Origin of the sequence: Pseudooctadecabacter sp. (genome assembly GCF_020627745.1) — a bacterium.
Taxonomy (GTDB): Bacteria; Pseudomonadota; Alphaproteobacteria; order Rhodobacterales; family Rhodobacteraceae; genus Octadecabacter.
Window position 1 is genome coordinate 1 of record NZ_JAHDGE010000015.1, and the last position, 57671, is coordinate 57671.

A 57671-nucleotide genomic window follows, 5' to 3' on the forward strand; every position below is an offset into this window, starting at 1 on the left:
AGTGCCGGATCAAACCTGCATGATTTCTTCTTGCTTGGTCTCAAGCTGGCTGTCGACCCGTTTGATATAGTCGTTGGTCAGGTCCTGCACCTCACCCTCCCACAGCTTCTGGTCATCCTCGGACATGCCGTCGTTCTTGGCTTTCTTGATCTGGTCCATGCCGTCGCGGCGCACATTGCGGATACTGACGCGGGCGTTTTCGGCGTAGCTGCCTGCAACCTTGGTCAGCTCGCGGCGGCGCTCTTCGTTCAGTTCGGGGATCGGCAGCATGATGATGGTGCCGTTCAGCTGCGGATTGATCCCCAGCCCGCTTTCGCGGATGGCTTTTTCAACCTTGCCCACCAGTCCCTTGTCCCAGACGTTGACTGTGACCATCCGGGGTTCGGGCACGTTGACGGTGCCCACCTGATTGATCGGCGTCATCGACCCGTAGGCATCCACCATCACAGGTTCCAGCATCGACGCAGAGGCGCGGCCCGTGCGCAAGGACGCGAATTCCGTCCGCAGGTTGGCAATCGCGCCATCCATCCGGCGCTTCAAATCATCGGTATCTAGGATAAAATCGTCTGACATATTCTCTGCTCATTTGACGTGTTTGGGGTGATATACCGCTAACGGGGCGGGTTTGTATAGCGGTGGTGCGCAGAAGTTGTGCACTCCGGCGGCGCACCGCGTGACGATCGCCCCTAGGGGACGTGGCATAACGGCGGGCGCGGCACACCGCGGTCGATGTCGGTCATCCCTTCATACCAGCCGGCGGCGCGGGTGATAAAGTCGAACTCTAACCCCAACCAGGCGTTGATCCGTGGCTGGTCCAGCAGGTCCTTTTCGAAATCAAACCCCTGCATCTGCGCGATGAATTGTGTGGCCTGAAAGGTCAGGTCCTCACCACAAACTGTATGTTCACCCACGAACCGGACATACTCCGCAAAGCCATCCTCGATAAACCGGTGACTGCGGGCAATATCGTCAAACGCGGCAACCGTGCTGCACGTCTCACCGGTCATGATCTGAAATCCGAAGGGTGTCTTGAGGGGTGAAATCTCGTAAAACCGCAAATCCCCCGAAACAATTCCCGCCCCCACGAACGCGATATAGGCCTCAAATCCGGCCTTTGGATCCCCGCCCTGAAGGCTGCGGAACAGGTCGGACCCGCCGCCCAGAAAGCACCCCTCATCCACCGCTTCGGTCCCGCCAAGGCCATAGACGTTGCGAACAAAGGGCGATGCAGCGCGGATTTCGGGCGTATCCACGGTATAGGCGGCGGTGATCTGCGGCAGCCTGATCGTGCAAAGGCCGGCATCCAGAACAACGTAATCTCCGTGACGGGCCGCCTGCCCGTCGGCAAGCGCGCCTTCCGCCAGCGCCAGAATGGCATCAGAGGTGAAACCGGCGCCCCGCGCGGCATCGGCGCTTTGGGCCCCGATGGTGCAGCCGTGACCGCCCAGAAAGGCGACCAAAGGCGTTTCGGCTGCGACGGGGCTGGCCAGCACCGCACCCGCAAAGGCCGCCCAACGCATCAGTCGCGCACGGTTGTAGACGTGCCCGATCCGTCAAGAATCCCACGAAATCCGCCCTCGTCATCAAGGCTGAACACCACGATGGGCAGCGCATTCTCGCGCGCCAAAGCAATGGCAGAGGCGTCCATGACCCCAAGATGCTGCGCCAGCACCTCGTCATAGGTGATCGTTTCGTACCGGGTGGCGTCGTCGTGTTTGGCGGGATCCTTGTCGTAGACGCCATCAACCTTGGTGCCTTTGAAAATCGCCTCACAGGACATCTCGGATGCGCGCAACGTCGCGGCCGTGTCCGTCGTGAAATAGGGGTTGCCCGTGCCGGCTGCGAAAATGCAGATCCGTTTCTTTTCAAGGTGCCGGACCGCCCGTCTGCGGATATAGGGTTCGGCCACCTCGTTCATGGTGATCGCAGAAATCACCCGCGTGTGAATGTTCAGCGCCTCAAGGGCCGATTGCATCGCCAGTGCATTCATCACCGTGGCAAGCATCCCCATGTAATCTGCCGTCGTGCGCTCCATCCCCTGCGCGGACCCTTGCAACCCGCGAAAGATATTGCCGCCGCCGATAACCATGCAAATTTCAACGCCCATCTCATGGACTGTCTGCACCTCGCGGGCGATCCTCTCCACCGTTGGCGGATGCAATCCAAAGCCCTGATCCCCCATGAGCGCCTCGCCGGAAATTTTCAGCATGACCCTGTTATAAGCGGTTTTTCCGGTGCCAGACATGCGCGCCCCCTGTTGCTGCTTTCCGTTCGGGGTAAAGTGTCGCAAAAGCAGGGCACGCGCAATGGGAACCCGCATGATTGACCTGACCAAAATCGACCCCGACCGTCCTGTCCTCATTTACGGGCCGACTGCATCGGGCAAGTCCGGCGCTGCCCTCAAGATCGCGCAAACATCGGGTGGCGTGATCGTCAATGCCGACGCGCTTCAGTGCTATGCGGGCTGGCCCGTTCTGACCGCCCAGCCACCGGCCGCAGATCTGGCAGCCGCCCCGCATCGCCTTTACGGGCACCTGCCCTTTGACGCGCCCTATTCTGCGGGCGACTGGCTGCGCGACGTGACCCCCTTTCTGAAAGCGCATGCTGCAGGCGGACCGCGGCCCATCATCGTGGGTGGCACCGGTCTTTACTTTACCGCGCTGACCGAAGGACTGGCCGATATACCGCCAACGCCATCCGCCATCCGGCAGAAGGCCGATACGCTGTCCCTGACCGAACTGATCGCGGCCCTTGATCCTGCCACCGCTCAGGGAATTGATCTGCGCAACCGCGCCCGTGTCCAGCGCGCGTGGGAGGTTCAGGCCACCACAGGCCGCAGCATCCGTGACTGGCAAAATGCCACTCCGCCGCCTTTGCTGGGGCTGGATGATTGCACGCCTCTGGCGCTGTCGCCGGACCCGGATTGGCTGAACGCGCGCATTTCGGAAAGGTTTGATGTGATGATCAAGACAGGCGCGCTGGACGAAGCCCGCGCCATGCTGCCCTGTTGGGATCCGACCGCCCCCTCATCCAAAGCGATTGGTGCGGCTGAAATGATCGCTCATGTGACCGGACAGATAGATGCCGATTCGCTGAAAGAGGCCGTCATCGTGGCCACGCGGCAGTATGCCAAACGTCAGCGCACTTGGTTAAGGTCCCGCATGAAGCGGTGGCATCAGATTGCCCTACCAGATGTGGCACAGAACAGATTGTCCACATAAACCCCGTTGATTTGTTCGATTTGGACAGCAAAAATTTCACTATTCGAACCTGAGTGAAAGCTGCCCGACCCATGTTTCCAGACCCGCAGAACCGCCTTGCCCTGACCGCCATTGCGCAAAACGCAGCCCACGGCAAATGGCGCACCGAAGCCATGCGGTCCCATGAGACACCCCGTCTGATCTTTGTGGCCAAAGGACAGGGCCGGATCACCGTCGCAGGGCTGACCCGCGGTTTCGGGGCCAACAACCTGATCTTTCTGCCCCCCAAAACAATGTACGGGTTTGAATGTGGCCCGACGGTCTATGGTCAGATGCTGACGATCCCCGGTGCCATGGCGTCCGAATGGCCGGATGAGCCGCAGCACCTGCGCTTGCGCGATGTTGTGGCACAAAAGGAACTGGCCACCCATCTGGACGCGCTGGAACGCGAACTCAAATCCACCTTGCCCGGATCGCTGCGTGCCGCCCATTACCAGCTTGGCCTGCTGTCGATCTATTTCGAACGCCAGATGAACCAGCGCGATGACGACACCTTTGATGCGCGCACCGAAACAGCCTCTGCACGGCTGGTCGCGGCCTACACCGATCTGATTGAACGTCACTATCACGAGGCCAGAACAGTGTCGGATTACGCGACCATGCTGGGTGTCACGCCGACGCACCTGACGCGGTGCTGCAAAGAAACCAGCGACGCCTCGGCGCTGACCTTGCTGAATGACCGTATTCTTTTTCAGGCACGGCTGATGCTGCGCGACAGTGCGCTGCCGGTGGCCCGTGTTGCCGACCAACTGGGGTTCGGATCTGCGGCCTATTTCACCCGCAGTTTTCAGGCAAAAACCGGCCTGACACCGTCGCAATTCCGCAAAAAAGGCCCGCTCACAGCGCTTTGAAGGGTATTTCTCCCGCATTTGACGCCGCGCCGCAGCAAAGCGACCTTTCAGGTTGCATGTCGCGGACTGACCATGCGAACGTCGCAAACGTGATCTGTTTTGCCGATTGCGACCGTTGACGCTGGGCCAAAAAATCTGCCCAATGCAGATCGGACGGGTGCCACCTGCCGCAAAATCGCGGTGGGTCTGGCCACGGACCACAAAAACAAAAACGTGTATCAGGGAGAACACGCATGACAACCAAGACACTGACAGGGGCGCCGCTGCATCCAGCAGTTGACGTCTATGTGAAAGACGTCGAGGCCGGTAAACTCAGCCGCCGCGAATTCATCACACGCACAACTGCACTGGGTGTGACTGCCGCAGGCGCCTATGGCCTGATGGGCATGACCCAGCCTGCCCGCGCCGCAGGCCACGCCCAGCAGGGCGGCACCATGCGCATGCAGATGGAGGTCCGCGCGCTCAAGGATCCGCGCGCCTTTGACTGGACGCAGATGGCCTTCGTGACAGCCGGCTGGCTGGAATACCTCGTTGAATACAACTCCGACGGCTCGTTTGAGCCCATGTTGCTCGAAAGCTGGGAAGTCAACGACGACGCAACCGTCTACACACTGAACGTGCGTCAGGGCGTCAAGTGGAACAACGGCGACGATTTCACCGCCGAAGACGTGGCCCGCGTGATCACCGACTGGTGTGACAGCTCCGCCGAAGGCAACTCCATGGCCGGTCGTATGTCCGCGCTTGTGGATGCCGACAGTGGCACTGCCATCGACGGCGCGATCGAGGTCACAGGGCCCCATCAGGTGACACTGAACCTGCCCAAGTCCGACATCACACTGATCGCCGGTATGGCCGACTATCCTGCTGCCATCTACCACAGCTCCATCGACCGCGAAGACCCTGCCCGCACACCAGTCGGCACCGGTCCTTACACGATCGAAAGCAACGAGGTTGGCGTGAAGGCCGTTCTGGTCCGCAACGAAGGCCACGACTGGTGGGGCTATGAGGCGGGCAAAGGGGCCTACCTTGATCGCATCGAATACATCGACTACGGCACAGACCCCTCCGCTTGGGTTGCTGCTGCAGCCGCTGACGAAGTCGACATGACCTACGAAACCGTCGGTGACTTTGTCGAGGTCTTCGAAGGCATCGGGTTTGAGCGTTCCGAAGTGGCGTCCGCTGCGACAATCGTGATCCGTCCAAACCAGGAAGCCGAAGTTGACGGCATGAAGCCCTACGCAGACGTCCGCGTCCGCAAGGCGATCCAGATGGCCGTGGACAACGCTGTGTGTCTTGAGCTGGGCTATGCAAATCAGGGTATTCCTGCGCGCAACCAGCACGTGGGTCCGATGCACCCTGAATGGGCCGATGTGCCAAAGGTCGATCACGACCCCGAAGGCGCGATGGCCCTGCTTGAAGAAGCTGGCATGGCGGATTTCGAATTCGAAATCTTCTCCATCGACGATGACTGGCGCAAGAACACCACGGACGCCGTGGCAGCCCAGATGCGTGATGCAGGCATGAACGTGAAACGCACGATCATCCCCGGCTCCACCTTCTGGAACGACTGGACCGACTACTCCTTCTCGTCCACCAACTGGAACCACCGCCCGCTGGGCACGCAGGTTCTGGGTCTGGCCTATCGCTCCGGCGAGGCATGGAACGAGTTTGCGTATAACAACCCAGAGTTCGACGCCCTTCTGGACGAAGCCAATGCAATCGCGGACGCCGATGCGCGCTCCGAGGTGATGGCCCAGATCCAGCAGATCCTGACGGACGACGCTGTGACGATCCAGCCTTACTGGCGCACGGTCTACCGTCACGCCAAGCCGGGCTTTGTGGGCTGGGATATGCACATCGCGTACCTGCCGCAGATCTACAAGATCGGCATCGCAGCCTAAGCTGTGACACATCAAGGGGCCGTCCGGATCACCGGGCGGCCTTTTTTCGCGAACGACGAAGAACCGGTGCGGACCGAACCGCACGATCCAGCCAACCGACAGGGGTCTTTATGGGACTGTTTATTCTACGCCGCCTTGGGGTGATGATCCTCACGGCGCTTTGCCTGACCTTTATCGTGTTCTGGCTGACGAACCTTTATCCGAACCTTGAAAAGCTTGCCAAAACCCAAGGCAACTTCCGGATGTCGGACGAACAGGTAGAGACCTATCTGGGCAATCGCGGCTATACACAGGCCCTGCCCGTTAAATACGGCCAATGGCTGGGTGTGCTTCCCGGCTACGTTATCGAAGGGACCGACGGCGAAACCCGTGCGCGCTGCGCGGCCGGTCGCGCCCCCACCGAAGACACCGCCACCTTCTGCGGCATCCTGCAAGGCGAATGGGGCCAGTCCACTGTCTTCAAGGATGAGGTCGGCAGCATTGTCAGCACCCGTCTGGGCCTCACCGGCAAGCTGATGTTCTGGGTGATGATGGTGATGGTGCCCGGCGCGCTGATCATCGGCGTTCTGGCGGGGATGCGCGAAGGGTCGCGCACCGACCGTAGCCTGTCGACCGTGTCCATCGTGTCCACCGCGACGCCTGAATATGTCTCGGGCGTCATCTTGATCGCCGTTTTCGCCACGCCTCTCTTCGGGATGCAATATTTCAAAGGCACGGCCACATCGGCCATGGATGATGCCAACTTCAACAACTTCTTTTTGCCGGTCATCACCATCGCGCTTTACGGCATGGGCTACATCGCCCGCATGACCCGCGCGTCGATGACCGAGGTCATGACCGCACAATACATCCGCACCGCCCGTCTCAAGGGCGTGTCGTTCCCCAACATCGTGATGAAACACGCCCTGCGCAACGCATTGATCGCCCCCTTTACGGTGATCATGTTGCAGTTCCCGTGGCTTCTGAACGGCGTTGTGATTGTCGAGACATTGTTCAACTACAAAGGCTTCGGCTGGACGCTGGTGCAGGCCGCGTCCAACAACGACATCGAACTTTTGCTGGGCGTCTCCGTGGTGTCGGTCTTCGTGGTCCTTGTGACCCAGCTGATCTCGGACATCGGCTACGTCTTCCTCAACCCACGCATTCGCATCTCGTAAGAAGGAGCCAGCACCATGGACACACTCACCTGGACCGGCTCCCTCGGGAGCATCCTCGTCCCCGCCATCACCATCACCGCCGCCGTCTTTGTGGCTGCCGTGATCGTACAACTGATCATGGGCGTCTTTGCCGCCGACGTGAAACTGCAGGCCAACCCCGATGGCACGCTTCAGGGGCGCGGCGGTCTGCTGGGCCGTCTGGAAACCTACACCGGCTGGCTGTTCATGTTGCTGGTGGGTCTGATTGCCGCCTTCATCGTGCTGGCATGGTTTATGCCCTATGGTGAGGCCGGCATCCTTGGCGAAATCTCGCGCCGGTTCCTGCCCACGTGGATTGCTCTTATTGTGACGTTTATTGTGTCCATCACCTTCAAACGGAAACTGGGGCTTTACGGAAAACTCTTCGATTCAACCATCGGCATGATCGGTTTTGCGCTGGTGATGTTCTGGGTGTTCACGTCGATCTTTGTTGGCATGTTCGACATGATCGGCACCCATGATCCGTTGCAGCAAATCTCGGGCCTGAAGAATAAATTGCCCGGTGTGGCTGTCCCCGAGGGTCAGGACGAAGGCTTTTACCCCCACTACCTGCTGGGTGGGGACAACCTTGCGCGCGATATCTTTACGCGCATGGTTCATGGGTCCGTCATCGTGATGATCATCGCCCCGCTGGCCACGATCTTTGCCTTTATGGTGGGCATCACGCTGGGCCTGCCTGCAGGATATTACGGCGGGAAGCTGGATACGGTGCTGTCTTTCCTTGCCAACCTGATCCTCGCCTTCCCTGTGATCTTGCTGTTCTACCTTCTGGTCACGCCGGAAATCGTGGCAACAGGCCTGCCCAACTTCCTCGCGGCGTTCCTGTTCGTCTTCCCGCTGGTCTTCTTTGGCGTGCTGATCAACAGCCGCTACAAGACCCAAGGCAGCAAAAACACGCTTTATCTGGCGGTGGTGCTGATCCCGCTTGCGGTCCTCTACCTCAGCGTGATTTCGGAGGCGAATTCGCCGCTGAACATCTGGCCTAACGCGCTGGACCTCATCACCATTCCGGGCGGAATTCTGGTGGTGTTCGTGTCGGTGGTTTTCGTGAACTCCCCCACCGTGTTCCGCATCGTGCGCGGGCTGGCGCTGGACATCAAAACCCGCGACTACGTGGCCGCAGCCCAGACCCGTGGCGAAGGCCCGTGGTATATCATGTTGTGGGAAATCCTTCCCAACGCCCGTGGACCGCTGATCGTCGATTTCTGTCTGCGCATCGGCTACACCACGATCCTGCTGGGCACCTTGGGCTTCTTCGGTCTGGGCCTGCCCCCTGAAAGCCCCGACTGGGGCAGCACCATCAACGAAGGCCGCAAGTTGTTGTTGATCTACGTCCACCCCGCCCTGCCACCGGCCATCGCCCTGTTGTCGCTGGTGCTGGGTCTGAACCTGTTGGCCGATGGCCTGCGTGAAGAAAGCCTGAAGGATTAATCTTATGGACTATGATCTGCGCAATGACGCCTACGACGGCCCGATCCTTGAGATCGACAAACTGTCTATCAGCTTCTTCACCCGGCTGCGCGAAATCCCGGCCGTGATGGATTTCTCAGCCAAGATCATGCCCGGTGAGGCGCTGGGCATTGTGGGCGAATCCGGCTGCGGCAAATCCACTGTGGCGCTGGGCGTCATGCAGGATCTGGGCGTAAACGGGCGCATCGTCGGCGGGTCGATCAAGTTCAAGGGCCGCGATCTAAACACCATGACGCAAGAGGAATTGCGCGACATCCGTGGCTCCCAGATCGCCATGATCTATCAGGAACCCATGGCGTCCCTGAACCCCGCCATGCGTATCGGCAAGCAACTGATGGAAGTGCCGATGATCCACGAAGGGGTCTCGGAGAAAGACGCCTACGACCGCGCGCTTGAGGTGGTGACCGACGTCAAACTGCCGGACCCCGCACGCATCCTGAACTCCTTCCCCCATCAGCTGTCCGGTGGCCAGCAACAGCGCATCGTGATTGCCATGGCGCTGATGTCCAAACCGTCGCTACTGATCCTTGATGAACCGACAACCGCGCTCGACGTGACGGTTGAGGCGGCTGTGGTCGATCTGGTCAAGGACCTGGGCAAGAAATACGGCACGTCCATGCTGTTTATCTCTCACAACCTTGGCCTTGTGCTGGAAACCTGCGACCGCATCTGCGTGATGTATTCCGGTGAGGCGGTGGAACGCGGCTCTATCGAAGACGTCTTCGACGAAATGCAGCACCCCTACACCCAAGCCCTGTTCCGGTCGATCCCGCTGCCCGGTGCGGATAAAAACGCGCGGCCCCTGGTGGCGATCCCCGGCAACTTCCCCCTGCCCCACGAACGCCCCTCGGGCTGCAATTTCGGCCCCCGATGTGACTATTTCGAGGCCGGGCGCTGTGACGTCGGCAACATCGCCATGCGTCCGATTCCGGGCAATGACCGTCACGAATCCCGCTGTCTGCGGTTCGAGGAAATCGACTGGAACGCCCCCATCGACGTGGGCCCCCAGACCGCCAAGCCCGAACCGGGCCGTGTGGTTCTGAAAATGGACAACCTGAAAAAGTATTACGAGGTCGCGGCCTCGGCCCTGTTCGGGGGCAAGAACAAGAAGGTCGTCAAAGCCAACGAGACCCTGAGTTTTGAGGCGCGTGAGGCTGAAACCCTCGCCATTGTCGGCGAATCCGGCTGCGGCAAGTCCACCTTTGCAAAGGTCCTGATGGGGTTGGAAACGGCGACGGACGGGCAAATCCTTCTGGACAACCAGAACATCGAAAGCACCCCGATTGAGGCCCGTGACACCAAGACCGTGGCCGATGTGCAGATGGTGTTCCAGAACCCGTTTGACACCCTCAACCCGTCCATGACCGTGGGCCGCCAGATCATCCGCGCGTTGGAGATTTTCAAGATCGGCAACACCGACGACGACCGTCGCAACCGGATGTTGGAACTGCTTGATCTGGTCAAACTGCCCCGCGCCTTTGCAGACCGCATGCCGCGCCAGCTGTCAGGCGGGCAAAAGCAGCGTGTGGGCATTGCCCGCGCCTTTGCCGGTGGTGCGCGGATTGTGGTGGCGGATGAACCTGTGTCTGCTTTGGACGTGTCGGTACAGGCCGCTGTGACGGACCTGTTGATGGAAATTCAGCGCAATGAGAAGACGACGCTCCTGTTCATCTCCCATGACTTGAGCATCGTGCGCTATCTGTCTGATCGCGTTATGGTTATGTATCTGGGCCATGTGGTGGAACTGGGCACGACCGAACAGGTGTTCTCACCGCCCTACCACCCCTACACCGAGGCGCTTTTGTCCGCCGTGCCGATCGCTGACACCTCGGTCAAGAAAAAGCACATCGTGCTGGACGGCGACATTCCATCGGCCATGAATCCGCCGTCGGGCTGTCCGTTCCAGACCCGTTGCCATTGGAAAGACCGCGCTGGAAAATCGCTCTGCGAAACGCAAGTGCCGCCCATGCGCATCCTTGATGGCGGCCATCAGGTCAAATGCCATCTGAGCGACGAAGACCTTGCCAATATGGAACCCGTGATTGAAATGCCCGCCACTGCGGCAGAGTAATTCACTAACCTTATCAACACCAAAGGCGTCACAGTTCATGTGACGCCTTTTCATTTTCACCCATATGTCGGGGGTTACGACCCCCAGATCACCCGCACATAATTCCGCGTCTCGCGGTAGGGTGGCACGCCGCCATGTTGCTGCACCGCACCGGGGCCCGCGTTGTAGGCCGCGAGGGCCAGACGCCATGACCCGAAGGTGTCGTATTGTTCACGCAAGTACCGCGCACCGCCTTCAAGGTTCTGCTGTGGATCATGCGGATTGACCCGCAGATATTGGGCGGTGGTCGGCATCAGCTGTGCCAGACCAAGCGCCCCTGCGTGTGACACCGCATTGGGGTTCCACGCGCTTTCCTGCTGCACCAGACGTAAGAAAAGATCCTCCGGCACATTGTTGCGACGGGCGGCGGATTTCGCCATCTCGAGGAAGCGGCCCCGATAATTGCCGTTGTAGGCGGGGCCGGTATTGGCTGCTGCCGGGATCTCGACACGCGGCGGCTGAAGACGCACGGAATTGGCGTATTGCGATGCCGCACGCCCATCCAGAACCGAGGTTTGTGATTGAAAAAGGGACGTGCGGTTGCGGGTCGAAAACGTGTCCGCCACGACCGGCACCGATGTTGCAACCGTCGCCGCCGCTGCAAGTATCCATATCAAACGCATCACATACCCCTCATCTGCGCCGAAGATAGTCTGGCACGCGGTATGTTTCCACACAATTTGATAAAACTCCAACGCATGTCCCCCCGCTAGGGTTCCCTTAACCCATTTCTGATGGTGTAACGGTGTGCAACGAAAACAGATTCGAAGGGGGCGCCAGAATGGCCGGATCACTTAACAAAGTCATGATTATCGGCAACCTTGGCCGTGATCCCGAGGTCCGCAGCTTTCAGAACGGCGGCAAGGTGTGCAACCTGCGGATTGCCACGTCAGAGACGTGGAAAGACAAGAACACCGGTGAGCGTCGTGAGAAAACCGAATGGCATTCGGTGGCGATCTTTCAGGAAGGTCTGGTGCGCGTGGCCGAACAATATCTGCGCAAAGGCTCCAAGGTTTATATCGAAGGCAAACTGCAAACCCGCAAATGGCAGGACCAGTCCGGTCAGGACCGTTATTCCACCGAAGTTGTGCTGCAAGGCTATGACGGCGTGATGACCATGCTGGATGGTCGTGATGGCGGCGGCGGTGGCGGCATGGGCGGCGGTGGCGGTGGCGGCTATGTCTCCGACCAATCGGGCGGCGGCTACGGCGGCGGCAACCAGGGCGGGGGCTACGATCAGGGCGGCGGCTATGGCGGCGGCTCAGGTGGTGGTGGCGGCGATATGGACGACGAAATCCCGTTCTAAAGACCCCTCAAACGACATAAGGCCCGCAGATCGCTGCGGGCCTTTTTTGTTTTCCAGCATGGCAAATACCGCTAAAATTCCGGAATTTTAGCGCATCGCCAAAGCGTCGTTCAGAACATCCAAAACCAGATCGGCAGGCACATCGGCGGTCACAAAGGCCTCCCCGATGCCACGGGCCAAAATGAACCGCAGTTGTCCATCCACGACCTTTTTGTCCTGCCCCATCAAAGCCAAAAGCGCCTTTGCATCGGGCAAATCGCCGGGAATGTCCGCCAGATCGGTCTTCATGCCCATGGCCGTCAGATGCGCGCGCACGCGGCTTGGGGCTTCTTGCGCGCAAAGGCCCAGACGGGATGAAACCTCAAACGCCAAGGCGCAACCGATGGCCACACCTTCCCCGTGCAACAGCCGGTCGGAATATCCCGTGGCGGCCTCAAGCGCGTGACAAAAGGTATGGCCAAGGTTCAACAGGGCGCGGTCTCCCTGTTCCGTCTCATCGCGTTCCACGATGTCGGCCTTCATCTGCACCGACCGTGTGACGGCCCAGACCCGCGCCGCCATATCGGCACCATCCCCTTTCAGGCCCGGCCCTGCCTCTTCAAGCCAGTCAAAGAAATCCTCATCCCCGAGCAGCCCGTATTTGACGACCTCACCATAGCCCGACAGAAAATCCCGCTCCGTCAGGGTCCCCAAAAGCGCCGTATCCGCCAGCACAAGCGTCGGTTGATGAAAAGCCCCGATCAGGTTCTTGCCGGAGGGTGAATTGATCCCCGTCTTGCCCCCGACGGAACTGTCCACCTGCGCCAGAAGCGACGTAGGGATTTGCACAAACCGCACCCCGCGCCGTACCGTGGCGGCAGCAAAGCCCACCAGATCGCCGATGACCCCGCCGCCAAAGGCCACAACGATATCGCCGCGTTCCACCTTTTGGGCCAGCAACCATTCCACCGTTTGTTCAAGATAGGGCCAGCTTTTGGTGCCTTCGCCCGCAGGCAGCACCAGCGCCTCGGACGCGATGCCTGTGTCCTCCAGCCCCTTTTGCAGATCGGCCAGATGCAGCTTTGCGACATTTTCCTCAGTGACGATGGACACTTTGGGACGGCGCAAAAAGGGCGTCATGCGCGGGCCGGCCTCGGCCAGAAGGCCCGGACCGATGACCACATCATAGGCCCGTCCGGGCAGGTTCACATGGACGGTTTCAATCATGTCAGGCGCTCCAGCACGTCGGGGCGGGTCAACAGGACGGACAAAACCTCGTCCGTCATCCGCTCAATGGAAAAATCGGGGTCCGCCTTGGCACGCAGATCGGCCATGGCATAGATCGGGGCGCGGGCCTCGAACAGCTCCACCAGGGTCGCACGCGGATCGGGCGTGCGCAGCAACGGTCGCGTGTCCTTGTGTTTGACCCTGTCCCACAACAAATCCACATCCGCATCCAGCAAGACCGCGACACCGTGGGCGGAAATCTCCGCCCGGTTCCGGTCCGCCAGATAGGCCCCGCCTCCGGTAGACAACACGCAAGGGTCCGATTGCAGCAGCCGCGCGATCACCTCGGCCTCGCGGTCGCGAAAGAACGGCTCACCCGAACGGTCAAACACTTCGGCGATGGTGGCGTTGGCCGCCTTTTCAATCTCTTCGTCGGAATCAAGGTAATCGACCCCCAAGCGCGCCGCCAAAGCCCGCCCGATGGCCGTCTTGCCGGACCCCATCATGCCCACCAGCACAACCGTTCTGTGCAATTTATATGCAGGGGCGGTCGCAATATCGCCGTTTGTGTTGTCCATATGCCGGCCTCCCCCCTTATTTGCTTGGGCTTTTACGCCCTGCATCGGCTGTGTGCCGCCAATCGGGAAAAAATCCCCAACGGGTGGCGTGATCTTGCCTGCAAGGACATATATAACCATTGTCAAAGCGGCAACTGAGGCCGCACAAAGTGGGGCAGAAAAGATGGGGCGACAACCATGTGGCGGCTGATCAAGTTTTTATTCGTCTTGTGCGTGCTGGCTGCCATTGCTTTCGTGGGCTACGCCTATCTGGGGCCGGTGTTTACGCCCACGGATTTCGCGCCGCCCGTCCAGCAGGTGACGCAGCCTGTGACGCTGGGCGCGGATGGATGACAGTGCGCGGCGCGGCATGTCTGGTGGGGTTTGTGACCCTCGCGTCTGCGCCTTTCGCACAAGAGGCCCCTCTGTCGGCCATCGACTGGCTGTCCGAAAGTGTTGAACAACCCGATACCATCGCCGTCGCCCCGCAAACCGATCCCGCAGCGCAGGGCAATCCGGGCAGTGTGGCGACCCGAACACCGCCCGCCGATGAAGCCCCCGTCACCAACAGCGCCATAACCCCGGACGTGACCGTGCAGACCCTTGGCGGCCCTGCGCCGAAAACCCTCGGCCTGCTGCCGCCCGAAACCACCGGCCTGCCCGCAAACCTCTGGTCCGGCAGCGATGTGGCCACGTTGTCGACCCTGCTGATGGCCGAACAGATCGACACCCTGCCCGCCTTGCAGGACCTGATCATTACCCTTTCGATCGCTCAGGCCGATCCGGCGCTGGATGATCCCAGCAATTCGGCCTTTTTGCTCGCAAGGGTCGACAAGCTGCTGGCCTTTGGGGCGATGGAACCCGCGCAGGCCTTGCTTGAAGACGCGAATACACAAAATCCGCAGGTGTTCCGGCGTCTCTTTGATGTGTCATTGCTGACTGGCACGGAAAACGCGGTCTGCCGGATGTTGAAATCCGCCCCTGATGTGGCCCCGACGGCCGCTGCGCGCATCTTCTGTCTGGCGCGGTCGGGGGACTGGTCGGCGGCGGCCCTGACGTTGAACACCGGTCAGGCATTGGGTGATATCGACGGCGACACCGCGGCATTGTTGTCGCGCTTTCTGGATTCTGAACTGTTTGAGGGTGAGGGCGATCTGACCCCGCCCGATCCCGTAACCCCCCTGACCTTCCGCATGTTCGAGGCGATTGGGGAGCCGTTGACCACCCGCAACCTGCCCCGCGCCTTCAGCCATGCGGACCTGCGGTCCAATGTGGGCTGGAAAGCCCAGCTTGAGGCCGCCGAACGGCTGGCCCGCAGCGGGGCGATCTCTCCCAATGCGTTGGTCGGGCTGTATTCCGATCGTGTCCCGTCGGCCTCGGGCGGCGCGTTCGAAAGGGCCAAGGCCGTCATCGCACTCGACAGCGCGTTGGACGCGGCGGACCCTGCGGCCACAGCAGAGGCGATTGAAACCCTCTGGAACGAGGCGGCGTCTTTGGGCATCGTCACCGCCCTTGCCCAACATTTCGCGCCGCGCCTGATCGAAGCCAGGGTCGATCCGTCCGCCCACGGCACCCTGTTCAAACTTCTGTTGCTGTCCGATCTGTATGAAACCGCCGCACTCGATCCCGATCTGGCCAAGACCGACCCGTTCCTCGCGGCCCTTGCCACGGGCGATCCGGCGGATGCGCTGGCCCTGCGTCCGGCCTACCCCGTTTTGCAGGAAGCCTTCCGCGCCGGGGCCGACAGCACCCTCACCGAAATGGCCTCCGCCGGACAACTGGGCGAGGCGATCCTGCGCACCATCGCCACCGTCCAACAGGGCCTTGACGGGGACCGCATCGCCCTGCGCGAAGGCATTGCAACCCTGCGGGCGCTCGGGCTGGAAGACGTGGCACGTCGCACCGCCCTGCAATACGCAATCCTGCCATGACCGCCGCAGACCGCCCCAACGAACACTGGATACAGGCCTTTCTTGAAGCACAGGCCGCCGAGCTTGACGCGGCCACCAACACGCAACTGGCCTACGCCCGCGACCTGAAGGATTTTTCGGACTGGCTGTCCCATAAGGCGCATTTTGCGACGGCCGAAAAATCCCATGTGGAACGGTATCTGATTTATTGCGACGCGCACGGTCTGTCCAAGGCCACCCGCGCGCGGCGGCTGTCAGCCATCAAACAGCTGTACCGTTTTGCCTTCGAAGAAGGCTGGCGCGACGACAACCCCGCCTTGCAAATTGCCGGTCCCGGTCGCGACAAACGTCTGCCCAAGACGCTGACCCACGCAGAGGTCGACACCCTGCTTGAGGCCGCCCGCGCCGCGCCCCGTGACCGCGACCGGATCACCTGTCTGATGGAACTTCTGTATGCCACGGGTATGCGGGTGACCGAACTGGTGTCCCTGCCCGTTTCTGCCGCCCGTGGTGATCCGCGCATGTTGCTGGTCCGCGGCAAGGGCGGCAAGGAACGGCTCGTGCCGCTGTCCCCCCCCGCGCGCGAGGCGCTGGCCCACTGGCTTGTGACCCGCGACGCAATCGAGGATGCAGCCCATGTGCGTGGTGTGCCCCGATCGCGGTTCCTGTTTCCGTCCCGTGGCAAACTGGGACACATCACGCGACAAAGCTTTTTCAACCAGATCAAACAACTGGCCATCGCTGGCGGTGTGGACCCCCGCAAAGTCACCCCCCACACCCTGCGCCACGCCTTTGCCACCCATCTTCTGGCGGGCGGGGCCGATCTTCGGTCTATCCAGACACTGCTGGGCCACGCGGATGTGGCCACCACGGAAATCTACACCCACGTTCTTGATGAACGGCTCAAGGAACTGGTGCTGGACCACCATCCGCTGGCGAAAGACACGGGCAAGTCTTGAACGTCGCAGCCGCCCGCCCCATAACAATCCAATCATGACCTGTGAATTTCCCAATGCTTGACGCTGTTTTCTGGACCACTGCCGGTGCTGTCCTGTTTCTTCTGGTGCTTTCGGGCTTCTTTTCCGGCTCCGAAACCGCTCTCACCGCAGCTTCGCGCAGCAAATTGCGCTCCAATGCGGACAAGGGCAACCGCGGCGCGGAGATTGCGTTCAACATCACAGAAGACCGTGAACGTCTGATCGGGTCGGTGTTGCTGGGCAACAATCTGGTCAACATTCTGGCCACTGCGCTGACCACGGCGATGTTCACGCGGGCCTTGGGCGAAGGCGGCGTGGCCGTGGCGACGGCAATCATGACCATTCTGATCCTGATCTTCGCCGAAGTCCTGCCCAAAACCTATGCCATCACCAATCCCGAACGCGCCGCCGGCTTTGCCGCGCGTCCGATTTCCGTCATTGTAACGCTGTTTGCGCCCATCGTGTCCTTTGTGCGCATTCTGGTGCGCGGCGTGCTGCGTGTCTTCGGGGTCCAAGCCGACCCCGACAACAACATTCTAGCCGTGCGTGAGGAAATCACCGGCGCCCTACAAATGGGTCAGGCCGAAGGCGTGGTCGAAAAGGAGGATCGCGACCGCATCCTGGGCGCGCTCGATCTGGCCGACCGGATGGTGGAAGAGGTCATGTTGCACCGCACCGAGATCGAGATGATCGACGCCGCCCTGCCCGTGGCCGAAATCCTTGCGCTGTGTCTGGAAAGCAATCACACCCGATTGCCCCTTTACCGGGACGAACGCGAAAATATCGTTGGGGTGTTGCACGCCAAGGACCTGCTGCGCGCCATGCACCGGATGCTGGCCGATGGCCGGATCGAACCGCACGAGATGGACGAGTTCGACATCCTGACCGTCGCCATGAAACCCTATTTCGTCCCCGAAACCACGACCCTTGATGACCAGATGCGCCAGTTTCTGGCCCGCCACACCCATTTTGCTTTGGTGGTGGACGAATACGGCACCTTGCAAGGGCTGCTGACGCTGGAAGATATCCTTGAGGAGATCGTCGGCGAAATCACGGACGAATTCGATCAGGACGAGGAAAAGAATGACCTTGTCGCGGACGAGGACGGCGCATTTACCGTGGACGGCGCCATGACCATCCGCGACCTCAATCGCGCCACCGACTGGGATTTACCCGATGACGAGGCCAACACCGTCGCCGGACTGGTCATTCACGAGGCGCAGATGATCCCGACAGTCGGGCAGATTTTCAGCTTTCACGGGTTCCGGTTCGAGGTCATGGCCAAGGATGAAAACCGCCTGTCCGAATTGAAGATCACCTCGCTGTCGTGATCCGGCTTGGTTTGAATTTTATCTATTTTGCGCGACGCGATTAGTGCGCCCTTAAGACCGGCGCGGGCAAACCTGTTTCACAGAACCGGAGTGAAAGGATGCCCCCATGATGACCCTGCGATGGATTGCACTTGCGTGCACAACAGCCCTCTGTGCCTGTTCAGGCGGGGGTGGAGACGCGGATGAGGGGGTCATTCTGATCACCCACACCGGGCCCGGCACCCTGTATTGGGAATGACCTGATTTTTGAGTGACCCGAGGATGGGGGCGCAACCGGCAACCGGTTTGCAGCCCCCTCCGACGTTCCCAGTGGATCAGCGGCCCTTGAACAGGCCACCGAGGATACCGCGCACGATGCGGCGTCCGGTTGTCCCTTTGAGTTCCTTTGCCACAACGGTGGCGATGGCCTCACCGAACCCGCCACCGGACCTGCGGCGGCCCCGGCTTGTGGACCGTTCCACATCGCGACCGGTATACCGGCGGCCCTTGCTGTGTTCGCGCGCCTCGTCTTCCTGCCGTTCTTCTTCGGCCTCAGCGGCTTCGGCCGCCTTGGCCGCATCCTCGGCGCGTTTGGCCAGTATTTCGGCGGCGCTGTCACGGTCCATACGCGCATCGTATTTGCCCGCCATGGGCGATTTTTTCATGATCGCAGCCCGTTCTGCCGCTGCAATCGGCCCCAACTGTGACGACGGCGGGCGGATCAACGTGCGTTCCACAATGCCCGGCACCCCCTTGTCGACCAGCATCGACGTCACAGCCTCACCGGTGCCCACGTCACGGATGGCCTCGACCGTGTCAAAGGCCGGGTTGGGCCGGTATGTGTCCGCCGCCTGTTTCAACTCCTTTTGATCCTTGGCGGTAAAGGCGCGCAGGGCGTGTTGCACACGGTTGCCCAACTGCCCCAACACGTCCTCGGGCACATCGCCGGGATTTTGGGTGATAAAATAGACGCCCACCCCTTTGGACCGGATCAGGCGCGCCACTTGTTCAACCTTGTCCACAAGCGCCTTAGGCGCATCGTCGAACAACAAATGCGCCTCGTCGAAAAAGAACACCAGCTTGGGTTTGTCGGGGTTCCCCACCTCTGGCAGTTCCTCGAACAACTCCGACAACAGCCACAACAGGAACGTCGCATAAAGTTTCGGCGACGCCATCAGCTTGTCCGACGCCAGCAGGTTGATGCGCCCCCGCCCGTCAGCCTCAATATGCATCATGTCCATCAGGTCCAGCGCCGGTTCCCCGAACAATTGCGCGCCGCCCTGATTTTCCAACACCAGCAAATCCCGCTGGATCGCCCCCACAGACGATGTCGACACATTGCCATACCGCAGCGACAGGTCCTTGGCATTCTGCCCCACCCACACCAGCAAGGCCTGCAAATCCTCAAGATCGAGAAGCGGCAGACCCTCTTCGTCTGCCACGCGGAAGGCCACATTCAGCACACCCTCCTGCGCCTCGGTCAGCCCCATCAGGGTCGACAGCAACAGCGGCCCCATCTCGGCCACCGTGGTGCGGACCGGATGTCCCTGCTCCCCCAACAGGTCCCAAAACGTGACCGGAAAGGCGTCATACGACAGATCAAGCCCGATTGTCTGCGCCCTTTTCATGAAAGCGTCATGCAGTTTGAAATCCTCCGATCCGGCATTGGCCAGACCGGACAGATCCCCTTTCACATCCGACAAAAAGACCGGCACACCCGCGGCGGAGAAACCTTCTGCCAGAATTTGCAACGTGACCGTTTTCCCCGTACCCGTCGCCCCCGCGATCAGGCCGTGACGGTTGGCGTATTCCAATAACAGGGTCTGCGGCTCTGCGTAGCCTTCGCCCCCGCCGCCAATAAAAATTCCGTCGCTCATGCCCCGTTCCTTCTTTGGTCAGATTTATCTCGTCTCAAAATACATCCTTAACCTTTATGGGCCAGTATATTCGTATCACCCGCGCATCTGTCCTTTCGTACGGGTGATGACTTCCTCCCTGTCAGACTTGCCGCGCCTTCGGGCGCGGTCTTTTTTCGGGCCGGTGCCCCCCGAAATTCACGTCACCACGATGGACAATCTGTTGTTAACGTTACCGAAACAGGTTTCTTGCACATGGTCGCGAAAACCCTGTTGACGACTGTGACACCGTTTCGTAGCGTGTCGTCAATAAGTCGGCCAAGTCCGACAGGGAGACTACGGAAGAAGGGCCTGACAGGGCCCTTTTTCTTTTTGATCGCCTCCCGAAATCCGGCCGTTCGGCCAAGGTCTGCCCAGCGTTGCTTTTGCCCTGACACGCCCCAAATCCCGTGTTAAGCCTTCGCAAACGCCACCGATCAACGGGATGTATACATGACCTTTATCGACCGACCATTCGCCAAAACCGCAGCGCTTCTGGCCACCTTTGCCGTTCTGGGCGCACCCGTTTTCGCACAAGAGACCGACACCGACGACCAGCCCGAAAGCGTGTTCAATCTGGGTGAGCCTGTGGACGAAAGCGGCAACCCCGTCGCCCCCGACCCGCAGGAGCCGCAAGAACCCCAGCCCGGCCAGCAGTATCTGCAAGAGGTTTTCAGCGATTGGGCCCTGCGGTGCCTGAAAGTGGAAGAAGGTGATGATCCCTGCCAGATGTACCAACTCATGAGCGATGAGGACGGCAACGACGTGGCCGAAATCGCGATTGTGTCCCTGCCCGACGGCGGGCAGGCGGTCGCGGGTGCCACCATCGTTGTGCCGCTTGAAACCCTGCTTACCGAACAGATTACCTTGCGGGTCGATGGCGGTCAGGCGCGCCGGTTCCCGTTCAACTTCTGCAATCTGGGCGGATGCGTGACCCGTCTGGGCCTGACGGCGCAGGACGTCGCGTTGTTCAAACGCGGGGCAGAGGCGACCCTGTCCATGGTGCCCGCCGCAGCCCCCGACCAGCGCGTGACCGTGACGATGTCCCTGTCCGGCTTCACCGCCGCATTTGATGCGGTGTCCGCCCAATAGCAATGCTGTGGCTGCGGCACCGTCGCAGTTTTAGGTATTTGTGAACCAGAGAAATACAGCGTCGCCTTTCCCCGTGAATGGCGGCGTTTTTATATTGATTTCAGCGCAATGACCGCATTGAGGCCCCCGAACGCAAAGGCGTTGGACAGCACGGCTGACACGCGGGCCTCGCGAGCGGTGTTGGGCACGACATCCAGGGCGCATTCGGGATCGGCTTCTTCATAGCCGATCGTGGGCGCGATCACGCCGTCGCGCAACGCCATGATGCAGGCCAGAAGTTCGACAGCGCCGGTCCCGCCAATGAGATGCCCGTGCATGGATTTGGTGGAGGAAATCATCAACTCATCGGCATGGGCGCCAAACACATCAGCCACCGCCGCGCATTCGGTTTTGTCATTGGCCGCCGTGCCTGTGCCATGGGCATTGATATACCCCACGTCGCTGGCATTCAGGCGCGCGTCCTTCAGCGCCCCCGCAATGGCGCGACCGGCGCCCTGTTTGCTGGGCGTCACGATGTCGGAGGCGTCCGAAGTCATGGCGAAACCCGCAACTTCTGCCAGAATATCGGCACCCCGCGCGCGGGCGTGGTCGAGGTCTTCGAACACAAAAACCCCCGCGCCCTCCCCCTGCACCATGCCGTTGCGGGTGGCCGAAAACGGGCGACAGGCGTCTTTGGACATGACCCGCAGACCTTCCCAGGCCTTCACGCCGCCAAAGCACAACATGGATTCCGACCCGCCCGTCACCATCACATCCGCCATCCCGCTGCGGATCATGGCAAACGCCTGCCCCATGGCGTGGTTGGACGATGCGCAGGCGGTGGCCACTGTAAACGACGGGCCGCGCAGGTTGTGCTGCATGGACACATGAGACGCGGCGGCGTTGTTCATCAGTTTGGGCACGATAAACGGATGAACGCGGTTCTTGCCCTCCTCGTACACGGCACGATAATTCTCGTCCTGCGTGTTCAGCCCCCCGCCTGATGTGCCCAGAACCACGCCGGACCTGTCAGCCAGATCCCCTGAAAACGACAGCCCCGCCTGTCCCAGCGCCTGTTCGGCGGCCAAAAGCGTAAACTGGGTGAACCTGTCATAAAGGCTGATCTGCTGGCGGTTGAAATGGGCCTGTTCGTCATAGCCCGTGACCTGCCCGCCAATCTTCACCGCCAGCCTGTCCACGTCGCGTATATCGAGAGGGCCGATGCCGCAGCGCCCCTCGCGCATCGCCTCCAGCGTGGTGGGGACATCATGCCCCAGCGCGTTGATCGTCCCCGCACCGGTGATGACAACGCGCCTCACGTCTGGTCCTTCACCAGTTGCTCGACCGCAGCAATGATGGATCCGACGGTCGAAATGTCGAAAGCACTTTCGCCGGGGTTATTGGCGTTGAACGGCACGGTGATGTCGAACGCCTCTTCAATGGCAAAGATGCTTTCCACCAGACCCAGACTGTCGATGCCGAGGTCCTCAAGGGTCTGGTCACGCGACACATCGGACGGCTCAAGCAAGGCTTGTTCGGCAATGATCTGGATGACTTGGGCTTCAACGTTCATAGCTGGGTGCGTCCGTGGTGGTCTGTGCTGACCTTCATTTAGGCGGTGATGACGCGGTTTGGAACCATTTTCGCCACGTCTAGCCTTTGATCAAACGTCGCAACGCTTTCAGGCCGGCCCGGTGCAGGTGTGTGGGTTGGGCGGGATGGCCGCTGACGAAGGTTCCGTCTGCCACATCGGACAGGATCACGGCCCCGCCCCCCGCGACCACATCGCGCCCGATCGTCAGGTTGTCGGCCACACCGGCCTTGCCCCCCAGAATGACGCGCGGCCCGAGGACAGAGGACCCCGCCACAGCCGCCTGCGCACATAAAAGGCAATCCGCGCCCAGCACCACGTTGTGACCGACCTGCACAAGGTTGTCGATCTTGACGCCATTGCCGACCCGCGTCGCGCGGATCGTTCCTGCATCAATGGTGGAATTGGCGCCGATTTCCACTGTGTCGCCAATGTCGACCCCGCCCAGCGAATGGATGCGGTGCCATTTGCCATCTGTCGGGTCCAGCGGCACGCCGGGACGTTGGCGGACGGCACGTTCCACATTAGACGGCCCCTGGGTTGTGAACGAAAAGCCGTCACCGCCCACCGCGGCCCCGGCCTGAACAATCACGTCATCCCCGATCCGCACCCGCGCGCCGATCTTCACCCCTGCATAAAGGGTCGCGCGCGCGCCGATCGTGGTCTCTGGCCCGATGGAACTGTGGGCCGCAATCCGCGCCTCCGGCCCGATCCGCACACCCGCTGCGATCACGACATAGGGGCCGATCCGCGCGTTCGGCCCGATACCTGCGGTCGGGTCGATAAGGGCGGTCGGGTGGATGCCGGACGGCCCCGCAAAGGTCGGGTCCGTGTCCATCGCCTGCGTCAATCCGGCCATGGCAAGCCGACCGCGCGGCGCAACAATCGCACCGTCCAGACCCAAGGCTTCCAGATCGGCCCCCGCCCAGACAACCGCCGCGCGTGCCTGTGACGCTGTCAACTGGTCTGCAAACTTCGGCGCAATCGCCAGCGCCAGATCACCTGCGCGCGCTTCGGCAGGCTCCGCCAGCCTTTCGACAATCATAGATGCGTCGCCCAGCGTTTCCGCCCCGAGCCGCGCAGCCAGATCACTCAACCGATATGCCATGAAAACCCCTCCGTCTGAGGGAAAACTTATCCGCCAATGGCGCGGACAACCACCCCTTCGCCCGCCAAAGCATTCCAGATGCGGCTGTCGCGGTTGTAGACATCCCGACGGAAATTCAGCTGGCCGGTCGTGTGGGTAAAGGCCGTGCGATAAACGATATGCACCGGCACGGGTTCGTCCAGATTCACCCGACGTTCGCGGCCCGTATTCAGGATGCCCTGAAAGAAGCCGACCGGGTCACCTTCCTGCACGGCCAGAAGGGCATAGGCAAAATCAAACGGGTCATTCAGACGGATACAGCCGTGGGAAAACGCGCGTATCTCGCGGCCGAACAGCGACTTGGCGGGCGTGTCGTGCAGATAGATGTTGTACTGGTTCGGAAACATGAACTTGACCAGTCCAAGCGCATTGCGGCTGCTGGGCGGCTGGCGCATGGAAAACGGGAAGGTCCGCGCGGTGTAGCGGCTGAAATTCACCGCCCCGCGGTTGACCACGCGCCCGTTGCGATCGGTGATTTCGATATGGCTGACCGCATTGCGGTTCCGCTGCAGCGCGGGCAGATATTCACCGACAATGATGGATCGTGGCACATACCAGCTGGGGTTGATGACCATGTGGTCCATCACGTCCGAAAATTCGGGGCTTTGACGATCGCTGTCCGTCGCGCCAATCACCGATCGGGTGGTAAAGGTGACGCTGTCGTTGTCCATGATCGACGCCGAGAAATCCGTCAGGTTCACCCAGATGTGACGCGCGCCCCGTGGCGTGTTGGTCCAACGTTCCCGTTCCATGGCCACAATGACCTGCTGCAGGCGTCGGGTCGCGGGGATATTCAATTCCGCCAGCGTGCTTTCACCGGCGATGCCGTCCTGTTCAAGACCGTGGGCTGCCTGAAATGCCAGAACCGCGCCCTCAAGGGCCGCGTCGTAGGACTGTGTGGCAGACCGGTCCATGAACCCCATGGCCACCAGCCTGTCCCGCAGGGCCACGACACGTGACCCCGATGCGCCGGGCTCAAGCTTTCCACCCGGAACCGTGGGCCCCCAACCGCCCGCCGCAATCAGGGCCTCCATCCGCAACTTTTCGCGCAGCAGACGCGCATATTCGGGTGAACTGGGCGGCAGCGACGCCAGATAGGCCTGCGGCGACGCAGATGTCAGGCCTTCAAGATAACCAAGGCGGGACCGCAAGGGAATTTCACGTTTGATTTCGGAGACGACACGGCCCGGCGTCAGGATGCCGGTTTGAATGTCGCGGGCATAAGAGACGAAAAGGCGCGACAACTCGACTTCCATCGCCCCCATCTCTGCGGCGGTCTGTGCCGCCTGCAGGCGGGCCATCAGCGCATCGGGGTCATAGGCCGAGGCAGGCAATCCGTGCTGTTGGGCATTGGCGAAGGCCGTCAGCAAAGCATTGCGCCGCGCCGCGTGCTCGGGTGATGTTCCGGTCCAGATCCCCTCGAACGATCGTGCGCGATAGAATTCGGCCAGCGCTTCATCGCGCGCGGCACCCTCGGCCACGGCCTGACGGAAGGCGGTTGTCTGGGCCTGAGCCGCAGGCGGCAGTGCAAACAACGTCGATATAAGAAGCGCCCAAAGCGCCATGGTGCGGCCAAAAAACAAAACAGGCATAATTTTCCCCAGATCGACGTGATGCGCATGGCGCACATTATAATAGTTTCATAAAGCAGAGCGTGGCGTGATGCTGTCTAGTCACAAAGGTGTCAAAGGGCGATTAAGTTCCATTTCGGCTGCCCCTACGGCAGCCGCGCCGCGACAGATTTGCAACAAAACGCCCACTGCACACAAATTGCGCAAAATTTCGCCTATTTCCCCCTTGATGATGGAACCAATTCCCCTTGGGGGTTTTTCGACGAATCTTTTTGTGCCATAACATCCGTGCATCTGGGGATAGATGGCAAATACGTTCGTGAAAACACGGACTTACAGGTAGACGACGGGACAGCGTTTCTATGACAAGTTTGACAGCATCGAGCATCTCTCGGCGTGGACTGCTGGGGGCCTTCGCGGCCACAGCCGTCGTGGCCGCGCCAACATACACCAACGCCGCAGGTTTCTTGCGCGGCGGCGGCGATATTCGCCGCATCAAAATGTACAACGGTCGCACCGGTGAAAACATCGACACGATTTACTGGATCGAAGGCCAGTATATCGGTGATGCGATGAATGAGGTGTACCGCTTCTTCCGCGACTGGCGGAACGGGCAGACCCATCAGATCGACAGCCGTACCATTGATATTATTGCGGCCACACAGAACCTTTTGGACAGTGATCAGCCCTACACGCTGATCTCCGGATACCGTTCGCCCCAGACCAATGCCATGCTGCGGTCGAATTCTTCCGGCGTGGCACGGACGTCCCTGCACCTGCGCGGGCAGGCTGCGGATTTGCGGATGCAGGGCCGGTCGGTAGGCCAGATGGCCCGTGCGGCCGCTGCATGTCGGGCCGGTGGTGTCGGACGCTACTCCGGTTCCAACTTTGTCCATATGGATTGCGGTCCGGTTCGCAGCTGGGGCAGCTAGGCTTCCCTGCACAATCTGGAAACAAACACGAAACCCGGACATTACTGTTCGGGTTTTTTGTATAATTAACAATTAGTTTACTCATTACATTGCCTGCCGCCCTCCACTTTGCTACTTGTAAACTGGGGGAGTTGTGTTGGTGATGTATGACGAAAAGCTGCCCCTTTCTTGACAGTCTCAAAGCGCAGGAACGTCTGACCGAGGCGCGCTATGACGATGACGTCTCTGAAACGTTCAGCGGCGCGGCCGATCCGGTGACCGTGTCCATGGTCGTATTCGATCAGGACGGCGACATGCCCAACTCGGGCGGTCTAAGCACCTTGTTCACCACGTTCGGGCAGTTTCTGGATCATGACATGGTCCTCACCCCCGAAGACCACGACGCAGGCACCCTTGATCTGGTCGGAATGCCCCATGACATCGCGCGCTCTGCCGTCGCTGACGAGATTTCAGACGGCGAAACCATCGCCCCGCCCAACGTCGTCACCTGGCAAATCGACGGCAGTCAGATCTACGGCTCCACCGAGGCACGCGCGGACGACCTGCGCAGCTTCGAAGGCGGGCGTTTGCGCGTGCAGGAGGATCAGACATCAGCGTCAGACCTGTTGCCTGACGCGGACAGCGACAGCTTTATGGCAGGCGATATCGACAGTGATGACCCCGTCCATCTGGCCGGCGACATCCGCGCCAATGAGAACCCCAACCTGCTGTCTTTGCACACTTTGTTTGTGCGCGAACACAATTACTGGGCCGAAAGGCTTGCCGAAGAACACCCCGATTGGGACGACGACGAACTGTATGAGGCCGCGCGGTCGATTGTCGAAGTCGAACTGCAGCAGATCACCTACAACGAATGGCTGCCCCATCTGATAGGCGACGCCGTAGACACCGATGCGCCCCACGATCCGACCGTCAACGGCGAGGTGTCGGTCGAATTCTCCACCGCGGCCTTCCGGTTCGGGCATACTCTGGTGTCCTCCGAAATCGACCTCTTGGATGAATTCGGTCTTGATGCGGGCTCTCTTGGTCTGATGGAGGCGTTCTTCAACCACCACGTGGTCGACGAAAGCGGCATTGACGCATTACTGCGGGGCCAACTGTCTTCGACAGCGCAGGAACTCGATGCCCAGATCGTGGACGATCTGAATTTCTTTCTGGAAACGCCCGATGGCGTGTCCGGCTTTTCGCTGGCGGCCCTGAACCTAGCACGCAGCCTTGACCATGGCCTCGACAGCTATGTCGAGGTCCGCGCCGCCCTGTTGGGCGATATTGACCCGGACACACTCGACCCGTCGGATTTTTCGATTATTACCAGTGACCTGGACACCCAAGCGCGCCTCGCCGAAGCTTATGAGGACGTCTTTCAGGTTGATTTGTGGGTTGGCGGGTTGGCGGAAGACGCCGTGGGCGGCACCCAGATGGGTGCCCTCTTCACGCATATCATCGCCGAACAATTCACCCGCACCCTTGTGGCCGACCAAACCTTCGGCGTCCTTGATCCGGCCTTGGGGGCCGACATCATCGCAGAGGTTCAGGACACCATTTTTGCCGACATTATCGAACGCAATTCCGATGTGGACATGGTGCAGGACGATGTCTTTCTGGCCGTCGATCGCACCCTGATCGAACTGGAGGAGGTCGGGACAGGCTGGAACGATGACCTTCTTGATCTTGCCGCCAAGGTGCTGAATTTCGATCTTTATACCCATGACGGCAACGACACGGTCATTCTGACCGGTGGCACGACGATCAACGGCAACGTGGTGTTGGGGCGCGGCGACGACAGCTTCGTTGCCTCAAGCGGGGTAATCAACGGCGATCTGCGGCTGGGGCGCGGGGACGACACCGCCGATGTGTCCGGCACGGCCACCATTGACGGCAATCTGACCACATGGCGCGGCGACGACAGTGTCCGCCTATCCGACATGGCGCGGATCACCGGCGATGTTGAAACCGGTCGTGGAAGTGACACCGTCGTTCTAGACGGACGGTCGACCATCGACGGCAGCCTTCGCACCGGCCGTGAGGACGACACAATCTCCATCGGCGGTCGCGCCACAGTGGGGGGGGAGGTGAACCTTGGCCGTGGCGACGACACCATCACGGTCGCATCAGGCGCAAACCTCGGGCTGGTGAACGGCGGCGTCGGTTTCGATACGTTGCAGTTGACGGGCAATACGCGGGTCGAATTCGGCCATGACCCCACCGACGGCACGGTCTTCTACCTCGACGAAGATGGCAACGACACGGGTGAAAGCTTCGACTTTCATTCTATTGAAAACATTACCTGTTTCACCATCGGCACCCTGATCATCACGGAACGCGGCAAGCTGCCGATTGAAACTTTGGCGGTCGGGGACCGTGTCTGGACGATGGACGCAGGCCTGCAGCCCGTCGCATGGATCGGGCAGGCCACCGTGCCCGCTACGGGTGATCTGGCCCCCATTCATATCGCCAAAGGGGCCATGGGCAACGACCGTGACCTGCTCGTGTCGCCGCAACACCGGATGATGCTGGACGGCTGGCGGGTTGAAATGCACTGCGGCACGGACGAGGTTCTGGCCCCCGCCAAGGCCCTGATCAACGACCATACCATCCGCCCCCGCGAAGGCGGCACGGTCACTTACGTGCACATTGCTTTCGCCGACCACCAGATCGTCATGGCGGAAGGCATCCCGTCAGAAAGCTTCTTCCCTGGCGCCGAGGCGATGAACGCCCTGGACGCGGCTGCACGGGCCGAAATTCTGGCCCTTTTCCCCGAATGGGACTGCCCGCATTTGCGCCCGCAAACCGCCCGTCCGACCGTCACCGCGCGTGAGGCGCGCCCCCTGCGGGGCTGCCCCTTTGGCCACGGCTGACGTCAGACGAAATCAATGTGGTTGCGCAGCGGCATTTCGCGGATGCGCTGACCGGTGGCCGCAAAAATAGCGTTGGCCAACGCGGCGGACGCAGGCGGGACCGGAGGCTCCCCAATCCCGCGCACATGATCGCCAAGCTCCAGCCCTTTGACGATAACCTCGGGCGCTTGATAAAGCCGCATGGCCTCAAACCCGTCGTAATTCAGCTGGTCGGTCATCCCGTCCGTATGGGTAATCTCTGCAGAAATGGCATGGCCCAAGGCCCAGATGACACCGCCACTGATGTGGTGTTCGAAATTGATCGGATCGACGATCCGGCCCACATTGGCCACCGCGTAAACACGGTCAATCCGGATGCCGCGGTCTGTGTTGGTGACCTCACACACCTGCGCGCAGGGCACGCCGAAGGACAGCGCAAAACCGACCCCGCGCGCGCGGTTCGGCCCCAGATCGGGGCCATCCCAGCCGGACAAATCAGCCAAAGCCTCAAGCACAGCGCGGGAATGGGGCTCTGACGCCAACCTGATCCGTTCGGCCATCGGGTCGGCCCCTGCGGCGTGGATCAATTCATCCAAGGCGCAATCGTGGAAGAACCCGTTGGTTGAGGCGCCCACCGACCGCCAGCTGGAAATCGGGGCGAGTTCGGGCGCGCGGTAGCCTGTGACGCGCACATTTGGGATCGCAAAAGGCTGATCCCAAGCGGCCTGCACAATCGCAGCATCGGGTCCGGGCACGGACAAGCCCAGCCGCCCCATCTGGCTTGAGACGACCGAGGGCATGGCAATATCAAGGTCCATCGCATCTACCTGTCCGTCTTTCACCGCCCCCCGCAGTCGCGCCATAGCGATCTGGCGGGTATAGTCGTGGGACATATCCTCTTCACGGGTGTAGGTCAGTTTGACGGGTGTGCCGCGCATCTCATTGGCCAGTTCAGCGGCCTGTTTGACCACGTCAATTTCCAGCCGGTGCCCGAAACTGCCGCCCATCATCAGCACATGGATATGAACATTGTCCGCGTCTATGCCGGTGATCTCTGCCACGGCGTCCTGCGCAAATCGTGGCACTTGGGTGCCGGTCCAGACATCGACGCGGCCCTCCGTCACCAATGCGGTGGCGTTGATAGGTTCCAGCGGCGCATGGGCCAGATAAGGCGCGCGGTATTCCGCCTCAACCACCTCATCCGCTGAGGCCAAGGTGGCCTCTATATCGCCGTCGTCCTTGTAGCGGCTGTCGTAGTCGTCGCCGGAAAGGGCCTCCTCCAAAGCCGCCCAATGGTCGGCCTGATCGTGCGGATAGGGTGCATCGCCCCAGTCGAAGGTGATGGCTTGGGCGGCCATAAAGGCCCGCCATGTGTTGTCAGCAATGACACCGACACCGCCGGTGATCGGAATCACCCGTTGTACGCCGCGCATGCCTTCGGCCTCGGTCGCGTCATAGGACAGCATGTCACCGCCCTTGCGGGGGTTGGTAACGACCGTGGCATGGACCATTCCGTCCACCTCAAAATCAATACCATAGCCTTGCGTGCCGGTGGATTTCGCCACGATATCAAGCCGCTGCATGTCTTTCCCGATGTAGCGCCACTGGGACGGATCGCGCAATGTGACCTCGGACACGGGATCCAACGTGGCAGCGGTACCGGCGAGGGCGGTGTAGTCCATCCGAGTGCCGTCAGGCAGCACCACGGCCCCGCGACTGGTGGTCATATCCGCCACCGGGATGCCGGTTTCCAGCGATGCGGCCTCTTTTAAGGTCTCGCGCGCCACCGCACCGGCCACGCGCAGCTTTTCCCAACCGTCGGCCACCGTGGTGGACCCGCCGGTGATCTGCACGCCCATGATCTTGATTGCCGCATCCATGACCGTGCGCAGCGCATTGGCGCTGAAACTGTCGTCATAGGGCGTCACCCCCGGTGCCTCACTGGACAGGGCGGAATTGTAATAGGCTTTGGACGGCGGACCGGGGTCGACAGTGACCTGATCAAGGTCGATATCCAGCTCCTCCGCGATCAATGCGGCCTGCACGTGGTAGGCCCCCTGCCCTTTGTCCGCACGCGGGGTGATCAATGTCACACCCTCGGGGGTGATGCGGACATATTCCGTCATCGACGCTTCGCCGTCCTTCAGGTCCGCCAACAACGGATTGTCCACGGGGCGGCGGTACAAATAGGCCCCGAACGCCACGCCACCGATGATGGCAGCAGACCCGATCAAAAACGTCCGGCGCGCGATTGTTTTGACACGTCCCATGTTTACGCCTCCCGCAGTTTGGCCGCAGCGGTCACAATCGCCGCGCGGATTTGGGGATAGGTGCCACAGCGGCACAGATTGCCGGACATCTCGGCGTCGATATCTTCGTCCGTCGGATCGGGGATTTGCGCCAACATGGACGCCGCCTGCATGATCTGACCGGACTGACAGTAGCCGCATTGCGCGACCTGATGTTCGGCCCAAGCCTCCTGCACCGCATGCATGGCGGCGGGCGTGCCAAGGCCGTTGATCGTCGTAACCTCAGCCCCGACCGCGTCGATGGCCCAAGTTTGGCAAGACCGCACCGCGACGCCGTCCAGATGCACCGTGCAGGCGCCACATTGGGCAATCCCGCAGCCGTATTTTACGCCTTTGATGCCGATCTCATCGCGCAACACCCACAGCAGGGGCATGTCCTCTTCCACGTCGACCTCATGGGTCTGTCCATCCACAGTGAGCCGCATCATGACCTCCATTCGCTTTCCTTAGGATTTGACATTCCGTCACATTTTGTCAAGGTGTCAATTATGACTGACGACAATACCGCCATTCTCGATGCCGCCTTGCAGGTGTTTCTGCGCTACGGGTTTAAACGGTCGACCATGGGCGACATTGCAAAGGCAGCGGGCCTGTCGCGTCAAAGCCTTTACGCGCGGTTTGCCAACAAGGACGATGTCTATGCCGCCGGTCTTGTCCTTCACGCGCGGCGCACCGTCGCGTCGATCACAGAGGCCTGGGCCGGGATTGCGTCTCTGAACGACCGGCTGGACTGTCTTTACGAGTTGAGCCTGCGCCCCACCTTCGAGATGCTGCGCGCAAACCCCGATGCCGCCGACATTATTGACGCCGCCGAAACCCCCTCCGGCCAGCGTGCGATGGAGGACGCAAGACGCCAAAAAATTGCGATGTTGACCGATCTGTTGACCCCGTTTGCCCCCGCCCTGCACCAGCACGGCCAGACACCGGCGGATGTGGCGCGGTTTACGGAAACAGCCCTTCACGCGCTTCTGACCACGGCTGACAGCATCGAGGCGTTGCAGCAGCAGTTCGCCTCTCTCAAAGCGGCGCTCATGGCGCTGACCCGTCCCGCATAAGGGCTCAGCCGAACTGTGCCTGACGTTTAATAAGGGTCTGGGCAAAAACATGCGCCTCCACCGGACGGCCAAGCAAAAATCCCTGCAACGCCTCCGTTTCCAGTTGCAACACGGCATCCAGCTGAGCCTGCGTTTCAATGCCCTCCATCACCACCCCGCACCCTTGCAGCGTGGACACCCGCACCAAAGCCTCAAGAATGTGGATCTGTGCAGGATTTTCCTCAAGCGGGGCAATCAGCATCCGATCAATCTTGACGCGGTCCGGTTGCAGTGTTTGCAAAGCGACAACGGACGAATGGCCGGACCCGAAATCATCCAGATCCAGCCTGATACCGGCCTCACGCACCTGACACAGCACATCCTTCAACGCGGGGCCGGCATCGTCCAGAAAAGACGTCTCAAGCAGTTCGAAGGATATTTTGTGATGGGGCTGAAGTTTCTGTTTCAGCTGCGCCATCAGTTCAGGCTGCAAAAAACGGTCAAGCGAAATGTTCAACGCGACAATCGGCACATCCAGCCCTTGCAATGCCCATCTGGTCTGGTCGGCCAGCACGCGATCAAGAACGTATTCATCCAGCCGCGGGGCAAGGCCGGTGGCCTGTGCGGCCGGAATAAAATCATGGGGCAGCAGCAGGCCGTTGTGCGGACAGTTCCAACGCACCAGAGCCTCCGCCCCGATCACTTCAAGCGAGGTGCTGTCAAACTGGGGCTGGTAATGGCAGATGACTTCGCATTCGTCCAAAGCGCGGGCAAGACTGTAGAAGGTCGACATATCCGTCTGCGACACCGCCCGCAGTCTGGGTGAAAACACCTTGTAACACGACCGGCCTGCGGATTTGGCAGCATAAAGCGCGACATCGGCGTTGATGAAAACCTCCGCCAGATCGGTTTGCCCGCCGGTGCCGAATGCCGCCCCGATGCTCAGCCCGAAGTTTTGCAGCAACCCTCTGAGGATCAGGGGATCGGACGCCGTTTCGACAATGTCCTGACACAGGGTTTCTACATCATCGTGGCTGTCGAAACCCTCAAGCAGGACAACAAACTCATCGCCACCATTGCGGCAGACCAACCCCCTGTCGCCCACCAGCGCCGTCAGGGTATCCGCCACGTGGACAAGAACCTGATCGCCCACGGCATGGCCCAGCGTGTCATTCACCTTCTTGAAGTGATCAAGGTCAATGTGCAGCGCCGCAAAGCTGTCATCGGGGCCCAAGCGGTCGAGCATTTTTTGTGTGCGCTCGTCCAGCAGACGCCGGTTTGCAAGGCCCGTCAGGGCATCATGACGGGAATCGTGTTCCAAAAGCGCGCGGGCCTTTTCCAGCTCCTGCGCAAGGACCTTGTCCTCCGTTATATCAAGGTTCAGGCCCAGCAGCTTACCCGTGCTGCCCGCATCCTTGATGAACCGCGCCGTGCTGCGCAGATAGCGGATTTCACCGTCCTGACGGACAATCCGGTATTCGCCCAGATAATCCCGACCCTCGGCCAAGGCACGGTCGGCCTCCGCTACACTGCGGTCGCGGTCCTCGGGGTGCAGATAGGTTTCCCACAGGTTGTCAGGCCGGTCATGCAGGTTGTCGTCCAAGCCGTAAATCTCAAGCATCCGGTCGTCCCAGTGGACTTTGGTCGTGGCTGAATCGTACTCCCACAACCCGATTCCGGCGACACCGATGGCCAGCTGCAGCTTGTTCGCCAGCTCCATCTGTGCAATTTCGCGGGCGCGAAGGGATGTGATATCCGTATCCACACCCACAATCTGAAGCGGCGCCCCCTGACTGTCCCGCGTTACCACCTTCGCACGGCACAAAATCCAGATCCATTTTCCGTCGGCCCGCTTTGTCCGGTACTGAAGGTCGACGTCGTCGGCCCCCCCCTCGATCAGGTCTTCAAAGGTGGCCCACAAATGCGCCATATCATCGGGATGCAACTTGTCGGACCACCACGCCGGGTCGGATGCATCTTTCAATGAAAAGTCGGCCGGATACCGGCGGATGTCGCGCCATGCGTCAGAAACGCTAAGCGACTGGCCCGAATAATCGAAATTCCACACGCCCTGCCCCAGATGGTTCATCAGGAACCGAAGTCGGGAACTGTCAACGGCAAGGTCCGGCGTCAACTGGCACAGATACCGTGCCTGTCCGTCGGGGCTGTCGATGCAATCCACCGACACGAAGAACGGGCCGGAGGGCAACTGCACCGAAACGCGTTGTTTCCCTGCGTCCGCCCGCCGCGCCGCCCGGACAAGCGTCGCAAGACGTCGTGGCAAATGTGCATCAAGGTGACCCGCCAGATCATCCCCCACGCTAACGTCACGCAGATTTGCAAAGGCGTTGCAGAAATCCTCATTCGCCGCAAAAATCTTGCAATCCCCGTCAATGATCGCCGCAGGCTGGGTCAGCACCTCAACAAGGTGGTGCGAAAACGAACATGAGGGCCTTCGGACATCCATAAACAGGTGGTTCCTGAAAACAACGACACCTAGGCCCATAGCAGCCGATCCTGCCCAAAAGGTTAAGGATTAGGGAAAATGGCGAAAAAACCCTGCAGGTGTTGCACCATTCCTCGCAAAACCAGGGCCGGAAAACGCGGTGAACGGCGTTCCGATTTTTGAAACCGAACAGCAGGTTACTTAGCAAAATGGCGGACCCTAGAGGATTCGAACCTCTGGCCTCTGCCTTCGGAGGGCAGCGCTCTATCCAGCTGAGCTAAGGGTCCACTGGGTATGGCTATAAAGTCGCCCACGTGGCTGCGCAATCGTGAATTTGCATCAACCGCTGATCGGCCCAAGATAGGGCTTCTTTGACCCCGACATCACGCGGTGCAACCAGATCAGATTGACGTAAGCGCGGCTGTTGTCTTCGCGCATCTTCACGATCGCCTCGGCGTAGGTGGTCAGCAGCACAGTGATCGGCCCTTGCAACGTGCGCTGCATCAACACCAGATCAATCGCGCCGGACCGCGTGGCCGCAGCCAGAAATTCGTATTGGTTGAGGACAAAAAGCGATGCGTCACGAAAGGTCGGCTTGTCCACGACCGCCGACACATTGTCCTTGTCCAACAGTTCGGCCAGCAAATCCGGTCCCAATACGCCCCCCACTTCGGTCTGGGGGCATTTGGCAATCGCGTCTCGCGCTTTTGAGATGTTGATGAGGTACTCTCGGTCCGTGCGCAACGTCTGAAGACCCTGCAACGCGTGGGAGATACGGGAGGTCTGCCACTGCGACCACGTGTTTGCGATGATCGCCAAGGCCGCCACGGCGACACCCGCGAACAGCACCGGCGCGCTGGATGTGGCGGGCGTGGGGCCCGCGTCTTGTGCGCTCAGGCTTGGGCCCACAAAGGCGAACCACGTGTAGATCAGACCGCCGCCGATCATGAATACAAGGATATAGACAGGCCAATAGCGCCACAAAGGCGGCATTGACGACAGTAAAAACCATTTCATCCTAAGGGGTTACCTTAGAGGCCAACGGTTTCTTTAATGGATCTGTTCATTGTCATGCCCCTTATATAGCGCCAAAGGCCTTAATTATCAATGAATATCACGCAAAGAGCTTATGACACAGCTCAAGCGCGTCGACCAAGGCATCGACCTCGTCCGTGGTGTTGTACATCCCGAATGACGCGCGGCAGGACGCCGTGATCCCCATGTGATCCATCAGCGGGTTGCAGCAATGCTGGCCTGCGCGCACCGCCACGCCTTTCTTGTCCAAGACGGTGGAAATGTCATGGGCATGGGCGGCCCCGTCCAGCGTGAACGAAAAGATCGCCCCCTTGCTGGCCGACTGCCCCTGCACGTTGAGCCAGTTCAACCCGTCCAGCCGGTCGCGCGCATAATCGCGCAGGCCGCGTTCATGGGCGGCGATGTTGTCCATGCCAAGGCCCATCATATAGTCCAACGCGACGCCCAGACCGATGGTCTGGACAATGCCTGGGGTTCCGGCCTCAAATTTCATGGGCGGGTCGTTGTAGATGACGGTGTCCTTGTGGACCTCACGGATCATATCACCGCCACCGATGAACGGGCGCATTTCGGCCATCCGGTCGGGGTGAATATAGATCGCACCGGACCCCGAGGGGCCGTAAAGCTTATGCCCCGTGATCGGATAGAAATCACAGCCGATGTCTTCGACGTTCACTGGCATATGCACAGACGCCTGTGACCCGTCGATCATCGTCGCGATCCCCTTGGCGCGTGCCGCCGCACAGATGGATTTCACATCCACCACCGTACCCAACACGTTGGACATATGGGTGACCGCAATCAGTTTGGTGCGGTCCGTGCAGGCATCCATCACCGCAGTTGGATCCAGATCACCATTCACGTCCACATCGACCCAGACCAGCTTCACGCCCATCCGTTCGCGCAGAAAATGCCACGGCACGATATTGGCGTGGTGTTCCATCACGCTGAGGACAATTTCATCCCCCGCCGTCAGGTTCTCCATCGCCCAGCCGTAGGCCACCAGATTGATGCCTTCCGTCGTGCCAGAGGTCAGGACGATAGAATCCTCATCCCCTGCCCCCAGAAACCGCGCGATGATCCCGCGCACGCCTTCATACTTCTCTGTCGCCAGATTGCTCAGGTAATGGAGGCCCCGATGCACATTGGCGTATTCCTCCGCATAGGCCTTGGTGATCGCGTCAATCACCACCTGCGGCTTTTGCGCGGACGCCCCATTGTCGAGGTAGACCAGCGGCTTGCCGTTCACCTCACGCGACAGGATCGGAAAATCGGCGCGGACGGCGTTCACATCAAAGGGCATTTTCAACCTCAACCAGCATCTCCGGCATCAGGACCGGCAAAAGGAACATGGACAGGATCAGCAGCACGAACACCGCCAAGAACAAGGCCGCGATCATGACCATCACCGACCGGCCCATGGTGTCAAACCCGTGGGCCTGCTGCACCGCGTGGGCATAGCCGCGCATGGACACGTAGATCAGCGCCAGAGCCAGACCAAACCCCAACAGCGGCAGCGCGATCCCGAGGAACCCTGAAATCACCCCCAAAACCGTCAGCGCGATCTGCAAGGCCGCCATGACGGCCATCACCCCGGGCAGGCTGCCGCGCCCGCCGGACCGCACGCCGACCCAATAGATCAGATAGGAAAAGACCACCCCGATGATGGCCGAAAACACGCCGACGGTCAGTGGCGTCGCGGGTGCGACCATGACTTCACGCCCATCCGGCAGCAACATCGGCTGCGGGGCCGCCCCGAACAGCGCCTGATCCACGGCCCACATCACGCCGGAGATGATCCCCGCCAGCACGATCATGATCACCGACACATTGACCGGCCATCCCATGCCCAGCACGCGGCGCGACGCCTCGGCCGGATCGCGCACAAACAGCTTGGTCATGTCCCAAACCTGGGCCCAAGAAAAATCCATCAGTCCTCTTTCGACATTTCAAACAGCCCCGAAAGCCAGAACCAGATCAGCACGATAAACCACAGCGCCCCCACCAGGGTGGTGCCCGGATGATCCAATCCGTTGAACCCAACAAGTAGCCCGTAAAACAGCGCGAGCGGTGCGGCAGACAGCCACCCCCAAAAGATCGCCAGCCGCGCGCCGTAAGGTGTCGCTGCAGATCGCGCCAGTTTGGTGATCAGAAAGAACACAAAGGCGATGGCATAAAACATCAGCGGCGCGATCATCATCATCGCAAAGAACGCATAGATCACGTCACGCTGAAAATCGCTGCCCGTTTCAATCGCGGCACGCTGCAACGCGGGCAGCCGCGACAGGAACACCAGAAAACAGCCAATCATCAGCCACGCAATCGCGCGGTCTTCACGCGGGCCCATGGACAGCAATTCGCGGACCACTGTGCGCGGACCCCGATAGGTCCGCGCGATATCGCGACTGACCGGCATCAGCTGGCCCGCCGACCCAGCCAGCCTTCAAGACGTTCGTAGATCGCCTCGGCCAGGGTTTCATCCGCGATTTCTTCCAAGGCTTCGGCCAGAAACGCCAGAACCAGAAGGTCCGTCGCCTGCGCCAAAGGCACCCCGCGTGACCGCAGGTAATACAGCGCCTCATCATCAATCGCACCGGATGTGGACCCGTGCGAACAGGCGACATCATCGGCGTAGATTTCAAGTTCCGGCTTGGCGAGGAACTGGCTGTCTTCGTCCAAGAGCAGCGATTGGCTGATCTGGTAGCCATCGGTTTTCTGGGCGTCTTCCTTTACAAGGATCTTGCCCTGAAACACCCCAGTCGCGCCGTTGCGCAGCACCTTTTTGAACACCTGACGGCTTTCACAGTTCACCGCGTCATGGGTGATGAATACGGTGTCATCGTGGTGGAAATCCTTGCCATCGCCCACACAGGCACCGGCCACATGGGCCTGCGCGTCATCGCCCGTCAGCTCAATCACGCATTCGTTGCGCGTCAGCACACCGTTCATGGTCAGCGTAAAGGACTTGAAGGCCGATGTCGTGCCCAGACGGGTGAACACACCGGTGACCGCACGGCGTTCGTGATCACGACCCTGCACGCGCACGTGGTGGAACGCGGCACTGTCGGCCACATCAACCTCAAGCACGGTGTTGAACCGTGCCGCACCGGGGCCGGTTTCCAGCAACGTCATCTCCGCCCCCTCTTCGATCTTCACCACATGGTGGAGGATCGCGTCGGAGTCTTCGGAATTATGGAGGTAAATCAGGTTCACCGGTTTGCTGACCTTCCCCGTCACGCGGATCACCAGACCGTCCGTGGCGAAGGCGGTGTTCAGCGCCGCAAGGGGGCGGTCGGTGTGGGTGTGGCTGGCCCCCTCAAGCGCGCCGTAAAGGTCCTTGGCCCAATGAATGTCCTTGGACGCCGCATCTGACAGACGTTCAATCTCCAACCCTTCGACGGCCAGATCATCGGACGCGGCGGCGTCAAATTCACCATCCACAAAGACGACCTTTACACGGTCCAGATCATCCCAAAGCGGGCCCTCGTCGTTGTGAAAAAGCGCAGCTTTCGGGGCCTCGACCTGCACCAAAGACGCAGGTTTGGTGTATTTCCAATATTCGTCACGGGCATGGGGCAGACCCATCGTGCGCACGCGCGACAGGGCCGCGCTGCGCGCCTCGGCCGCCCAAGGGGCGCTGTCCGGCAGGGTCAGGGCCGCCAACCTCTCTTCGGTGGCGTCCATTTTGATCGCAGGTTGGGCCATTACGCCACCTCCGCCAGAATGTCGGCATATCCGTTGTTTTCAACTTCCAAAGCCAGCTCAGGCCCGCCGGTTTTCACGATGCGGCCATCGGCCATGATGTGCACGACGTCCGGTTTGATGTGGTCCAGCAGACGTTGATAGTGGGTGATCACCAGAAACCCGCGACCCTCATCGCGCAGGGCATTCACCCCTTCGGCCACCAGTTTCATCGCATCCACGTCCAGACCGGAATCCGTTTCATCCAGGATGCACATCTTTGGTTCCAGCATCGCCATCTGCAGGATTTCGTTGCGCTTTTTCTCACCGCCCGAAAAGCCCACGTTCACAGGGCGTTTGAGCATATCCGCGTCGATCTTCAACGTCTTCGCTTTGGCGCGCACGACCTTGAGGAATTCTCCGGCAGACATCTCCTCCTCACCGCGTGCCTTGCGCTGGGCGTTCACAGCCGTGCGCAGGAAGGTCATGTTGCCCACACCGGGGATTTCGACAGGGTATTGAAACGCCAAGAACAGGCCAGCGGCGGCGCGTTCTTCGGCTTCCATGTCCAGCAGGTCAACGCCATCCAGCGTGGCGGTGCCCCCCGTGACTTCATAGCCCTCCTTGCCGGACAGGACGTAGGACAGCGTGGATTTCCCGGACCCGTTGGGACCCATGATCGCGTGGACTTTGCCCGGCTCGACCGTCAGGTCCACACCCTTGAGGATTTTCTTGTCCTCTTCTTCAAGTTCAACGCGCAAGTCTTTGATTTCCAGCATATTATGCCCTTTCCAATAGCGAACGGAGGGCGCGCGTTGCCGCGGCCCTCTGCATCAGGTTTTCATGTGTCAGGTTGGTTAGGTGACCAGCGTCGCGCTGGCCATCATATCGGCCACCCATGTGGGCGGGTAGAACATCGCGTAGACCTCGGGTGCAAGCGCCACGAGATCCGCCTCGAACAGGAACGCGCCCATAAATCCGGCGGTCTGTACGTGGATCGCGGATTTGCGAAGGCCCAGCACCATCATCGCCAGCAAGCTTAGAACGATGGCCAGCCCAAGCGCCGTTGGTACACCGGTCAACATAGATGCCAGATCGACGCCCTTGCCGGCGGCAAAGGCCATCGCGTCGTCCAGAAATTTGAAGTCCAGCCAACGGGCCACAATCACGCTGATCGCACCGGACACCAGCGCCAGAAGATACAGCAAAATGCCCACTTTCTTCTGTGTGGATTTGGTGCGCATTTTCACGCCCGCCTTGGACAGAAAGCTGCGTTCGTCCTTGTGCGTCGCCAACCCCTCGCCCGGAACGGTCCAGGACGTGGTCTTCCCGCTTTCGATCCGCTTCATGCGTTCGGCAAATGTGGTCGTGCTGACAGCCATTGTCACCGTTCCCTTTGTCACTCGCGTTAACGATTAGCGGTGACGTAGGGCTGAAATATGGCATACCCGCGGCGTGAGCACGGCGCAAACGAAGGATTTTCAGGGTCGGCAATGGCGGATCAAACGGCATCATGCGGTCTCCTCCTGCACCAAACCCCTAGGAAAACTGGCATAAAGTGCCTCTTTCGCCTGCAAAATCCCCTCCACATAGGGCAGATCACCTGTCGGTGCGGCATTGGCCGTCGCCTCGATTTCTGCGGCGGTGATCGGGGGCTGCAATGCACGGCCAATTCCGGCGGCGTAGTCGTAAAATTTCAGCGTCGCCGCCGCGTGGATGCCCATAGGGTCCAGCCACGTGTTCGGAATGCCAAAGGCATCTGCGGTCACCAGCCCGTGCAGGGACTGGCTGATAATGTGGGAACACGACGCAATTTCGCGCACCACACGCATGGGGACCTCGTCGCGCACATCAATCAGCTTGATACGCGGATTGTCGGCGGCAATTTTGCGCAAACGCGGATCATCGGCGTAATGCATATGCGGAACCAGCCCCACAATATCGTCGCGGCGCGGGGCCTCGCCTGCGGCATCCGCGATCAACAGCCCCGTGTCGCCAAAAACCCTGTCCTCACGCTGTAACAATGCCGCTGTGATCGGGCCGCGCAACAGCGCCACGCGCACATGGTTCAGGAACGACAGATCCTTCAGGCCGGTCATCGTGCCCGTTCCCCAGATAAAAGGCTTGCGGCCCGTTTCGCGCGGCGCAATCTGATGGGTTGCAACCGACCGCATCAAACTGCCAAGCGCATACATCTCGCAGCTGGCATGACCGGACCATCTCACGTCACGCCCCGACACATGCGAGACGATTTCGGCAGATATTCCATCGCCGAAATTGGCCTCCTTGCGATACCAGAACAGCCGCAGGGGCGATTGGTAACGCATGGTTGGGGTCGGGGCCGTCACAGTCATGCCGTCGCCTTCATCATCTGCGCGGGCAACAAGGGGACGAACCGTTCGGCCACGTCGCCTGCCGCATCACCACGCCGCGCCAGCTCGTCCAGACAATGCAGCGCCAGATCAAAGCTGTCGAACATCACCGTCGCCGCAATCGCCAGCTGTTTCAGCTGATGGGAGGTCACGATCGAAATGTCCTCGATGTTGCGAATATAGACAGCATCGCCATCCAGCAGCTGTGATCCAACCGCCTTGCGGTCCAGCTTGCGCCACTGGGAATGTTTGACCGGCAGCGCCTTCTGGGTCTGGAATTTATGCAACTGGAACCCCTGGGCACGCAGTTCCAGATCCAGCTCCGCCCAAAGAGGCTCCCCCTCATACATGCGGATAAACCGCACCTCGGGGATCACGACCATGGCCTCGGACAACCTGTCGCGCCCACCTTCCACCACCGACAATTCACCGCCCTGAAGGTCCATCTTCAACACGTCAACACGCGGCAAGTCATCCAGACTGTCGATGGTGACAAGGTCCATCTCCATCTTGGTCACCTGCTTTTCATACCACCGTTCGCGACCCAGAAAATCCGCTGTGGGGCGGTAGATCGGAAACAGCGAAGACAAAACTGCGAACTCATGGGCGTAGAACGTGCCTTTCCCCTCCGGCCCGATGGCTTGGGGAAAATAGGTGGCACGGTCGTTTTGCACCTTTTGCAGATCGGCAAAGGCCTTGGGGTTCGGTTCAAATCCCCAGACATGGCACATCTGCCGGTCAATCAGCGGCTGGTAGGCCGGCACATTGATCGGGTTCGCCCCCACATCAAGGATTTTCATATCCTTCGGGTCCAGTTCGTCTTTCAGAAAGGACAGCCGGTCGGCAGTGGTCCGTGCCATCGCCCTAAATCCCCGCCCCGTCTGCCGTCTTCATGACCATGATCCGCCGCCTTTACCCCATGACGGACATTCCCGTTCCCGGAAAATGCCCCCCAAACCCCGTGTGAGGGTCCGGTTACCCCACAGACCCTTCCAACGAAATCGCAACCAGTGCCTGCGCTTCCATGGCGAATTCCATCGGCAACGCCTGCAACACGTCTTTGCAGAACCCGTTGACGACCAAAGCCACGGCTTCTTCCTCGTCCATGCCACGGCTGCGGCAATAGAACAGCTGATCGTCGTCCACCTTGGATGTGGTCGCCTCATGTTCCACGCGGGACGAATTGTTCTTCACCTCGATGTAAGGCACTGTATGCGCCCCGCATTTGTCGCCAATGAGCAGGCTGTCACACTGGGTGTAATTGCGGCTGTCCTTGGCTTTGGGGTGCATGGACACAAGGCCACGGTAGGTGTTCTGCGCCTTGCCCGCACTGATGCCCTTGGACACAATGCGCGACTTGGTGTTCTTGCCCAAATGCACCATCTTGGTGCCCGTGTCGGCCTGCTGCATGTTGTTGGCAATGGCGATGGAATAGAACTCACCCTGACTGTCGTCCCCGCGCAAAATGCAACTTGGGTACTTCCACGTCACGGCAGACCCGGTTTCCACCTGCGTCCACATCACCTTGGACCGGTCGCCCCGACAATCGGCCCGTTTGGTCACAAAGTTATAGATGCCACCTTTGCCGTTCTCATCGCCCGGATACCAGTTTTGAACGGTAGAATATTTCACCTCGGCATCGTCCAGAATGACAATCTCAACCACCGCGGCATGCAGCTGTGCGATGTCCCGCTGGGGCGCCGTGCAGCCCTCAAGGTAGGACACATAGGACCCTTCTTCGGCAATGATCAGCGTGCGTTCAAACTGGCCGGTGTTTTCGGCATTGATGCGGAAATAGGTGGACAGCTCCATCGGGCATTTCGTGCCCTTGGGGATGTAGACGAACGACCCGTCCGAAAAGACCGCCGAATTCAACGTCGCATAGAAATTGTCCTGCACCGGCACGACAGAGCCGAGGTATTTCTTCACCAGCTCAGGATGCTCTTTGATCGCCTCTGAGATCGAACAGAAGATCACGCCAGCTTTCTTCAATTCATCCTGAAAGGTCGTGCCCACAGAGACGGAATCAAACACCGCATCCACCGCGACCTTGCGCGGCGCATCGCCCATGTTTTCCGCCCCTTCAACACCTGCCAGAATGGCTTGTTCTTTCAGCGGAATGCCCAGTTTTTCGTAGGTCGCCAACAGCTTCGGGTCGACTTCATCCAGCGATTTGGGCTTCACCTCCATCGACTTGGGTCGGGCGTAGTAATATTGATCCTGAAAATCAATTTCAGGGTAATCGACCATCGCCCATTCAGGCTCTTTCATCTCCAGCCAGCGGGCATAGGCGGCCAGACGCCACTCCAACATCCACGCAGGCTCTTCGTTCTTTTCCGAAATCAGGCGCACGATGTCTTCGGTCAGACCCTTGGGCGCGTACTCCATCTCGATGTCGGTGTTCCAGCCGTACTTGTAATCGCCGCCCAGCTTCTTGACCGCATCCACGGTCTCCTGCTCGACACCTTCTTTGACTTCAACCTGATCCACGACGTTCATCGGTCTCTCCTGCTCTATCCCGCTTAAGCGCTCATGCCGACCGAAGCCGGTGGCGCTGCAATTTATCTGTCCAGACATCCACGAACCGTGTGACATCCTCATGTGTCGTCTCGGGGCCTAAAGACACCCGAATGGCACTGGCCGCATCGGCCGCGCTATACCCCATCCCCATCAACACGCGGCTGGCCTTCACCTTGCCGCTCGAACAGGCTGATCCGGCCGAAATCGCAAACCCCGCCAGATCCATGGCCATCACCTGCGTTTCACCCTTCCAGCCGGGTGTCAGCAGGCAAGATGTGTTGGGCAAACGGGCCACCTCTTTCCCGACTAAAATAGTCTCCTTTGAGGCAGCCTCAACCCCACTTTCTAGAATATTTCTAAGTTCTTCCACGCCGGTCCAAACACCCGCTTCCAGATCGCCCATGGCGGCTTCAATCGCAGCCCCCATTCCGGCAATCCCGATCACGTTCTCTGTCCCCGACCGGCGCCCCATCTCCTGTCCGCCCCCGTGCTGAAGGGCTGCAATATCCACGCCGTCACGGACAATCAATGCGCCAACGCCCTTTGGGCCGCCAAACTTATGGGCCGACAGAATGGCAAAATCAGCGCCAGTCCATGAAAAGGCGAACGGCACGCGGCCCACAACCTGCGTCGCATCCAGCAGATCGGCCCCGGCCACATCCGCCATGATCCCCGTCTCACCGGACGCAACACCCACCGCGCGCAGCGGCGCATCGCCCGCGCGCCGATGCACCCAAAGCGCATCATGGGCCGCCGGATCAACCTCAACGCCCCCCGCGACGTACCGCAAAAAAGATGCCGCTTCCGTCGCGCCGGACGTGAACACCACCTCGGCTGCAGTGCACCCCACAGCCTGCGCCACCTGCGCACGGGCACGTTCAACGACAGCCTTGGCTGCACGCCCTTCGCCATGGACCGACGACGGATTGCCCACCACATCCATCGCCGCCACCATCGCGCCCTGCGCCTCCACCCGCAAAGGCGCCGTGGCGTTGTAATCCAGATAAACGCGGCTCACGATACACCCAATCCCGCAGACCCTTCATTCTTCTGATCCGAAAACTCCGGGGGGTAAGGCCGCAGGCCGAGGGGGGCTGGCCCCCCTTTCCCACGCCCGCCGCAGGCGCTGATCGCAAGATCATCCAGACCTCTCATGCGTCCCCCGCCCCTCATTCGTCCACAACCTCAAACAGATTGGGCACCGCAGGACAGGGCGCCAATTCATTGCCCACGACATCCGACAACCGTGTCTGGTGCAAAAACACATAGACATGCGCGCTCAACCCCTCCCACAGCCGGTTCGTCATGCTCTGCGCGCGGCTGCCCGACACAGCCCCCGACGCACCTGCACCGGTGTGCATGGCCGACACTGTCTCATCCACGGCGGACAAAATCTCCACCACGCGAATGTCCGACGCCGCCCGCGCCAGCTTGTAACCGCCCCCCGGCCCGCGCACACTCTCGACCAGTCCCGCCCGGCGCAGCTTCACAAACAACTGCTCCAGATAGGGCAGCGAAACGCCTTGCCGGCGGCTCAACTCCCCAAGGCTCACCAACTGGTCGGCAGGCTGCAGCGCAATATCGGCCAAAGCCACCATCGCATAGCGCCCCTTGGTGCTTAATTTCATAGCCAAACCCCCGGGTCCGGCGACCAGAGGCGTTGACGCCGCCCCCTCCCGCCTTTACTTGAAAACAACCCGCACGGGCAGACCACCGCCCACGCGAATTAGAATCTTTCTAAAGTGCCTGAGCGTTTCCGTCAACAATCAAGCCAAACCAACGAACGGACCAAAATGCCCGAAGTCATCTTTCCCGGCCCCGAAGGCCGCCTCGAAGGCCGCTACCACCCGCAAAAGGAACGTGATGCACCGATCGCCATCGTGCTGCACCCGCACCCCCAATTCGGCGGAACGATGAACAACAAGGTCGTCTACAACCTGCATTATGCGTTCTATAACATGGGCTTCACGGTCCTGCGGTTCAACTTCCGCGGCGTGGGCCGCAGCCAGGGCGAATACGATCAGGGCGTGGGGGAGCTGTCCGATGCCGCCTCCGCCCTCGATTACCTGCAATCCATGAACACCAATTCCAAACACTGCTGGGTCGCGGGCTTCAGCTTTGGCGCATGGATCGGGATGCAACTGCTGATGCGTCGCCCTGAAATCACGGGCTTTATCTCGGTCAGCCCACCGGCCAATATGTACGACTTCAGCTTCCTGGCCCCCTGCCCGTCGTCTGGCCTGATCATCAATGGCGCCGCCGACCGCGTGGCCCCACCGGCTGACACGGTGAACCTCGTCAACAAACTGCACGAACAAAAAGGCATCACCATCACCCACGAAGAGGTCGAAGGCGCAGGTCACTTCTTCGAAGACCCGCACATGGACCCGATGATCGGCTCCGTGCAATCCTACGTCAAACGCCGCCTGACGGAGACAACCCGCTAATGTCCGACAGCCTGACCAAACTCGCCTCCAAAATGGCCGATGACGTGCTTGAGGTGCAGGACATCACCGGCGAAGACCGTTTGTTTATGGAACTGGCCGAGGTGATCGGCTCTGCCTCCCAAACCCTCGAAGAGGCGTTCCTGACCGAGGTCCGCATCCGCCTTGCCGAACGCACCGGCCGCCGGTTCCTGAACCAAAAGATCGCCGAGGCCAAGGCCGCCCAACAAGGCGGCACCGCTGGCTAGATGCAACCTGCTGATCTGCCTCTCATCCCCCTGCTTGACGGCACCCATGCGGTCGTTCAGGCGGATGAGGTTGCAGGCACCTCCGCACGCCTGTTCCTCACCCTGACCCGCGCAACCCCAGCGCAAACGCCGTCCCCGCTTGGCGCTGCCGATGTCATCGCCGTCATCACCATCAACACCACCGATGTGCCCTGGCCCATCGCCGGCTACGACGCCATCCCGCGTCTGACAGCCCCGCTGAGCGACGCGCAGACCACACCGCAGGATCCCGCCATCGCCGAAGCGCTGGCCAATGCGCTCCATGGCCTTTACCCATGGGACGGCTTCCCCGACCCTGCGTTCTTTGACGCCTTCCTCACCGGCCCGCGCCCCGATACCATCCGCCTCACCTCCCAGATGCCTTAGGTTATGTGGCCCCCCTTCATCTGGCCCGAAAAACTCCCGCCGGAGGCGCACATCAGCCCCCCGCGATCCCGCCTCTGAAAGCCCCCATGCCCATCCCCACACCTGCACAACGCATTTCCCACCAACTGGCCTTTCTGGTCGAGGCTGACAAACTCAAATCCGTTACCCGCGCCAATCCGCTGGCCGATGGCTCGCGTCTGGAAAACACCGCCGAACACAGCTGGCACCTGTGCCTTTGGGCGCTGGTCTTCGAAGACCAGTCCAAAGGCGCGAACCTGCCCCGCGTGTGGCAAATGCTTCTTCTGCACGATCTGGTAGAAATCGACGCGGGCGACCACCCGATCCATCTGCCCCGCGACGAAGACGCCATCGCCGCCGCCGAAGCCGCCGCCGCCACGCGTCTGTTCAAACTGCTGCCCGCCGATCAGGCCGTGGCCTACCGCACCCTCTGGGATGAATTCGAGGACGGCACCAGCACGGACGCCGCCTATGCCCGAATGCTCGACAAGGCAGCGCCGATGTTTCTGGCGCTCTCGAACCCGGCCATGACGCCCACCGACCGCGACGTACTGCACCAGATCCAGACCACGGGCCGCTTCGGGCACCTCAAGGATGACTGGCCAGAGGTCTTTGCGCTGGCCCATGACACCCTCAACCGCCGCCAGCCCGTCGTCTCCGAAACCCTCGCCGCACGGATGCGTTTCGTGATGGAGGCCGACCGCCTGAAATCCGTCCTGCGCGGCACCACGCTATGTGACGGGTCGCGCCGTGAAAATTCGGCTGAGCACAGCTGGCACATCATGCTCTGGGCCATGACCTTGCAGGAACATTGCGCCCAGCCTGTACGCATCGACCGCGTGCTGCACATGCTGCTCCTCCATGATCTGGTGGAAATCGACGCAGGCGACAATCCGATCCACGGGGATTTCGACGCCGACGCCGTCGCCGCACAAGAACAGGCCGCAGCCGACCGCATTTTCGGCCTGCTGCCACCCGTCCAATCCGCGCCCCTGCGCGCCATCTGGGACGAATTCGAAGCCGCGCAGACCCCCGACGCGGTCTTCGCCAAATCCCTCGACCGCGCGCAGCCGCTGGTCTGCAACCTGCAATCGGGCGGCGGGTCCTGGCGCGACTACAATGTCACCCGCGACCAGATCGAGGCCCGCGTGGCCCTGAAAGTCAAACGCGGCGCGCCCGCCCTTTGGGAGGCCCTGCGCCCCGACATCGACGCCTGGTTCGCCGCCAACACGCCGGTCGGGTAAGCGGCCCCGACCCAAGACGTATACAATCGCATACATCCCCTTTCCTTGACACGCCGAACGCGGTAGCTGACCGTGACACCAGCACAAGCCAAGGGAAATCTCATCATGGACAAGATCAAGGTCACCGGACAAATCGTTGAAATGGATGGCGATGAAATGACCCGCATCATGTGGGCCTTCATCAAGGACAAACTGATCCTGCCCTATCTGGACGTGGATCTGCTTTATTACGACCTCGGCATGGAAAACCGCGACGCCACGGACGATCAGGTCACCATCGACGCCGCCGAAAAAACGCTTGAGGTCGGCTGCGCCGTCAAATGCGCCACCATCACCCCCGACGAAGGCCGGGTTGAGGAATTCGGCCTCAAGAAGATGTGGAAATCCCCCAACGGCACCATCCGCAACATCCTGGGCGGTGTGGTCTTCCGCGCGCCGATCATCTGTAAAAACGTGCCCCGTCTTGTGCCGGGCTGGACCAACCCGATCGTGATCGGGCGTCATGCCTTTGGCGACCAGTACAAAGCCACCGACATGAAATTCCCCGGCCCCGGCAAACTCACGATGAAATTCGTGGGCGAAGACGGCGAAGTCATTGAACATGAGGTCTACGACGCCCCGTCATCCGGCGTCTACATGGGCATGTACAACCTCGACAAAAGCATCGAGGATTTCGCCCGCGCGTCCTTCAACTACGGCCTGAACCTCGGCTGGCCGGTGTATTTAAGCACCAAGAATACCATCCTGAAACAATACGACGGCCAGTTTATGCTGATCTTCCAGCGCATTTTTGACGCAGAATTCAAGGACGCCTTCGAAGAGGCCGGCATCTGGTACGAACACCGCCTGATCGACGACATGGTGGCCTCGGCCATGAAATGGTCCGGCAAATTCGTCTGGGCCTGCAAAAACTACGACGGCGACGTGCAATCGGACACCGTGGCGCAGGGCTTCGGCTCACTGGGCCTGATGACCTCGCAACTGATGACGCCAGACGGCAAGATTGTGGAGGCCGAGGCCGCCCACGGCACCGTCACCCGCCATTACCGCCAGCATCAGGCGGGCGAAGCGACCTCCACCAATTCCATCGCCTCCATCTACGCCTGGACCGGCGCCCTGAAACACCGCGCCAAACTGGACGAAAACGACAAGCTGACCCATTTTGCGGAAACGCTGGAAAAAGTGATCGTCGACACGGTGGAATCCGGTCACATGACAAAGGACCTCGCCCTGCTGGTCGGTCCCGATCAAAGCTGGCTGACCACCGAAGGGTTCTTGGAAAAGATCGACCAGAACCTGCAAAAGGCACTCGCCTGACCCCAGCGCACTGGACAGCCCCCACCGCAACGCCTAGCTGTGGGGGCATGTCCGACGACACCCGAACACCACCCAAAAACAGGCCACGGCGCCACACCCTTCTGGAAGATATCCAAGGGCTGCTTACGGGCACGACCATGGCCGCTACGGGGCTTGTCCTATTGACGCATCTGGGCCTGATCACCGGCCAGACCGCAGGCCTCGCCCTTTTGATCAGCTACGCCACAGACACCAGTTTTGCTGTGGTATTTTTCGCGGTGAACCTGCCGTTTTACTGGCTGGGGTTGCAACGCATCGGCCTGCGATTTGTGATTAAAACCTTCATCGCGGTGATCCTCGTGTCAGGATTTTCCATCCTGTTCCCGCCCCTGATGACCTTCAAAACCCTTGATCCGATCTTTGGCGTAGCCCTTTTTGGCCTTTTGACGGGCGCGGGTCTTTTGGCGATCTTTCGACACGGGGCTTCCTTGGGCGGGGTCGGTATTCTGGCCCTTTACATCCAGGACAAAACTGGCTTTCGCGCAGGGTTGGTGCAACTGGGCTTTGACGCCTGCATCTTCCTCGCGGCCTTTTGGGTTCTGCCTGTCAAAGCGGTCTTACTGTCCATGCTGGGCGCGCTCATCGTGAACCTGATCATCACCTTCAATCACCGCAAAGACTGGTACGTCGCCACCTGAGGTCCGCCATGCCCACCCATTTCATCACCCTGATCGTCGCCGTGATCTTTGAAACCATAGGCACCACCGCGCTTCCGGCAAGCCAGCAGTTCACCAAACCGCTGCCGTCGCTCATCGTGGTCATCAGCTACGCCGCCGCCTTCTATCTGCTGGCCCTGACCCTCAAACACATGCCCGTGGGCATCATGTATGCCATCTGGTCCGGCTCCGGCATCGTGCTGATCGCGCTGATTGGCTGGGTGGTCTTTCGCCAGACCCTCGATCTGCCCGCGATCCTCGGCATGACGCTGATCCTCGCGGGCATCGTCATCATTCAGCTGTTCAGCAAAACCGCCGCCCACTGACGCGCATCCACACTCATCTCGCAAACCCCGCTTCTTTGGTTCTCAAATATGCCGGGGGGAGGCCGCAGGCCGGGGGGCAGCGCCCCCAACCCCAAAACAATAAAGCCCGCCCAGCGGACATTCAGATCACACCCCCTTTGCTTTTGCAGCAAGGCGCGATATGGCCCGCCCAACTCTTATATCAGGACGTCACCCATGGAACTCCGCAATATCGCGATCATCGCACACGTTGACCACGGCAAAACCACGCTCGTGGATGAATTGCTCAAACAATCCGGCACCTACCGCGACAATCAGGCGACCACCGAACGCGCCATGGACAGCAACGATCTGGAACGCGAACGCGGCATCACGATCCTCGCCAAGGCGACGTCCGTGGAATGGAAAGACCACCGCATCAACATCGTCGACACCCCCGGCCACGCCGATTTCGGCGGCGAGGTTGAACGCATCCTGTCCATGGTCGACGGCGTGGTTTTGCTGGTGGACGCCGCCGAAGGCCCCATGCCGCAGACGAAATTCGTGACCTCCAAGGCGCTGGCCTTGGGCCTGCGGCCCATTGTGGTCCTTAACAAGGTCGACAAGCCCGACGCGGAGCCTGACCGCGCGCTGGATGAATGTTTCGATCTCTTTGCTTCGCTGGATGCGACCGAAGAACAGCTTGATTTCCCGCATCTCTACGCCTCCGGTCGCTCGGGCTGGTGTGACGCAGAGTTGGACGGGCCACGCGAAAATCTCGATGCGCTCTTTGATCTGGTTCTGGACCATGTTCCCGCCCCCAAACAGGTCGAGGCGCGCGATGAACCCTTCCGTATGCTGGCCACGACACTGGGCTCCGACCCGTTCATTGGCCGCATCCTGACGGGCCGTGTTGAAAGCGGCACCTTGAAGGCGGGCGAAACCGTCAAAGCGCTGAGCCGCGAAGGCGATCTGATCGAAAACTTCCGCTGCACCAAAATCCTCGCCTTCCGTGGTCTGGGCCAGCAGCCCATTGATCAGGCCGAAGCAGGCGACATTGTCACGCTGGCCGGCATGACCAAAGCCACCGTGGCCGACAGTATCGTCGCCACCTCCGTCAGTGATCCCCTGCCCGCGCAGCCCATTGACCCGCCCACCATCACCGTGACCTTCGGCATCAACGACAGCCCACTGGGCGGTCGTGACGGCAAAAAGGTCCAATCCCGCGTCATCCGTGAACGTCTGATGAAAGAGGCCGAAAGCAACGTGGCCATCAAGATCACCGATACCCCCGGCGGTGAGGCGTTCGAGGTTGCCGGTCGCGGCGAATTGCAGATGGGTGTCTTGATCGAAAACATGCGCCGCGAGGGGTTCGAGCTATCTATTTCCCGCCCGCAGGTGCTGTTCCAAGACATCGACGGCGTAAAGCACGAACCGGTTGAGGAAGTCACCATCGACGTGGATGACGAATACTCCGGTGCTGTGATCGAAAAGCTGACCGGTGCCCGCAAAGGCGATCTGGTCGAGATGAAACAGAACGGTGGCAAGACCCGCATCATCGCCCATGTCCCCTCCCGCGGGTTGATCGGCTATCACGGTGAATTCCTGACCGACACGCGCGGCACAGGCGTCATGAACCGTGTGTTCCACGAATGGGCCCCCCACAAGGGCCCGATCCCGGGCCGCCGCGCGGGCGTTCTGATTTCCATGGAAAACGGCACATCCGTGGCCTACGCCATCTGGAACCTTGAGGACCGTGGCAAATTCTTCATCGGCGCGCAGGAAGCGGTCTATCAGGGCATGATCATCGGTGAACACAGCCGTGAAAACGACCTTGAGGTGAATCCGCTGAAGGGCAAAAAACTGACGAACGTGCGGGCGTCGGGCACCGATGATGCCGTGCGTCTGACCACCCCTGTGAAGATGTCGCTGGAAGAGGCGATTGCCTATATCGACAACGACGAATTGGTCGAAGTGACCCCCAATGCCGTGCGTCTGCGCAAGCGGTATCTGGACCCCCATGAGCGCAAGCGCATGGCGCGGTCTGAGTGAATTGGTGGATCGGATGAGCTTCGCTCATCCGATCCGCTGGGGCGCTGCCCCAGACCCCGAGGTATTTAAGAACCAGAGAGTTCGAGCCGTCTAGGAAAACCTCCAGTGGAGGTTTTTAGGCGAGAACGGGCGGAGCCCAAGGCCGTATTGGAGAGGCCCCAGTGGGGCGTCTCAGGCGCAGAATGGTCGGGACCAAGCCGTCTCGGAAAACCTCCAGTAGAGGGTTTTGGCCGAGAACGGGCTGGCAAAACTAGGTTTTAACCGGCCCGCGTTACGCGATCACCCACCCGAATAAGCCCCGGTTCCAGAACCGTGGCACACCAGCCGCCGTGGCCGCGCATGGCGTTGTAACTCCCTGGCCCCAAGGCCTTTTCCATCCGTGAACAGGGCGCGCAGACGGTGGTAAATTCCACCACTGCCCCGCCGATCCGCACCGGATGATTGCGCAATGCCGTGAGGGTAATGCCGCTGATCACAAGGTTTCGACGCAGCTGGTCCGGCGCAATGCTGTCCAACCGCGCGAGCGCCGCGATCACCGGCAGATGCTCTGCCTGTATCAACGTCAGCGCCCGTTTGCCCGGCCGCGCGTGATCTCCGGCCAGCCCGTCCTCCAACAGCTCAGCGGCCTCAACCGATATCAGAGGCTCCAGCCGCGCGGGGCGCAAGCCGATCCAGTCGACACGGCCGGCGCCGGCATGGGTGGCCAGCATGTCTGCAAAGGCGCTCACCCCTGCAAGACAGCCTCAGCCGCGGCGATCGCTGCATCGGCGTTGGCCGCATCCTTGGCCCCGCCCTGCGCCATATCCGGACGGCCACCGCCGCCCTTGCCACCCAGTTCGACCACGGCGGCCTTGACCAGATCAACAGCACTGACCTTGTCTGTCAGATCCGAGGTCACCCCCGCCGCCACGGCGACCTTGCCGTCGGCATCGGCAATCAACAGGACAGCGCCGCTGCCCATGGCGGATTTCATCTCGTCAATCATGCCGGGCAAATCCTTGCCGGTGACGCCCTGCATGACTTGCGCCTTGAACGCCACGCCGTTGATGGTCTTGGCCGCATCCGCCTCGGCCTTGCCGCCGCCCATCGCCAGTTCGCGACGCAGCTGTGCCACCTCATTGGTCAGCGCCTTGCGCTCCTCCAGCAGGGATTTCACGCGCTCGGGCACCTCAGCCGCCTGCGTTTTCAGCGCCAGCGCCGTTTGCGCGAGGGTCTGGTCCTGCCCTTGCAGATAGTCCAGCGCCGCCTGCCCCGTCAGCGCCTCGATCCGGCGCACACCGGCCGAGGACGCACTGTCACCCAAAGTCACAAAAGCACCAATGTCGCCCGTCTGGCGCACATGGGTGCCGCCACAGAGCTCCAACGACCAAGTGTCGCCGTTCACGCCCTTGCCCGTGGGCGCACGGCCCATCGACACCACGCGAACCTCATCACCGTACTTTTCCCCGAACAGCGCCTGCGCACCAAGCGCACGGGCATCATCCGGCGTCATAATGCGCGTTTCCACAGCCGTGTTCTGGCGGATCATCGCGTTGACCTGTGCTTCGATCTTGCGCAGATCCTCAAGGCTGACCGCCGCGTTGTGGCTGAAATCAAACCGCAAACGATCCGGCGCATTGAGCGACCCGCGCTGCGCCACGTGATCGCCCAAAGCCTCACGCAGGGCTTCGTGCAACAGGTGCGTGGCCGAATGGTTCGCACGGATGTCCGACCGGCGCCCGTGGTCGACCGCCAGTTCCGCGCCTTGGCCACGTGTCAGCGTGCCTTCGGTCACTTTGGCCATGTGCAAGAAGACGCCTGCGACCTTCTTGGTGTCGGTCACCTGCGCCACGCCGCTGTCGGTCTTGACGGTGCCGGTGTCGCCCACCTGACCACCGGATTCCGCATAGAACGGCGACTGGTTGAAAACCAAAGCGACCTCATCGCCGACCGACGCCGCATCCACCGCGTCCGCGCCCTTGACCACCGCCAAAAGCTGCCCCTCAGCCGTCTCGGTTTCGTAGCCAAGGAATTCCGTCGGCCCATGTTGATCGGCCAGATCAAACCAGATCGCCGCATCGGCAGCCGCCCCCGTGCCGGACCATGCCGCACGCGCCTTGGCCTTCTGGGCCTCCATCGCGGCGTCGAAACCTTCGGTGTCTACACCGCGCCCCTTTTCGCGCAGCGCATCCTGCGTCAGATCGAGGGGGAAGCCATAGGTATCATAGAGCTTGAACGCCGTCTCACCGGGCAAATCCGCACCCTCGGCCACATCCTCCAGCGCGTCATCCAGCAGTTTGAGGCCACGGTCCAGCGTGGTCTTGAACCGGATTTCTTCATTCAAAAGTGTATCTTCGATCAGGGTCTGACCTTGGCCCAATTCCGGGTAGGCCGCGCCCATCTCGCGCACCAATGCGGGCACCAGACGGTGCATCACGGGGTCCTGCGCGCCCAGCAAATGCGCATGGCGCATGGCGCGGCGCATGATGCGGCGCAACACATAGCCGCGCCCCTCGTTCGACGGCAGCACGCCTTCTGCGATCAGGAAAGACGTCGACCGCAAATGGTCCGCGATCACGCGGTGATGCACGTTCTGATCCCCGAACGGATCGGTGGACGTGGCATGGGCCGACGCCTCGATCAGGGCTTTGAACAGGTCCGTTTCATAATTGTCATGCCCGCCCTGCAACAGCGCGCCAATCCGTTCCAGCCCCATGCCGGTGTCGATCGACTGCATCTCAAGGGGTTTCATCGTGCCGTCTTCGAACTGTTCATTCTGCATGAACACGACGTTCCAAATCTCAATAAACCGGTCGCCGTCTTCATCCGCAGATCCGGGCGGCCCACCCCAGATGTGATCGCCGTGATCGTAGAAAATTTCCGTACACGGACCACAGGGCCCCGTAGGCCCCATCCGCCAGAAATTGTCATCCGTGGCGATGCGGATGATGCGGTCTTCGGGCACGCCAATCTTGCGCCACATCTCAAAGGCTTCATCATCGGTGTGATAGACCGTTGTCAGCAGCTTCGACTTATCAATCCCGAAATCCTTGGTCAGCAATTCCCACGCAAAGGGAATGGCCTCGGTCTTGAAATAATCCCCGAAGGAAAAATTCCCCAGCATCTCGAAAAACGTGTGATGGCGCGCGGTATAGCCCACGTTATCAAGGTCATTATGCTTGCCACCGGCACGCACGCACTTCTGGCTGGTGGTCGCACGCTGATAGGCGCCGCTTTCCACACCGGTAAAGCGGTTCTTGAACTGCACCATGCCCGAATTGGTGAACATCAACGTCGGATCATTGCGCGGCACCAGCGGGCTGGAGGCCACAACCTCATGCCCCTGCCGTTTGAAATAATCAAGAAACGTCGAACGAATGTCGCTGAGGCTGGTCATGGGAAGTCGGTCCTTACAAACTGTCCCGCCTCAAATAGCCCTGCGGTCCCGCACTGTCCACAGCCGCCGCGCGCCCCTTGTCTTTGTCTTGTAAATATCCCGGGGGAGCGCGGAACGCGCGGGGGCAGCGCCCCCAAATCGAAACAGTGGCAGCGCCCCCTAACCAAACAAAAAAGCCGGCCCCAAGGGGGCCGACCTTTATCTCACATCGCAGCGCGGATCAGTCTTCCAGAAGCGCGCCGTCATCCTTTTCGTCCGCACCGGGCTGGAAATCAAAATCCAACCCGTGGGCCGCGCGGATCTTGTCCTCAATCTCCAGCGCGGTGTTGGTGTTTTCCTTAAGGTAGGTCTTGGCGTTTTCACGCCCCTGCCCGATCCGTTCATCCCCGTATGAGAACCACGACCCTGATTTTTCAACCACACCGGCCTTCACAACAAGGTCCAGCAGTTCCCCCATCTTCGAGATGCCTTCGCCATACATGATGTCGAACTCCACCTGTTTGAACGGTGGCGCGACCTTGTTCTTGACGACCTTGACGCGGGTGGCGTTGCCCACAACCTCATCACGGTCCTTCAGCGCGCCGATGCGGCGGATATCCAACCGGACGGAGGAGTAGAATTTCAGCGCGTTGCCACCCGTCGTCGTCTCGGGGGATCCGAACATGACGCCAATTTTCATGCGGATCTGGTTGATGAAGATAACCGTGCAATTCGTGCGGTTGATCGACCCGGTCAGCTTGCGCATCGCCTGGGACATCAGACGTGCATGCACGCCAACAGAACTGTCGCCCATGTCGCCCTCAAGTTCGGACTTGGGCGTCAAAGCGGCGACGCTGTCGACCACAATCATCGACACCGCACCGGACCGCACCAGCGTGTCCACAATCTCAAGCGCCTGTTCACCGGTGTCGGGCTGTGAAATCAGCAACTCGTCCAGATTGACACCCAGCTTTTTGGCATACCCTGGGTCAAGCGCGTGTTCGGCGTCCACAAAGGCACAGACGCCGCCCTTTTTCTGCTCTTCAGCGACGCAATGCAGCGTCAGCGTGGTCTTGCCGGAGGATTCCGGCCCATAAATCTCGACGATCCGGCC

Annotated in this window: 52 protein-coding genes and 1 tRNA gene (1 of these 53 running past the window's edge); 23 read left to right on the forward strand and 30 right to left on the reverse strand. The window is 60.5% G+C overall.

The window, feature by feature from the left end; translation table 11 throughout:
• Nucleotides 1-9: 9 nt before the first annotated feature.
• The 3 genes from frr to pyrH form a co-directional block, all read right to left on the reverse strand.
• Complete coding sequence (gene frr, locus QZ653_RS07945) at nt 10-573, reverse strand: ribosome recycling factor (RefSeq protein ID WP_296419261.1); 564 nt, start codon at nt 571-573, stop codon at nt 10-12.
• A gap of 113 nt (nt 574-686) precedes the next feature.
• Nucleotides 687-1520 carry a hypothetical protein gene (locus QZ653_RS07950; protein WP_296419263.1) on the reverse strand — a complete coding sequence of 278 codons (834 nt, stop codon included), beginning with the start codon at nt 1518-1520 and terminating at the stop codon, nt 687-689.
• Nucleotides 1520-2245, reverse strand: coding sequence for a UMP kinase (gene pyrH, locus QZ653_RS07955; RefSeq protein ID WP_296419265.1), 726 nt, complete (start codon nt 2243-2245; stop codon nt 1520-1522). Before pyrH ends, QZ653_RS07950 begins: the two co-directional genes overlap by 1 nt.
• A 73-nt stretch (nt 2246-2318) precedes the next feature.
• Here pyrH and miaA point away from each other — a divergent pair, with 73 nt between their 5' ends.
• The 6 genes from miaA (at nt 2319) to QZ653_RS07985 (ending at nt 10749) form a co-directional block, all read left to right on the forward strand.
• On the forward strand, nt 2319-3221 hold the full coding sequence (gene miaA / locus QZ653_RS07960; RefSeq protein ID WP_296419266.1) for a tRNA (adenosine(37)-N6)-dimethylallyltransferase MiaA: 903 nt from the start codon (nt 2319-2321) through the stop codon (nt 3219-3221).
• Nucleotides 3222-3274: 53 nt separating this feature from the next.
• The gene (locus QZ653_RS07965; RefSeq protein ID WP_366933070.1) at nt 3275-4111 is read left to right on the forward strand and encodes an AraC family transcriptional regulator; all 837 of its coding nucleotides are present in this window, start codon (nt 3275-3277) and stop codon (nt 4109-4111) included.
• A 233-nt stretch (nt 4112-4344) separates the two neighbouring features.
• Nucleotides 4345-6012: an ABC transporter substrate-binding protein gene (locus QZ653_RS07970; RefSeq protein WP_296419268.1), complete on the forward strand. Its 1668-nt coding sequence runs from the start codon at nt 4345-4347 to the stop codon at nt 6010-6012.
• Between the two features lie 110 nt (nt 6013-6122).
• On the forward strand, nt 6123-7169 hold the full coding sequence (locus QZ653_RS07975) for an ABC transporter permease (RefSeq protein WP_296419271.1): 1047 nt from the start codon (nt 6123-6125) through the stop codon (nt 7167-7169).
• Nucleotides 7170-7184: 15 nt separating this feature from the next.
• The gene (locus QZ653_RS07980; protein WP_296419272.1) at nt 7185-8639 is read left to right on the forward strand and encodes an ABC transporter permease; all 1455 of its coding nucleotides are present in this window, start codon (nt 7185-7187) and stop codon (nt 8637-8639) included.
• Nucleotides 8640-8643: 4 nt separating this feature from the next.
• Nucleotides 8644-10749, forward strand: coding sequence for an ABC transporter ATP-binding protein (locus tag QZ653_RS07985; protein WP_296419274.1), 2106 nt, complete (start codon nt 8644-8646; stop codon nt 10747-10749).
• Nucleotides 10750-10823: 74 nt separating this feature from the next.
• On the opposite strand, the gene QZ653_RS07990 is transcribed toward QZ653_RS07985, so the two are convergent.
• Nucleotides 10824-11411, reverse strand: a complete 588-nt coding sequence (locus QZ653_RS07990) for a lytic transglycosylase domain-containing protein (protein WP_296419276.1) — start codon at nt 11409-11411, stop codon at nt 10824-10826.
• A 158-nt stretch (nt 11412-11569) separates the two neighbouring features.
• Here QZ653_RS07990 and ssb point away from each other — a divergent pair, with 158 nt between their 5' ends.
• Complete coding sequence (gene ssb, locus QZ653_RS07995; RefSeq protein WP_296419277.1) at nt 11570-12094, forward strand: single-stranded DNA-binding protein; 525 nt, start codon at nt 11570-11572, stop codon at nt 12092-12094.
• A gap of 87 nt (nt 12095-12181) precedes the next feature.
• Here the strand turns inward: ssb and aroB are convergent, their stop codons facing one another.
• Together aroB and QZ653_RS08005 are read right to left on the reverse strand one after the other, a co-directional pair.
• Complete coding sequence (gene aroB / locus QZ653_RS08000) at nt 12182-13300, reverse strand: 3-dehydroquinate synthase (protein ID WP_296419279.1); 1119 nt, start codon at nt 13298-13300, stop codon at nt 12182-12184.
• Entirely contained in the window at nt 13297-13878 is a 582-nt protein-coding gene (locus QZ653_RS08005) for a shikimate kinase (protein ID WP_296419281.1), read from the reverse strand. The genes aroB and QZ653_RS08005 overlap by 4 nt, the downstream gene beginning before the upstream one ends.
• Nucleotides 13879-14055: 177 nt before the next feature.
• Here QZ653_RS08005 and QZ653_RS08010 point away from each other — a divergent pair, with 177 nt between their 5' ends.
• From QZ653_RS08010 to QZ653_RS08025, 4 genes are read left to right on the forward strand one after another with little or no spacing between them, the layout of a single operon-like run.
• A complete protein-coding gene (locus QZ653_RS08010; RefSeq protein WP_296419283.1) occupies nt 14056-14211 on the forward strand; it encodes a hypothetical protein in 156 nt (51 codons plus the stop codon).
• Entirely contained in the window at nt 14208-15788 is a 1581-nt protein-coding gene (locus tag QZ653_RS08015) for a hypothetical protein (RefSeq protein ID WP_296419285.1), read from the forward strand. Before QZ653_RS08010 ends, QZ653_RS08015 begins: the two co-directional genes overlap by 4 nt.
• Nucleotides 15785-16726: a tyrosine recombinase gene (locus QZ653_RS08020; RefSeq protein WP_296419287.1), complete on the forward strand. Its 942-nt coding sequence runs from the start codon at nt 15785-15787 to the stop codon at nt 16724-16726. The genes QZ653_RS08015 and QZ653_RS08020 overlap by 4 nt, the downstream gene beginning before the upstream one ends.
• A 53-nt stretch (nt 16727-16779) precedes the next feature.
• Nucleotides 16780-18075 carry an HlyC/CorC family transporter gene (locus QZ653_RS08025; protein ID WP_296419289.1) on the forward strand — a complete coding sequence of 432 codons (1296 nt, stop codon included), beginning with the start codon at nt 16780-16782 and terminating at the stop codon, nt 18073-18075.
• Between the two features lie 314 nt (nt 18076-18389).
• On the opposite strand, the gene QZ653_RS08030 is transcribed toward QZ653_RS08025, so the two are convergent.
• Entirely contained in the window at nt 18390-19931 is a 1542-nt protein-coding gene (locus QZ653_RS08030) for a helicase HerA-like domain-containing protein (protein ID WP_296419291.1), read from the reverse strand.
• 471 nt (nt 19932-20402) lie between these two features.
• Here QZ653_RS08030 and QZ653_RS08035 point away from each other — a divergent pair, with 471 nt between their 5' ends.
• Nucleotides 20403-21041 carry an invasion associated locus B family protein gene (locus QZ653_RS08035; RefSeq protein ID WP_296419293.1) on the forward strand — a complete coding sequence of 213 codons (639 nt, stop codon included), beginning with the start codon at nt 20403-20405 and terminating at the stop codon, nt 21039-21041.
• Between the two features lie 89 nt (nt 21042-21130).
• Here QZ653_RS08035 and QZ653_RS08040 read toward each other — a convergent pair whose 3' ends face one another.
• The 4 genes from QZ653_RS08040 to QZ653_RS08055 form a co-directional block, all read right to left on the reverse strand.
• The gene (locus tag QZ653_RS08040; RefSeq protein ID WP_296419295.1) at nt 21131-22339 is read right to left on the reverse strand and encodes a beta-ketoacyl-[acyl-carrier-protein] synthase family protein; all 1209 of its coding nucleotides are present in this window, start codon (nt 22337-22339) and stop codon (nt 21131-21133) included.
• A complete protein-coding gene (locus QZ653_RS08045; protein ID WP_296419297.1) occupies nt 22336-22593 on the reverse strand; it encodes an acyl carrier protein in 258 nt (85 codons plus the stop codon). Before QZ653_RS08045 ends, QZ653_RS08040 begins: the two co-directional genes overlap by 4 nt.
• 79 nt (nt 22594-22672) lie before the next feature.
• Nucleotides 22673-23719, reverse strand: a complete 1047-nt coding sequence (gene lpxD, locus QZ653_RS08050) for a UDP-3-O-(3-hydroxymyristoyl)glucosamine N-acyltransferase (protein ID WP_296419299.1) — start codon at nt 23717-23719, stop codon at nt 22673-22675.
• Nucleotides 23720-23745: 26 nt separating this feature from the next.
• On the reverse strand, nt 23746-25350 hold the full coding sequence (locus QZ653_RS08055) for a L,D-transpeptidase family protein (protein ID WP_296419301.1): 1605 nt from the start codon (nt 25348-25350) through the stop codon (nt 23746-23748).
• Nucleotides 25351-25691: 341 nt separating this feature from the next.
• On the opposite strand from QZ653_RS08055, the gene QZ653_RS08060 reads away from it, so the two are divergent.
• Nucleotides 25692-26261 (forward strand): YcbK family protein, encoded by a 570-nt coding sequence (locus QZ653_RS08060; protein ID WP_296419303.1) that lies wholly within the window; start codon nt 25692-25694, stop codon nt 26259-26261.
• Between the two features lie 146 nt (nt 26262-26407).
• Nucleotides 26408-29119 carry a peroxidase family protein gene (locus QZ653_RS08065; RefSeq protein WP_296419305.1) on the forward strand — a complete coding sequence of 904 codons (2712 nt, stop codon included), beginning with the start codon at nt 26408-26410 and terminating at the stop codon, nt 29117-29119.
• A 2-nt stretch (nt 29120-29121) separates the two neighbouring features.
• Here the strand turns inward: QZ653_RS08065 and QZ653_RS08070 are convergent, their stop codons facing one another.
• Both QZ653_RS08070 and QZ653_RS08075 read right to left on the reverse strand, forming a co-directional pair.
• Nucleotides 29122-31368: a xanthine dehydrogenase family protein molybdopterin-binding subunit gene (locus QZ653_RS08070; protein WP_296419308.1), complete on the reverse strand. Its 2247-nt coding sequence runs from the start codon at nt 31366-31368 to the stop codon at nt 29122-29124.
• A 2-nt stretch (nt 31369-31370) separates the two neighbouring features.
• Nucleotides 31371-31832 (reverse strand): (2Fe-2S)-binding protein, encoded by a 462-nt coding sequence (locus tag QZ653_RS08075; protein WP_296419362.1) that lies wholly within the window; start codon nt 31830-31832, stop codon nt 31371-31373.
• Between the two features lie 63 nt (nt 31833-31895).
• Here QZ653_RS08075 and QZ653_RS08080 point away from each other — a divergent pair, with 63 nt between their 5' ends.
• Complete coding sequence (locus QZ653_RS08080; protein ID WP_296419310.1) at nt 31896-32462, forward strand: TetR/AcrR family transcriptional regulator; 567 nt, start codon at nt 31896-31898, stop codon at nt 32460-32462.
• A gap of 4 nt (nt 32463-32466) precedes the next feature.
• On the opposite strand, the gene QZ653_RS08085 is transcribed toward QZ653_RS08080, so the two are convergent.
• The 14 genes from QZ653_RS08085 to QZ653_RS08150 form a co-directional block, all read right to left on the reverse strand.
• On the reverse strand, nt 32467-34860 hold the full coding sequence (locus QZ653_RS08085; protein WP_296419311.1) for a putative bifunctional diguanylate cyclase/phosphodiesterase: 2394 nt from the start codon (nt 34858-34860) through the stop codon (nt 32467-32469).
• Nucleotides 34861-35097: 237 nt separating this feature from the next.
• Nucleotides 35098-35174: transfer RNA gene (locus tag QZ653_RS08090), tRNA-Arg, on the reverse strand.
• A 52-nt stretch (nt 35175-35226) separates the two neighbouring features.
• A complete protein-coding gene (locus tag QZ653_RS08095) occupies nt 35227-35904 on the reverse strand; it encodes a hypothetical protein (RefSeq protein ID WP_296419314.1) in 678 nt (225 codons plus the stop codon).
• A gap of 97 nt (nt 35905-36001) precedes the next feature.
• Nucleotides 36002-37225 carry a cysteine desulfurase gene (locus tag QZ653_RS08100; RefSeq protein ID WP_296419316.1) on the reverse strand — a complete coding sequence of 408 codons (1224 nt, stop codon included), beginning with the start codon at nt 37223-37225 and terminating at the stop codon, nt 36002-36004.
• Nucleotides 37215-37823, reverse strand: coding sequence for a YIP1 family protein (locus QZ653_RS08105; RefSeq protein WP_296419318.1), 609 nt, complete (start codon nt 37821-37823; stop codon nt 37215-37217). Before QZ653_RS08105 ends, QZ653_RS08100 begins: the two co-directional genes overlap by 11 nt.
• Nucleotides 37824-37852: 29 nt before the next feature.
• Nucleotides 37853-38338 carry a hypothetical protein gene (locus QZ653_RS08110; protein WP_296419320.1) on the reverse strand — a complete coding sequence of 162 codons (486 nt, stop codon included), beginning with the start codon at nt 38336-38338 and terminating at the stop codon, nt 37853-37855.
• Complete coding sequence (sufD, locus tag QZ653_RS08115; protein ID WP_296419322.1) at nt 38338-39627, reverse strand: Fe-S cluster assembly protein SufD; 1290 nt, start codon at nt 39625-39627, stop codon at nt 38338-38340. Before sufD ends, QZ653_RS08110 begins: the two co-directional genes overlap by 1 nt.
• Nucleotides 39627-40382, reverse strand: coding sequence for a Fe-S cluster assembly ATPase SufC (sufC, locus tag QZ653_RS08120; protein ID WP_296419324.1), 756 nt, complete (start codon nt 40380-40382; stop codon nt 39627-39629). The genes sufD and sufC overlap by 1 nt, the downstream gene beginning before the upstream one ends.
• A 78-nt stretch (nt 40383-40460) precedes the next feature.
• Nucleotides 40461-40985 carry a hypothetical protein gene (locus tag QZ653_RS08125; protein ID WP_296419327.1) on the reverse strand — a complete coding sequence of 175 codons (525 nt, stop codon included), beginning with the start codon at nt 40983-40985 and terminating at the stop codon, nt 40461-40463.
• Nucleotides 40986-41114: 129 nt separating this feature from the next.
• Nucleotides 41115-41957, reverse strand: a complete 843-nt coding sequence (locus tag QZ653_RS08130) for a polysaccharide pyruvyl transferase family protein (protein ID WP_296419328.1) — start codon at nt 41955-41957, stop codon at nt 41115-41117.
• Nucleotides 41954-42835 carry an FkbM family methyltransferase gene (locus tag QZ653_RS08135; protein WP_296419330.1) on the reverse strand — a complete coding sequence of 294 codons (882 nt, stop codon included), beginning with the start codon at nt 42833-42835 and terminating at the stop codon, nt 41954-41956. The genes QZ653_RS08130 and QZ653_RS08135 overlap by 4 nt, the downstream gene beginning before the upstream one ends.
• A gap of 115 nt (nt 42836-42950) precedes the next feature.
• Nucleotides 42951-44474, reverse strand: coding sequence for a Fe-S cluster assembly protein SufB (gene sufB / locus QZ653_RS08140; RefSeq protein ID WP_296419332.1), 1524 nt, complete (start codon nt 44472-44474; stop codon nt 42951-42953).
• Between the two features lie 31 nt (nt 44475-44505).
• Complete coding sequence (locus QZ653_RS08145; protein ID WP_296419333.1) at nt 44506-45513, reverse strand: cysteine desulfurase family protein; 1008 nt, start codon at nt 45511-45513, stop codon at nt 44506-44508.
• A gap of 151 nt (nt 45514-45664) precedes the next feature.
• Complete coding sequence (locus tag QZ653_RS08150; protein ID WP_296419334.1) at nt 45665-46123, reverse strand: Rrf2 family transcriptional regulator; 459 nt, start codon at nt 46121-46123, stop codon at nt 45665-45667.
• 165 nt (nt 46124-46288) lie between these two features.
• On the opposite strand from QZ653_RS08150, the gene QZ653_RS08155 reads away from it, so the two are divergent.
• From QZ653_RS08155 to typA, 8 genes are all read left to right on the forward strand, one after another.
• Nucleotides 46289-46942 carry an alpha/beta hydrolase gene (locus QZ653_RS08155; protein WP_296419336.1) on the forward strand — a complete coding sequence of 218 codons (654 nt, stop codon included), beginning with the start codon at nt 46289-46291 and terminating at the stop codon, nt 46940-46942.
• Nucleotides 46942-47187, forward strand: a complete 246-nt coding sequence (locus QZ653_RS08160) for a hypothetical protein (protein WP_296419338.1) — start codon at nt 46942-46944, stop codon at nt 47185-47187. Before QZ653_RS08155 ends, QZ653_RS08160 begins: the two co-directional genes overlap by 1 nt.
• Nucleotides 47188-47592: a hypothetical protein gene (locus QZ653_RS08165; RefSeq protein ID WP_296419339.1), complete on the forward strand. Its 405-nt coding sequence runs from the start codon at nt 47188-47190 to the stop codon at nt 47590-47592. It abuts the gene before it with no gap.
• Nucleotides 47593-47678: 86 nt separating this feature from the next.
• Nucleotides 47679-48854 carry an HD domain-containing protein gene (locus QZ653_RS08170; RefSeq protein WP_296419341.1) on the forward strand — a complete coding sequence of 392 codons (1176 nt, stop codon included), beginning with the start codon at nt 47679-47681 and terminating at the stop codon, nt 48852-48854.
• Nucleotides 48855-48959: 105 nt separating this feature from the next.
• Nucleotides 48960-50171, forward strand: a complete 1212-nt coding sequence (locus tag QZ653_RS08175; protein WP_296419342.1) for an NADP-dependent isocitrate dehydrogenase — start codon at nt 48960-48962, stop codon at nt 50169-50171.
• 47 nt (nt 50172-50218) lie between these two features.
• Nucleotides 50219-50848: a YitT family protein gene (locus QZ653_RS08180; protein ID WP_296419345.1), complete on the forward strand. Its 630-nt coding sequence runs from the start codon at nt 50219-50221 to the stop codon at nt 50846-50848.
• An 8-nt stretch (nt 50849-50856) separates the two neighbouring features.
• Nucleotides 50857-51192: a DMT family transporter gene (locus tag QZ653_RS08185; RefSeq protein ID WP_296419349.1), complete on the forward strand. Its 336-nt coding sequence runs from the start codon at nt 50857-50859 to the stop codon at nt 51190-51192.
• Nucleotides 51193-51387: 195 nt separating this feature from the next.
• Complete coding sequence (gene typA / locus QZ653_RS08190; RefSeq protein WP_296419352.1) at nt 51388-53202, forward strand: translational GTPase TypA; 1815 nt, start codon at nt 51388-51390, stop codon at nt 53200-53202.
• Nucleotides 53203-53459: 257 nt separating this feature from the next.
• Here the strand turns inward: typA and QZ653_RS08195 are convergent, their stop codons facing one another.
• The 3 genes from QZ653_RS08195 to recA form a co-directional block, all read right to left on the reverse strand.
• Nucleotides 53460-53912, reverse strand: coding sequence for an MOSC domain-containing protein (locus tag QZ653_RS08195; RefSeq protein ID WP_296419364.1), 453 nt, complete (start codon nt 53910-53912; stop codon nt 53460-53462).
• A gap of 14 nt (nt 53913-53926) precedes the next feature.
• Nucleotides 53927-56578 (reverse strand): alanine--tRNA ligase, encoded by a 2652-nt coding sequence (alaS, locus tag QZ653_RS08200; protein ID WP_296419355.1) that lies wholly within the window; start codon nt 56576-56578, stop codon nt 53927-53929.
• A 220-nt stretch (nt 56579-56798) separates the two neighbouring features.
• Nucleotides 56799-57671 carry the 3' portion of a recombinase RecA gene (gene recA / locus QZ653_RS08205; protein WP_296419357.1) on the reverse strand. It continues 207 nt past the right edge of the window, so 873 of the gene's 1080 nt are visible here — the last part of the coding sequence; its start codon lies beyond the right edge, outside the window — the gene reads right to left on this strand; it ends in the stop codon at nt 56799-56801.

Bases quoted from the DNA above. Each gene is read 5' to 3' on its own strand.
- frr (WP_296419261.1), bottom strand. From the start codon at position 573: ATGTCAGACGATTTTATCCTAGATACCGATGATTTGAAGCGCCGGATG.
- QZ653_RS07950 (WP_296419263.1), bottom strand. From the start codon at position 1,520: ATGCGTTGGGCGGCCTTTGCGGGTGCGGTGCTGGCCAGCCCCGTCGCA.
- pyrH (WP_296419265.1), bottom strand. From the start codon at position 2,245: ATGTCTGGCACCGGAAAAACCGCTTATAACAGGGTCATGCTGAAAATT.
- miaA (WP_296419266.1), top strand. From the start codon at position 2,319: ATGATTGACCTGACCAAAATCGACCCCGACCGTCCTGTCCTCATTTAC.
- QZ653_RS07970 (WP_296419268.1), top strand. From the start codon at position 4,345: ATGACAACCAAGACACTGACAGGGGCGCCGCTGCATCCAGCAGTTGAC.
- QZ653_RS07975 (WP_296419271.1), top strand. From the start codon at position 6,123: ATGGGACTGTTTATTCTACGCCGCCTTGGGGTGATGATCCTCACGGCG.
- QZ653_RS07980 (WP_296419272.1), top strand. From the start codon at position 7,185: ATGGACACACTCACCTGGACCGGCTCCCTCGGGAGCATCCTCGTCCCC.
- QZ653_RS07985 (WP_296419274.1), top strand. From the start codon at position 8,644: ATGGACTATGATCTGCGCAATGACGCCTACGACGGCCCGATCCTTGAG.
- QZ653_RS07990 (WP_296419276.1), bottom strand. From the start codon at position 11,411: ATGCGTTTGATATGGATACTTGCAGCGGCGGCGACGGTTGCAACATCG.
- ssb (WP_296419277.1), top strand. From the start codon at position 11,570: ATGGCCGGATCACTTAACAAAGTCATGATTATCGGCAACCTTGGCCGT.
- aroB (WP_296419279.1), bottom strand. From the start codon at position 13,300: ATGATTGAAACCGTCCATGTGAACCTGCCCGGACGGGCCTATGATGTG.
- QZ653_RS08005 (WP_296419281.1), bottom strand. From the start codon at position 13,878: ATGGACAACACAAACGGCGATATTGCGACCGCCCCTGCATATAAATTG.
- QZ653_RS08010 (WP_296419283.1), top strand. From the start codon at position 14,056: ATGTGGCGGCTGATCAAGTTTTTATTCGTCTTGTGCGTGCTGGCTGCC.
- QZ653_RS08015 (WP_296419285.1), top strand. From the start codon at position 14,208: ATGACAGTGCGCGGCGCGGCATGTCTGGTGGGGTTTGTGACCCTCGCG.
- QZ653_RS08020 (WP_296419287.1), top strand. From the start codon at position 15,785: ATGACCGCCGCAGACCGCCCCAACGAACACTGGATACAGGCCTTTCTT.
- QZ653_RS08025 (WP_296419289.1), top strand. From the start codon at position 16,780: ATGCTTGACGCTGTTTTCTGGACCACTGCCGGTGCTGTCCTGTTTCTT.
- QZ653_RS08030 (WP_296419291.1), bottom strand. From the start codon at position 19,931: ATGAGCGACGGAATTTTTATTGGCGGCGGGGGCGAAGGCTACGCAGAG.
- QZ653_RS08035 (WP_296419293.1), top strand. From the start codon at position 20,403: ATGACCTTTATCGACCGACCATTCGCCAAAACCGCAGCGCTTCTGGCC.
- QZ653_RS08045 (WP_296419297.1), bottom strand. From the start codon at position 22,593: ATGAACGTTGAAGCCCAAGTCATCCAGATCATTGCCGAACAAGCCTTG.
- lpxD (WP_296419299.1), bottom strand. From the start codon at position 23,719: ATGGCATATCGGTTGAGTGATCTGGCTGCGCGGCTCGGGGCGGAAACG.
- QZ653_RS08055 (WP_296419301.1), bottom strand. From the start codon at position 25,350: ATGCCTGTTTTGTTTTTTGGCCGCACCATGGCGCTTTGGGCGCTTCTT.
- QZ653_RS08060 (WP_296419303.1), top strand. From the start codon at position 25,692: ATGACAAGTTTGACAGCATCGAGCATCTCTCGGCGTGGACTGCTGGGG.
- QZ653_RS08065 (WP_296419305.1), top strand. From the start codon at position 26,408: ATGACGAAAAGCTGCCCCTTTCTTGACAGTCTCAAAGCGCAGGAACGT.
- QZ653_RS08070 (WP_296419308.1), bottom strand. From the start codon at position 31,368: ATGGGACGTGTCAAAACAATCGCGCGCCGGACGTTTTTGATCGGGTCT.
- QZ653_RS08075 (WP_296419362.1), bottom strand. From the start codon at position 31,832: ATGCGGCTCACTGTGGATGGACAGACCCATGAGGTCGACGTGGAAGAG.
- QZ653_RS08080 (WP_296419310.1), top strand. From the start codon at position 31,896: ATGACTGACGACAATACCGCCATTCTCGATGCCGCCTTGCAGGTGTTT.
- QZ653_RS08095 (WP_296419314.1), bottom strand. From the start codon at position 35,904: ATGAAATGGTTTTTACTGTCGTCAATGCCGCCTTTGTGGCGCTATTGG.
- QZ653_RS08100 (WP_296419316.1), bottom strand. From the start codon at position 37,225: ATGCCCTTTGATGTGAACGCCGTCCGCGCCGATTTTCCGATCCTGTCG.
- QZ653_RS08105 (WP_296419318.1), bottom strand. From the start codon at position 37,823: ATGACCAAGCTGTTTGTGCGCGATCCGGCCGAGGCGTCGCGCCGCGTG.
- QZ653_RS08110 (WP_296419320.1), bottom strand. From the start codon at position 38,338: ATGCCGGTCAGTCGCGATATCGCGCGGACCTATCGGGGTCCGCGCACA.
- sufD (WP_296419322.1), bottom strand. From the start codon at position 39,627: ATGGCCCAACCTGCGATCAAAATGGACGCCACCGAAGAGAGGTTGGCG.
- sufC (WP_296419324.1), bottom strand. From the start codon at position 40,382: ATGCTGGAAATCAAAGACTTGCGCGTTGAACTTGAAGAAGAGGACAAG.
- QZ653_RS08125 (WP_296419327.1), bottom strand. From the start codon at position 40,985: ATGGCTGTCAGCACGACCACATTTGCCGAACGCATGAAGCGGATCGAA.
- QZ653_RS08130 (WP_296419328.1), bottom strand. From the start codon at position 41,957: ATGACTGTGACGGCCCCGACCCCAACCATGCGTTACCAATCGCCCCTG.
- QZ653_RS08135 (WP_296419330.1), bottom strand. From the start codon at position 42,835: ATGGCACGGACCACTGCCGACCGGCTGTCCTTTCTGAAAGACGAACTG.
- sufB (WP_296419332.1), bottom strand. From the start codon at position 44,474: ATGAACGTCGTGGATCAGGTTGAAGTCAAAGAAGGTGTCGAGCAGGAG.
- QZ653_RS08150 (WP_296419334.1), bottom strand. From the start codon at position 46,123: ATGAAATTAAGCACCAAGGGGCGCTATGCGATGGTGGCTTTGGCCGAT.
- QZ653_RS08155 (WP_296419336.1), top strand. From the start codon at position 46,289: ATGCCCGAAGTCATCTTTCCCGGCCCCGAAGGCCGCCTCGAAGGCCGC.
- QZ653_RS08160 (WP_296419338.1), top strand. From the start codon at position 46,942: ATGTCCGACAGCCTGACCAAACTCGCCTCCAAAATGGCCGATGACGTG.
- QZ653_RS08165 (WP_296419339.1), top strand. From the start codon at position 47,188: ATGCAACCTGCTGATCTGCCTCTCATCCCCCTGCTTGACGGCACCCAT.
- QZ653_RS08170 (WP_296419341.1), top strand. From the start codon at position 47,679: ATGCCCATCCCCACACCTGCACAACGCATTTCCCACCAACTGGCCTTT.
- QZ653_RS08175 (WP_296419342.1), top strand. From the start codon at position 48,960: ATGGACAAGATCAAGGTCACCGGACAAATCGTTGAAATGGATGGCGAT.
- QZ653_RS08180 (WP_296419345.1), top strand. From the start codon at position 50,219: ATGTCCGACGACACCCGAACACCACCCAAAAACAGGCCACGGCGCCAC.
- QZ653_RS08185 (WP_296419349.1), top strand. From the start codon at position 50,857: ATGCCCACCCATTTCATCACCCTGATCGTCGCCGTGATCTTTGAAACC.
- typA (WP_296419352.1), top strand. From the start codon at position 51,388: ATGGAACTCCGCAATATCGCGATCATCGCACACGTTGACCACGGCAAA.
- QZ653_RS08195 (WP_296419364.1), bottom strand. From the start codon at position 53,912: ATGCTGGCCACCCATGCCGGCGCCGGCCGTGTCGACTGGATCGGCTTG.
- alaS (WP_296419355.1), bottom strand. From the start codon at position 56,578: ATGACCAGCCTCAGCGACATTCGTTCGACGTTTCTTGATTATTTCAAA.